This window comes from Gluconacetobacter entanii, assembly GCF_013155425.1.
Classification (GTDB): domain Bacteria; phylum Pseudomonadota; class Alphaproteobacteria; order Acetobacterales; family Acetobacteraceae; genus Novacetimonas; species Novacetimonas entanii.
In genome coordinates this window covers 230,685-288,355 of the sequence record NZ_JABJWD010000003.1, presented here as the reverse complement: position 1 = coordinate 288,355, position 57,671 = coordinate 230,685, and the positions used below count along the sequence as shown (strand labels likewise).

Here is a 57,671-nt window from a genome sequence, read left to right as displayed (position 1 = left end):
ATGTTTCCGCCACTTTCGCGAGGATGCGCAGGCGCATGGTTTTTCCTATTTCCTTGAGGTATTCAATCCCAACGAAGGACGGATTGCGCAACCGGACTGGGGTGTCTTCCTGAATGACATGATTGTCCGCGCCCTTGCCGGCCTGCGGCAGGCGGAACGTCCGCAATTCCTGAAGATCCCGTTTAACGGCGCGGCCGCGCTGACCGAACTGTGCGCATTCGATCCACGCATGGTTGTGGGGATCATGGGTGGCGGCAGCGGGACAACGCGTGACTGCCTTGAACTGCTGCACCAGGCCCAGGCCTGCGGTGCGCGGGCGGCCCTGTTCGGGCGCAAGATCGTCGATGCCGATGACCCGCTGCTGCTGGTGCAGGCCATGCGGCGTGTGACCGATGGGGACCTTCTGCCGGATGAAGCCACATGCTTTTACCACGATGCCCTGGCCCGCAGGGGATGGCGTACCGAACGGCCGCTAGGGGCCGATCGCTGCATTACCGAAGCTACGCTGCTGGAAGGTCCGGTCAGCATGGGCGTGATGGGCTGACAGCATCCGTCATTCTATACTTTGGTTTCGTAAATTATATTTCGTAATGGCAGGGCAGTATTTCATACATTTCCGCAGGTCAGGAGAATGTGAACATCCTCCTGCTGGGAATGGCGCAACCACAACGCCGGTTATGATATATATATCATGTAAAGCGTTATATCTGCGCATCCTGCCAGATATGGAGATCCGTGATGCATTCCAGACCGTTATGGATTGGCACCAGTTGGAAGATGAACAAGGGACCAGCCGCCGCCATCGAGGCCGCGCGGTCACTGGCCGCCTTTCATCCGCCTGTGGGGGTGCAGCCTTTTGTCATCCCGCCCTTTACGTCGCTCAGGGATGTCTGCGCCATACTGGAGGGCACATCCGTGCTGGTGGGGGCACAGAACACCCATTGGGAGGATGAAGGGGCATGGACGGGGGAAATCTCGCCCGTCATGCTGGCTGAATGTGGTGCGGCGCTGGTGGAAATCGGCCATTCCGAACGCCGGGCGCATTTTGGTGAAACGGACTGGACCGTCAACCTGAAGGTCCATGCGGTGTTGCGCCACGGCATGCGCCCGCTGGTATGTATCGGCGACACGGCGGAGGAACATGCGTTCGGTGTGACGCAAGATGTGCTGGCCCGCCAGTTGCGTATTGCGTTGCATGGTGTTCCCCCCGCCCTGATGGGGCAGGTACTGGTGGCGTATGAACCGGTCTGGGCCATCGGGGCGGGGGGGCGCGCGGCAGATGCCACGTTTGTTGCCCACACCCATGCACGGCTGCGCGCGGTGCTGGTGGAGATCGCCGGGGAGGACGCCGGGCACGAAATCCCCCTGCTGTATGGCGGCAGCGTTACACGTGACAATGCCTGCTGCTATGCACGGCTTGCGGATGTGGATGGCGTCTTTATTGGTCGTGCGGCATGGAATGTTGCTGATTTCAGGCAGATCATCGGGAGTGTGGCGCATGAACATGTTGCACCTGGCTGAAAACGGCACCGTCGCCACCCGCAGGCGCGCCATGGTCGATTATGTGATGAACCGTGGCAATGTGGAAATTGATGAACTGGTAACGCGTTTTGAAACCAGTCGCATGACCGTCCACCGTGACCTGCAGGCCCTGTCGGCGCAGGGACTGCTGCGCCGGGTGCATGGCGGGGTGACCACCCTGCCCAACGGCATTGTCGAAAGCAGCATGCTGTACCGCAGGCGTCGCGCCATGCGTGAGAAGAAGGCCATCGCGGCGCTGGCGGCAGGCATGGTCGTGCCTGGCGACGTCATCGCGCTGGATGATTCGACCACCGTATGCTGCATGGTGGATCACCTGGCGGCGATGGGGCCCCTGACGGTGGTGACCAACAGCCTTGGCGTTGCCACCACAGTCGGGGCGATGCCCTCCATCAGCCTTATTGCCCTGGGGGGGCGGTATCATCCCACCTTTGACGCATTTTTCGGGCTGATGTGCGAACAGGCGATCGGGGCGCTGCGGGTGGGGACCCTGTTCATGTCCGTATCCGCCATCCATGGCGTGAACGCCTATCATCAGGAACAGGATATCGTAAAAGCCAAGCATGCGCTGATGCGCAGCGCGGACCGGCGCGTATTGATGGTCGACAGCACGAAGTTTGGCAGCAATGCGCTGAACCGGTTGGCGGACCTCTCCGAATTCGACGTGGTGATAACCGATGACGGCCTTGATCCCGCAGTGGCGGACAGGCTGCTTGACCACGGCGTTACACTGCGGATGGCACGGCTGTCCGCCAGTGATGAAGTAAAACCTGAATAAAAATACACTCCATTACCAGAATGGGAGGAAACGATGCGTATAGCCATTGGTGGCGACAGCGCCGGTAACGGCATGGCGGGAATGCTTGCGCAGTACCTGAAGGACCTGGGCGAGCATGAAGTGGTGGACATGTCCGTCCCGCCCGGCGGTGGCAGCGAACTGTATGCCACCCTGAGCGAGAGGGTGGGACAGGCCATCATGTCGGGGAAGTTCGACCGGGGGATCCTGTGTTGCGGCACCGGCATCGGGGTCTGTATTTCGGCCAACAAGATACCTGGCATCCGCGCGGCCCTGACGCATGATACCTATTCCGCCGAACGGGCGGCCCTGTCCAATGATGCCCACATCATTACCATGGGCGCGCGTGTCATCGGGCCGGAAGTCGCCAAGAGCATCGTGAATGCGTGGCTGGCCTGCTCCTTCGACCCGAAGGGGCCGTCGGCCCGCAATGTGGCGGGCATTGATGCCCTGGGACAGAAATATGCCCATGGACAGCCCGCCGTCACCACCTGCTGAACGATTGCTGCAGACGCGGCCGGATGACCGGTAAAGCGAAAGAACAATAAAAATGAAAACAGCTTTTCTTCTTGCCACGGCCATCATGCTTGCGCCACTGGCGGCGCGGGCGGCGGATGATCATGCGCCATTGCGCTTCGTGCTGATCCCCAAGACGGTCCACCCATGGTTCGACAAGGTGAACACCGGCGCCCGTGCGGCGGCCGACCTGCTGGAAAAGACAACGGGGCGCAAGGTGGAAATCGAATATCGCGCACCCCAGACGGCCGATGTCTCGTCGCAGAACGATATCATCGAACGCGCGATCGCAACCCATCCCGACGGGCTGATCCTCGACCTGCTGGATGAGAAGGGCAACCACGCCACCATGCTTGAGGCCGTGGATGAAAAGGTGCCCATGACGGTGTTTGATTCCCTGCCGCCGGAGGGGATGGACATCACGGCGGTGGGGGCCGATTTCTGCGAACAGGGCACGATCGCGGCACAGCGCCTGGCGGGACTGATCGGGGAAAAGGGCGAGGTCGCGATCATGATCGGCGTGCCGACCGCCCCGAACCATACCCGGCGCGCGGAATGTGAACGCGCGGCGTTCGCGAAGTATCCGCAGATCCGGGTGGTTGCGACCGGCATTGATAACGACAGTATCGAAACCGCGCAGAAACAGGCATCCGCCATCATGCAGGCCCATCCCGATCTTGTCGGATGGGTGGCGTGTGACGCATCGGGACCGGTAGGGATCGGTCAGGCCATCCGCGAAAGCGGGCGCACGGGCAAGGTCAAGGAAGTGGGGCTGGACAACCTGAACGACATGATCCAGCTCATCCGTGACGGGGTGGCGGATTCATCGGCATCCAGCCGGCCGGAAATGCAGGGCTACTGGGCAGTCATCGCCGCATGGCAGCAGGCGCTGGGACAGAAGACGCCCAAATACATAGACACCGGCATAGATGTCCTGACCCGGAAGAACATCTGATTTCCCCACAGTGATGGAGTAACGATCATGACGGTTCTCCACGTTTCATCCCTGCGCAAGACCTATCCCGGCGTTGTGGCGCTGGACCATGTCGACCTGACGCTGGAGGCGGGAAAGGTCCATATCCTTGCGGGGGAAAATGGCGCGGGAAAATCCACGCTGATCAAGGTGCTGACCGGCCTTGTCACCCCGGATGCGGGGCGTGTGGAAATAGAGGGCCACGATGCGCTGGCCGATCACACCCTGTTTGCCCGCGTGGCGTACGTGCCGCAGGAACTCAGCCTGTTTCCCACCATGACGGTTGCGGAAAACATGTTCATGCCCTTCGCCAAATCCGGTTTCGGGCGCATGACCGTGTCACGCGCGGCAATGGAGGCGGCGGCGCAGAAACTCATGACCCGCTTTGGCATGCATGCCAGTCCGGGGCAGAAGGTGGGACATATCAGCGTGCCCGACCAGCAGTTGCTGCAGATCGCGCGTGCGGCGGGGGCCGGGAATTTCCGGGTGCTGATCCTTGATGAGCCCACCTCTTCGCTGACATCGAGCGAGACGGAACACCTGTTTTCCATCCTGCGCACGCTGCGTGACGAAGGGTGCGCGATCGTGTTCGTCTCGCACCGGATGGAGGAGATTTTCGCCCTGGGCGACACGGTCACCGTGCTGCGCAACGGGCGCAGTGTGGGCACCCATCCCATGTCGGAACTGGACGAAGGCAGGCTGATCCGCCTCATGTCCGGCAACAGCGTGCAGCTTGACGAACGCTTCCAGCCCGCGGCCACGTCGGGGGCGGGGGATGTCATTGTCGATGTGGCGCACCTGTCCGGTCCCGGGTTCACGGACGCATCCTTCACCCTGCGCCGGGGCGAGATACTGGGCTTTGCCGGACTGGTGGGGGCGGGGCGGTCCGAACTCATGCAGACCATGTTCGGCTACCACCACGCCACGGCGGGCCGGTGCGTGCTGGACGGGCATGAAATCCCGCGCGGCAGGCCGGACAGGGCCGTGGCGATGGGGATGCTCTACCTGCCTGAGGAAAGGCGGCATCACGGGATCTTCCCCCTGCTGAGCGTGCGTGAAAACATTGCCGTCTCCGTCATGAACCAGATCATGGGCGGTGGGGTCATTTCATCCGGCCGGGAACGGCGTGTGGTGGCGGACGCCATCGAGCGTTTCGATGTCCGCACCTCATCGGCGGAAAAGAAGATCATGTACCTGTCGGGCGGGAACCAGCAGAAGGCGATCATCGGGCGTGCCATGGCGCGCAGGCCGCGCGTGCTGATCTTTGATGAACCGACCAAGGGCATCGATATCGGCACGAAGTTCCAGATCTACCGCATCATGCAGCAACTGGCGGAGGAAGGGGTGGGCATTATCCTCGTTTCCTCGGAAATGGCGGAACTGCAGCGCTGCGCCACCCGTATCATCACCATGCATTCCGGGCAGATCACCGGTTCGTTCGATCAGGCCACGACCGACATCAATACACTTGTGGGCGCGATTATCGGCGCGCCGGAGGTTCGTCATGTCGCTTGAAACCACATTCCCCACGACACCGCCCACACCGCCGCGCCTGCCGCCCCTGCGCAGGCTGGCCGCACGGTGCATGCGCAACCCGCTGGGTGGCGTCATCGCGGCCCTTGTCCTGATCTTTGGCGTGTCATGCCTGCTGTCACCGCATTTCCTGACCGGCTTCAACATGATGATCATGGCCCGCGCGCTGGCCTTTATCGGTCTGGTCACGATCGGACAGTCGATCCTGATGATCCTTGGCGAACTTGACCTGTCGGTGGGCGCGATTGGCGGGCTTTCCGGTATTACGGGCGGCATGCTGATGGTGCAGGCCGGCCTGAACCCGTGGCTGTCGCTGGTGTTGTGCCTGCTGCTGGGGACGGCGTGCGGCATGCTCAACGGCGTGCTGATCACCCAGTTGCGGCTGCATTCGCTGGTGCTGACCATCGGCATGGCGGGTGTGTATGGCGGCGCGATCCTGGTGGCGACCAAGGGGGTGGCGATTACCGGCGTGCCCGTTGACATCTCCTTTCTGGGGCGTGGGCTGGTTTATGGCGTGCCGGTGCCCTTCCTGATCCTGCTGGCCTGCCTGGGGGTGGTGGCTTTTGTCATGGTACGCACGCCGGTCGGGCGTTACGTCTATGCCATCGGCAGCAATCCCGAAGCCGCCCGCATGCTGGGCCTGCGGGTGGATGCCATCCGTATCGCCGCCTTCGCCACTGCAGGCTTCCTGTCGGCGCTTGCCGGGATCCTGATGGTGGCGCGACTGGGCACGGCGCAGCCCTCCATTGGTGATACGTGGGTGCTGGCCCCCATTGCCGCGGCCGTCATCGGCGGCGTTGCGACCACGGGCGGACTGGGCAGCCCGGTGGGGGCGGTGCTGGGCGCCGTCATCATCGGCATGATCGAGAACATCATCGTGCTGTTCGGCATCTCGCCTTACTGGCAGTCGGTGGTCAGCGGCGGGATCGTCGTGCTGGCCATCTCCTTTGATTCCCTGGCGCGTCGCTATCTGCACCGTGAGGCGTAAAGCCCGGTCGCGACGTTTCCGCGTTAGCTGAGGATATATGCAAATGACCAGAATTTGCGGCAATGCTTCCGAATTCGCCCAATCCGCCCTGCATGGCTACAGCCTTGTCCACCGTGACCTCGTGCGCATGGTGCGCGGCGGTGTGGTGCGCGCCAGGCCGGGACGGGCGGGCAAGGTGGCGGTGGTCGTCGGGGGCGGTTCGGGCCATTATCCCGCCTTTAACGGGTATGTTGGCCCGGGCTTTGCCGATGCGGCGGTGGCCGGTGACATCTTTGCCTCGCCCTCCACGCAGGCCATCTATTCCGTGGCGCGCAGGGCCGAACGGGGCGGGGGGGTGATCCTCGGCTTCGGGAACTATGCGGGCGACGTGCTGAACTTCGGCATCGCGGCGGAGCGCCTGCGCCATGAAGGGATCGACACCCGCCTGCTGGCCACGACCGATGACGTGGCCAGCGCCGACGTGGGCGACATGGCCCGCAGGCGCGGCATCGCGGGCGACATGACGGTGTTCCGGATTGTCGGCGCCGCGGCGGAGGCGGGGCTGGACCTTGATGCGGTCGAGGCCGTGGGCCGGCGCGCCAACAGCCAGACCCGTACCTTTGGCGTGGCGTTTGAAGGCTGCACCCTGCCGGGGCAGTCTGACCTGCTGTTCCATGTGCCCACGAACCGCATGGCGCTCGGCCTTGGCGTGCATGGTGAACCGGGGATAGATGAACGGGATATTCCTCCCCCTGCGGAACTGGCGCATGTGCTGTTTGACCGCATCCTGGCGGAACTGCCCGATGACGCGCCGCGTCGGGTTGCCATCGTGCTCAACGGACTGGGCAGCACCAAGCAGGAGGAACTGTTTGTCCTGTGGGAAGCGCTTTCGCCCCTGCTGGCGCAGGCGGGCCTGAGTGTCATTGCGCCGCTGGTGGGGGAATATGTGACCAGCCTTGACATGGCGGGCTGTTCGCTGACCATGACATGGCTGGATGAGGAACTGGAACGCTACTGGCGCGCGCCGGTTGAAACGGCGGCCCTGCGCCATGGGGACATTACGGGTGAACCCGATGCCGCCAGCAGTGTGATGGAGGATGACCCCCCGGTTGTCCATGCGCCCGCCGGCACCCGGGCCGGACAGCGTGGCGGCCTGTGCGTGGCGGAAACCATGGCGCGACTGGCGCAGGCGCTGGCCGGGGCGGAGGGCGAACTGGGCCGTATTGATGCCGTCGCCGGGGATGGCGACCACGGGCAGGGCATGGCCCGCGGGTCGGCAGCGGCGCATCAGGCCGCCCGTCAGGCGGCGCAGGCCCGCGCGGGGGCCGCGACCGTGCTGGCGGCAGCGGCAGATGCATGGGCTGATCGCGCAGGCGGCACATCAGGCGCCTTGTGGGGTGAAGGGCTGCGTGCCTTCAGCACGGCACTGGATGATGTATCGGTCCCCGATGCGCCACAACTGGTTCATGGCGCCCGGTATGCGATGGAACGTGTCATGCAACTGGGCCGGGCGCGGGTTGGCGACAAGACGCTCATGGATGCGCTGGTTCCCTTTGTCGAAACGCTGGAACGCCAGTGCGACAGGGGGTGTACCCTGCCCGATGCGTGGCAGGCGGCGGCAGATGCGGCGCAGAAAGCCGCGGACGCCACGCGCGACCTGCTGCCGCGTATGGGTCGTGCCCGCACCCATGGCACGCGCAGCCTGGGCCACCCGGATGCCGGGGCCCTGTCACTGGCGCTGTGCCTGCGCGTGGTGGGGGAAGGGATGCCTTCGGCCGAACCGGTGCCTGTATCAATACCCCCCACGGGGCATATGAGCGGGGAAAGCCCGGTGCTGGACGTGCTTCGTTCCTGACCCCGTCCTGCCCCGATGCATTCATGCATCGGGGCAAACAGACAGATTGCTGGCGCAGCGGGAAAGAGAGCCGCCACCTTGATCAAGGCAGTGCAATAACGGGTTTGTCTCCGGACGCTATGATCTGGGTGGCATGACGCTGTACGTCAGCAATGGCACCGGGCTGTGGCCGGGCTTTGCGCTCCGGCTGGGCAGGCCATCCGAGATCACCCGTTTCAGCCTGTATGCGGGATAAGATTGGGGCTTTTCATCCACCGGGCATCATCTGCTTTTGATTTGATAAGTGCATACATAAATTATGTATATGTTTTTAACCAATCTCCGCTTCGTCAGATGCGCTTTTGGGGTGTGGATCTGTCTATACGATCATGTCGCGGGTTTGGTGTGCCGTTTGGTCGCGTTTCATGCTGGCGATATGGATTGGATTTCAAAGCCGGGGGGCATGTCTGTGCCCGGTAATCCGTACGGTTCGGTAGGGTCGGGCGGTTTCCTGTCGGGCTGATTTCGCGCCTATGTATGTCTGTTAATTCATTGATTTAAAAATACAAACAATGTCCCCATACAATGGGTTGCGGACTGATTGAGGTGTTGATCGGGGCGGTTGTCGGCAAAGTCGCATTGATGAATGGCGATGCGCGGCCTCGCCTCGTCCTGCTGTTTTGACCTGCTCGGAATATGGCCTTTATCCGAATTTTCCTTTTATCGGTAACGCTGCTTTCGGATGGTTTTTTAAAGAAGACCGGTTCACTCCTTCTTGACATTAAACACTTACACACTTAACTTAATAATACATACATAAAGTATGTAATTGTCTGCCCGGATGTGGGCGGACGCATGGTGTGAAAGTGTGATGGACCATCCCGGTAACAGGACGCTCATGGGGTTTACGCGGCGCATCGGCCTTTGGCTTGGTGTGGCTGTTGTGCTTGGCGGGATGGCGGCGGTCATGCTGGTGCTGCAACTGGCTGTACTGGCGCGTATCGTGTCGGACCTTGCGTTCCATGGCCACGCCATTTCCGATGAGCTTGCCGCACTGGCAATGCTGCTGGCCCTGCTGGTCGGGCGTGCGCTGCTGCAATGGGCTGCCGACATGGTGGCAAATGAAGGCAGCCTGCGGCTGACCGCAGCCATACGTGGTGAACTGCTGCGCCACCTGTTCCGTGTCGGCCCGGTTGGCCTGACCGGGCAGGCGACGGGCCATATGGTGACGGTGCTGGGCGATGGCATTGCAGCATTGGAACCCTATTTTGCGCAGTACGTGCCGCGTGCCGCCATGATGGTGGTCCTGCCGCTGCTGGTGCTGGGTATGGTCGTGCATCTGGATGCATGGAGCTTTATCATCCTTGCATGCACGGGGCCGCTTGTTCCCGTTTTCATGGCACTGGTGGGATATCGCGCACAGGCGATCATGGACCGGCAGTGGACGCAGCTTCTGCTGCTGGGATCGGCCTTTCTCGATACATTGCAGGGACTGACGACGCTGCGGCTGTTTGGGCGGGCGCGTGATGCGGTGGCCGCCGTGGCGGGCATGGCCGATGAATACCGCACCACCACCATGTCGGTCATGAAAGTGGCATTCCTGACATCCGCCGTGCTGGAATTCTTCGCCAGCCTGTCCATTGCGCTGGTAGCCGTCGTGTTCGGCGCGCGCCTGCTGGACGGGAAGGCGGATTTCCAGTCGGCTTTTCTGGTCCTGCTGCTTGCGCCGGAATATTTCATGCCGCTGCGTGCATTCTCGGCCAGCTATCATGCCCGCCAGAATGCCACGGCGGCCATGGTGGGCATCAGTCAGCTTTTCGCCCTGCCGGAAACAGCCACCTGGGCCGGTGTGCGGGATAATGCCGCTGGCGCACCGCTGGTTTCCATAAGCTGTGAAGATGTGACGGCCGGATATCAGCCCGATGCACCGGTGCTGTCACACATAGGCTGCACGTTCACGCGGAATGTCCTGACGGTTGTAACGGGCGAAAGTGGCGTGGGCAAAACCACCCTGATCCGGCTGCTCCTGGGGCTGTTGCCCCCCATGCAGGGGCGTGTCACGGCCGTGGATGAATCTGGCGTGCGGCATGCCCGTTGGCAGGACAGGATTGGCTGGGTGCCCCAGCAGCCACGGCTGGTCCATGGTACCATCGCCGAAAACCTGCGCCTGGCGGATCCGACGGCGGATCCGGATACCCTGCGTGCCGTCGCGGCCCAGGCCGATGCCCTGTCCTTTATCGAGGCCCTGCCGCAGGGGTTCGATACCCCGGTGGGGGAGCGTGGTGCAGGCCTGTCGGGGGGACAGGTGCAGCGTCTGGCATTGGCCCGCGTGCTGCTGCGCAACCCGCAGGTGCTGATTCTGGATGAACCGACAGCCAACCTCGACCCGCGCAGTGAACAGCGTGTCGCCACGGCGATTGCGCGCGCGGCGGCGGGGCGGATCTGTATTGTGGTGGCCCACCGGCCCGCCATGATCGCCCGGGCGGCGCAGGTTGTACGCCTGCGGGACGGGCAGGTCCTTTCTGGCCCGCACCCGCATGGCGTGGAGTACGCGGCATGAGCGCGCTGGCACGCATCATCGGCCTCATGCGGCCTTTGCGGTGGCAGATGGCGCTGGGGCTTGCGCTGTCGGTTGCGGCGTCGCTGGCCAATTTCGGGCTGCTGTTCCTGTCGGGCTGGCTGCTGGCGGCGGCTGCCGTGGCGGGACTGGGCGGGATTGCCGCACGGAACGCCTTCAACCTGTTCCTGCCCGCGGTTGGTGTGCGGTTTTTTGCCACCATGCGGATTCTGGCCCGTTATCTGGAACGGCTGGTTACGCATGATGCGACGCTGCGCCTGATCGGGCGGGTGCGGGCATGGAGTTTCGAGCGCCTTGCCCCGCAGGCGCCCGCCATACTGGCGCGGCAGCGCAGTGGCGACATGCTGTTCCGCTTCGTGGCGGATACGGACCGGATGGGGCAGTTCTATCTGGAAGTGCTGCTGCCTATCTGCAGCGCCGCCATCTGCTGCGTGGTGTCCGTGGCAGTTGTGGGAGCGTTCTCCCGATCGGCCGCCCTGGTGCTGGCGGTGGGACTGGTGGCGTGCGGCGGCGTGTTGCCGGGCGTGGCCGGTGCGTTATCCGCACGCGCCATGCGGCGTATCAGCCAGCAGCACGACGCCATGCATGCGGACCTGACCGAAATGTTGCAGGGCATGGGGGAGTTCATGTTCCTCGGCGCTGGACAGGCCATGCAGGCACGGATTGCCGAGCGCGAGGCCGACATCCGTACCGAACGCCGGCGCGTGGCCCTGATTGAAGGGGGCGTGCGAAGTGCGATGACCGTCATCACCATGACGAGCGCGCTGGGCGTTCTGGCCGTGGCGGACATGGCCTATGGCATGGGTACGCTGTCTGCCGCCTGCCTGCCCATGCTGGCGCTTGGTGGTCTGGCGGCGTTTGACGTGCTCATCCCCCTGCCTGCGGCGTGGCAGTTGCTGGGTCAGGTGCATGTGGCGGCGGGCCGGGTGTTTGCCCAGTGCGATACGCCGCCCTGCGTGCCTGCGCCCGCAAGGCCACGTAGTCCCGAAGCGCCGTTTGACCTGTCGCTGTCGGATATCGGCCTGCGCTATCCGGGGGCGGACCACTGGGCGCTGCGCCATGCCGACCTGTCGGTGGGGCAGGGGGAGCATGTGGCGGTCGTCGGACCGTCCGGTGCGGGCAAGAGCACGCTGGTGAACCTGCTGTTCCGTTTCTATGACTATCAGGAAGGAACGGCCCGCTTTGGTGGCGTGGACCTGAAGGATGTCGATGCGGACATCATGGCGCGGCATATCAGCGTGGTGGCGCAGGACTTTCACCTGTTTCAGGGCAGTATCCGCCGCAACCTTGGCATTGCCTGTCCTTCCGCCACGGAGGAGGCGATGTGGCACGCCCTGCGGGTCGCGCAACTGCATGCGTTCGTGCAGGCGGAACCCGACGGTCTGGATACCCTGATCGGGGAAGGGGGCGTGCGCCTGTCCGGTGGGCAGGCACGGCGGCTGGCCATTGCCCAGGTCGTCCTGCGCGCTCCGCCATGGGTCATCCTTGATGAGCCGACCGAAGGGCTGGATGCCGGGACCGAGCGGGACCTGATGGCCGCACTGATGCAGGTCCTGCCATCACGGACAACCATCGTGTGCATTACCCATAACCCTGCCGTGGCGGCACGGATGGGCCGGGTGGTGCGTGTCGAGGGAGGCCGGTTTCATGAGGCCGGGAGGGCGCCATGACCCGACGATGACCTGACACCCGGAAAATCCCCTCGCGCCCATACCGAAATCAGGAGACCTGACGGTGGAATTCATTAACCCCGATGTCGTCGATCTGTCGCGCTTCCAGTTCGCGCTGACGGCATTGTACCATTTCATGTTCGTGCCGCTGACACTCGGCCTGACATTCATGCTGGCGGCCATGGAGACGGTGTACGTCGTGACCGGCCGGCAGATCTACAAGGACATGGCCCAGTTCTGGGGCAAGCTGTTCGGCATCAACTTCGCCATTGGCGTCGCCACCGGCATCACCATGGAGTTCGAGTTCGGCACCAACTGGTCCATGTATTCCCACTTCTTCGGGGACATGTTCGGCACGCCACTGGCGATTGAAGGGCTGATGGCCTTTTTCATGGAATCCACGTTTGTGGGTCTCATGTTCTTTGGCTGGGACCGGCTGAGCAAGCAGGCGCATCTGGCCATTACCTATCTGGTGGCCCTTGGCTCCAACCTGTCGGCGCTGTGGATCCTGATCGCCAATGCCGGGATGAACATGCCCGAAGGCGCGCATTTCGATCCTGAAACCATGCGCATGCAGTTCGAAAGCTTTGTCGATCTGGTCTTCAATCCCGATGCGCAGGCGAAGTTCGTGCATACCTCGGTCGCGGGTTATGTGTCGGCTGCGATGTTCGTCATGGGCATCAGCGCCTTTTACCTGCTGCGTGGTCAGCACCGGCAGTTCGCCGCGCGTTCGTTCCGCATGGCCGCGCTGTTCGGCATCATCTCCACCGTGGCCGTCATCACGCTGGGCGACGTGCTGGGACGGCTGGATTATGAAAAGCAGCCGACCAAGATCGCCGCGATCGAAGGGCTGTGGCACACCAGCAACCCGCCGTTCGAACCATGGATCGTTGCCGCCCTGCCGGATGACGCCAGGCAGGAAAACCACTACGAGATCGGCGTGCCGCTGGTCCTGACGCCGCTGATCACCCACACGTTTGACCAGCCCATTACCGGCATGCATGAACTGGAAGAACAGGCAGGCCCTCGTATCCGTTCAGGGATCGACGCGGTTGCGGCACTCCGCCGTTATGGCGTCACACATAGCGGTACGGATCTGGCCCAGTTCACCGCGCATGAGCAGGACATGGGCTATGGCCTGCTGGCAGCCCGCCATGCGCCCGACCAGGATGTCACGGCCATTCCCGCGGACCAGATCGATGATGTGGTCAGGGCGACGCAGCCCGATATCCTGCCCAACGTGTTCGTCACGTTCTGGTCTTTCCGGCTGATGGTGTTCCTGTCGCTGTGGTTCTTCGCGCTGTTTGCCATTTCGGCCTATCTCAGCCTGAAACGTCGGCTTGAGCGCAGCCGCCTGCTGCTGAAGCTGTGCATGTGGTCGATCCCGCTGCCGATCCTGGCGACCGAGTTCGGCTGGATCACGGCCGAAGCAGGCCGCCAGCCCTGGACGGTGTTCGGCTGGCTGCCGACCTTCCTTTCGGCCTCCAGCCACGGCGTGTCCTACATGGTGTTTTCGCTGGTCGGGTTCGTGCTGCTCTACAGCGTGTTCATCGCGGCTGAACTCTATCTCATGTTCAAATTCGCCCGTCTTGGCCCCGACCATGACAGCATGGAACCGCACGCACCCGCAGCCCCCAAGGCATCCGCCTTTGACATGCGTCCCATGGCGTCCTGACAGGAAACGGAGAAATGGAACTTTACGCGATACTGAAAATCGTCTGGGCGGCGCTGCTGGGTGTGCTGTTCATCGGCCTTGGCACCATGGTCGGCATGGATATGGGGGTGGGCACCCTGCTGCGCTTTGTCGGCCGCAATGATGGGGAGCGGCGTACCGCGCTGAACATCATCGGCCCCCACTGGGATGGCAACCAGGTATGGTTCATCCTGGGGGGCGGCGCGATCTTTGCGGCTTTCCCCACGCTGTACGGCACGTCGTTCTCCGCCTTCTACGTGGTCATGATCATGCTGCTGTTCAGCATGATCCTGCGGCCGGTGGCGTTTGAATACCGCTCCAAGGCGGATAACCGGCTGTGGCGGGCAGGCTGGGACTGGGTCTTCCTGGTGTCGGGTTTCGTGCCGATGTTCATCTATGGTGCGGCGTTCGGCAACGTGCTGGAAGGGGTGGGATACCACTTCGGCTGGACGGGGCAGTATTATCAGGATGAATCCTTCCTGTCCTACCTGCTCAACCCGTTTGCCATCCTGTGTGGATTGATGTCCGTGGGGCTGAGTGTCTATCAGGGTGGGGCAATGCTCATGCTGCGGGCGGATGACCCCATCTGGTCGCGTGCCCGGCATTACGCCATGGGCGGCGGTCTGGTTGCGGCCACCCTGTTCGTAACCGGCGGTATATGGGTGCAGTTCCTGCCCGGTTTTGTCATGACCGCGCCCGTCAATCCCGCCATGCCCGCCAACCCGCTGCACGGGCAGTCGGTGGCGATGGTTGCGGGGGGCTGGATGCAGAATTTCCACGCCCATCCTGCCCTGTGGCTGCTGCCGCTTGTGGGGCTGGGCTGCATGCTGGCGGGTGTGGCCATGCTTGCGGCGGGGCGTGCGGTTGCCGGCTGGTGGCTGGGGCTGGGCGCATGGGCGGGCACCATCACCACGGTTGGCTGCGCCATGTTCCCGTTCCTGATGCCGTCTTCCACCGCACCGGACCAGAGCCTGACGGTATGGAACAGTACGGCCAGTGCATATGGCCTTGGCTGCATGCTGGTGGTGGCAGGGATCTTCGTGCCGATCATCCTGTCCTATACGTCATGGTGTTATTACGTCATGCGCGGGAAGGTCCATACCGCCGATATCGTGAATGACACCCATAGCTACTGATTGCGAGGTCGTGATGACAAAGCTTCTGCGTCTGGCCGGTCTGGCCGTTGTTCTGGTGGTATCCCTGCTGTTTGCCGTGTTCGTGGGGGACCAGGGACCGTGGTATTTCGCATGGGTGATCGGCACGGTCATGATCATCCTGATTTCCGGGGCCGGCGCGATCATGCTCGATGCCCAGTCCAGCCTTTCATCCGATGGGGAGGTCTGACCATGATGGGAGATCTTGAACGGATCATTTTCTTTATTCCGATGATTTACATGGGACTTTACCTGATTGCCTACCGCTGCGGGCGGCGCTGGTTCCCATGACAGGAATGGCGGTGGGTCTTTCTTCATCTCACGCCCGCCGCCATATCGCGGCATCACCCTGCCGATGATACGAAGCGCGCCACCCGGGCATCCACGGGTGGCGCGTTTTGTGTCTTAATCATTGGAAACGGGTCATCAGTTGAACCTGCGGATTATCCAACTGAAGAAAGCAGCGTGCCAGAGGGTCTGGGCGCCGAGTTGGCAGTGTTCGGCACCGCCGGAGAGGGTATCGAAGGTGACGGTTTCAACGGATCGCGCCGCAGTGCATGCTTTTTTGAAATCTTCGGCTTGGGATGCGGGAATGAAGTGATCGTGTTCCCCGACGAGGATCAGGACATCGGCAGTAATTTTTGCAGCGACATCCTTGAGTGTATAAGGCCGGATTGCCGCGACGGCTTCGGGCAGGGTGCTGACGCCAAGGGTCCAGCAGGCATTGTCAACGGCCCAGACAAGATCGGGATTTTTCGCGGCGGCAGGGTTCTGTGCCAGTGCGGCATAACGATCGGCGATGCTGCCCATGTCAAACAGGACATCATAGGCCACGACGCCGGTAATGCGGGAATCGAAGGCAGCGGCACGGGGCGCAAGATAGCCACCCATGCTCATGCCGATGAGGATGGTTTTTTCTGGCCGGAAGTGTGTCGTCTCGAAATAATCAAGGATGGCAGAAGTGGGTTTCTCCCATTCCGGGGTGAAGGTCAGGCCATATTCACGCAGAACGCCGCCCTGACCGGGACCTTCATAAGTAAGGACGCCATAACCCCGGTCATGTGCCGCTTTGACAAGGACGAAATACAGTTCTTCAAGTGTGGAATCATAGCCGCCGACAAGAACGATAAGCGGTTTTTCCTGCCAGCCATCCGGGCCGGGATAGAAAATGCCCCGGAGGCGGCCAGTACCATATGGAATGGTAAAACGTTCATGGGCGATACCGGCTAGTTTCAGTCCATTATCAAACGCACTTACTTCCCGTGTCCAGGTGGTTTTGCGGCGTGCATCATCGGGACGGAGGAGAAATTCGGCGGTGCGCCAGTAATTATGGGCACGGAGCCACGCATAACCTTTGCTGAGCGGGTCGGCGCAGGCGGCAATACGGTCTTCGGTGCGTATGGCCAGTCCGGAAAAGGCATCGAACCAGGCATCCGTATTACCATCGGGGATAGCACTGATCGCTGTCAGCACCTCGTTAAGGTCAGCACCGTTTGCCGCGATGTCATTCAGGGCGCGAAGGGTCTGGAAATGGAAGGTCTGGTTACGGAAAAACCGCGAAAGGCCATGATCTGCCGTTTCAGGGATGGCTGAATTCTTGGGTACATCTGTCATCGGTCACAGAACTTTCCATATGGATGGTAGCTGGTTTTTAAAAGGCGTTGCCTGCTGTGCCGACCAACCACGCAATAGGATGACGCCAAGGGCCAAGGCACGGGATTCGGTTATCCGGGCAGGGCGGCGGCAGACCGGGCATGGCATCATCGGCCTGTGCGGGTTTTCAGTGCACAGGCAAGCCATAAGCCCGCGGGACCGGCGCCACAGACCAATATGTCATATGAGGGTTTCACGGGTGGTCCCTTGAATCTAACATTGTTAGGTTAAAAATCTAACGGCATTAGATTTGAATGGCAAGGAGGAAACGGGAAAGCTGTGAGTGCAAAGATCGTAAAGGAACAGGTTGTCGGTTCAGCGCTGCAATTGCTCGACAGGCTGGGTATGGAAGGGCTGACAATGCGCAAGGTGGCGGATACCCTGAACGTGCAGGTGCCCTCGCTCTACTGGCATTTCGCCAACAAGGATGCACTGTTCGAAGCCGTGGCGGATACATTGCTGGAACAGGTCGCCACGGCGACAGTAGCCGGCGAAACATGGCAGGAGATGTTTTTCAGGATTTCCTGCGAGGTAAGGCAGGCCCTGCTGGCCCATCGCGATGGCGCCCGCTTTCTGGCGCGGACTTATCCTCTTTCCGATAATGTGGCCCGGATCAGTTCACAAATGATCGCCAGCCTCAAGGAAGCCGGCGCAGACGATCGCACCGCAGCCTGGGGCACGTTCTCCACGCTCTATTATGTCATCGGCTTTACGATCGAAGAGCAGGCATTCGCCGAAAAACGCCCCGATCGCAACCAGAGTCCGGATATCCAGTCCCTGATGTTACGTTATCCTATGGCTGCCCTGGCGTGGCAGCAGATACTGGAGAGTGACGCGGATGAAGGTTTCCGTTTTGGCCTGAATATGGCTCTCCAGGGGCTGACTCATACCCTTTGCGCTTCAGAAAAATAGTGTTGCGAGAGGTCGGCGTCATGACTGGCACCAAAAATACTTTCATGCCGGGAGATTGGAAAGGGCAGGATCAGAGCCCTTTTCAAACTCCGGTGGCGATGTCGCATTTATGGTTCCAGCTTCAAATCACATTGTTACTTTGTTCTGCATAAATGAACCGAAAGGTAGCCGAATAATAATGAAAAATATATCTTCCAGGGAAGGAGTGACCAGTTTGGATTTCCAGCAGGTTGACGTATTTTCATCTGTGCCCTTGCGCGGAAACCTGACTTTCAGGCAATGGCAGGAATTCGGGTCGGGGTCATTGCCCCGGCAGGGCAGGACGATGATGCCGATTTTGAGGTACGGGCCTTCTCCGCTGCAGGATTTGAGGATCCTGTCACCGGCAGCCTGAATGCCGGAATTGCGCAGTGGCTGACAGGCAGCGGCCTTGCACCTACATCTTATACGGCACGACAGGGTACGGTCCTGGGACGTGCCGGCAAGGTTTATGTCACACATTCCGATAATGAAGTATGGATCGGGGGTGATGTCGTGACATGCGTGAAAGGTGTGCTTTCGGTGTAGTTCCGGGCAAGGTCATTTCTACATTGTCGCGTCAGGGCCGGTCGCCGTCGTCGGGCAGGATGAAGTTGCCTTCAACCCAATCCTTGAACGTACGCGACCCAACTGGTCAATCGTTCGGAAAAAGTGCACTGGATCGGACCCTGGAATCCGCAATCTCCGGCAAATGCAGCGTCCCCGACACGAGGGAAACCCATGTCGCCGTCATGACTGCCGAAGGCGTGGGATAGAGTATGCTTTGACAACTGTTATTTACCGGAAAGTCTTTCTGCCATTCTATTGAATGCTGCCTGATAGATCTGCACCGGCATTCTTTCCTGCATGGCGGCAGCATGGTCCGCGTCCGCTTCAAACCGGCCTTTCCAGCGGATAAATGTGCGGTTGCCGTCCGTTACGGGGAACAGCCTGAGTGTCGAGCGATAGTTCCGGATCGGCAATGCTGACTCAATGATCGAAAATGTCACAGCATGATCCGTATCGGACAGGGCAAGGAGTTGCTCGCGGATCATGCCGACATCTTCCATTTCCAACCGTCGGATGGCCCCCACGCGATCCCCCGGGTCGTCGCCTTCGATCAGGCAGCTTTTCACGCCCGGAAGCCATGTCCCGATCGATCCGAAATCCCGGATCAGGGCCCAGGCAGAGGCAACCGGGGCATCAAGAATGCTGCTGGCCATAACTTCAATCATCATGCTTGCTCCTGATCTTGGGATGGAAAGATCAAAGTGACTGGCCGCCCGTCACTTCGATCCTCTGGCCGTTCACCCAATGCATGTTCTCGGACAGAAGGGCCGCAACCGCCGCACCGATATCATCTGGCTGGCCGACACGACCGAGGGACGTGATTTCCGCCAGACTTTTGTTGACCTCCGCATTGTCGCGTACCAGTCCGCCACCAAAGTCAGAAGCTATGGCGCCGGGTGCCACCGCATTGACGGTAATGCGTCGTTCCCCCAGTTCCTTGGCCATATAGAGCGAGATCACTTCGGTCGCCCCTTTCATGGCGGAATAGGGACCATGATCCGGCAGGTAAAAGCGTGTTGCAGCCGAAGTAATGTTGAGAATACGACCGCCATCATGGATCAATGGCAGCAGGCCCACGGTCAGGAGATACGGTCCCTTGAAGTGGATGTTGTACTGATTGTCGAGCTGTTCAGGCGTTGCGGCGTCAAAGCGGGTATGGATGATGTTTCCCGCATTCTGCACAATGTATTTGAACGCAGCGTGGCTGAATTCTTCATTGAGGAGATGTCTGACCTGCGCGATAAATGCCCCGAAAGTGGTGTGATCTGAAATATCAAGCCGCAGCATGCGCAACTTCGCCCGGTCTGTGCTGAGTGCACGTTCCGCCGTTTTCGCCTCGGTTTCGTTGGTGTGGTAGGTACCGATCACGTCAATATCCGCCGCGATCAGGTATTTTGCGATGCTATGCCCGATCCCGCGATTGGCACCCGTGACGAGGGCTACAGTTTTCTGTTTCATGACCGATTTCCTTTGTTCAGGGCAGGTAAGGCAGGGCACCGGGAGGGTCTGGTGTGAATTAAAGATCGTTCGATACATAAATATGGCGGCACTGCCCGTCAATGATTTATGGATCATTCGATACCGATAACCCGGTGGAGAGGGACCGCCACCGCGATTAAAATGATTTACTGGCTGTGCGCTGCACGTCCGGGGTGTAGCGCAAGGCTGTCCCAGACCTGCATGAGGGTCGTGACGGCCGCGTCCAGTTTTTTGGCCCTGTCCCCATCCCGGGCTTCGCAGCTCATACCATGAAGAAAGGTTGCAAACAGGGTTGGCAGGGTTTCTGTTGCCGTCGAGGCTGCCAGTTCCCCGTTTGCGACGGCGCGCCTGACGCAGGCTGCAAATCCACTGCGGCTGCGCTCCCGCTCGGTTTCGAGAAGGGTCTGGACGGGCCGGTTTTCAGGTGAGCAGTTACAGGCCCCCAGCACGATCATGCACCCGGCCGGGTGTGCCCGTCCGGTCTGCATGCGCGCCGAACCGCGCAATGTGCGCTCAACGGCCTCGCGGGGGGGAAGCGTCTCGTCCCACAGGGGGGCCATGACCTGCCCATGGGTTTGCAGATAACGCTGTACGACTTCGCGGAACAGGGCTTCCTTGGACCCGAATGCAGCATAGAAGCTTGCCGGGGAAATGTTCCCCATGCAGGCCTTGAGCTGGTTCAGCGAGGTCGGTTCATAACCCTGCGCCCAGAACAGCGTCAGCGCGGCATCCAGCGCCTTGTCCCGATCAAATTCACGGGGCCGTCCTGTGCGGGCCATGTCTCATCTCCGTCCGTATGAGGAAATTTCCATACTAATCGGTCCGGAATTGGATTGCCAGCCTTACGCGCTGAAACCACCGTCAATGGTCTGCATGGCCCCGGTAATGCCGCGCGCCGCCGGCCCCGCCAGAAACGAGACATAGGCCGCAACATCATCGGCAGTACCATGTTCCTTGATGGCCATGACACTGTGCATGAGATCGGCCTGCGGACCATTGGCCGGGTTCATATCCGTATCCGTCGGTCCCGGCTGGATGACATTGACCGTGATATGACGCTCCCCAAAGTCCCGCGCCAGACCCCGTACCATGCTCTGCAACGCGGATTTTGTCATGCTGTAGGCTGCCAGCCCCTTGAAGGGCACACGATTTGCATTTGTGGAACCGATCAGGATGATCCGGCCACCATCCGGCATGGAGCGCGCCGCTTCGACTGAAGCGTGGTAGGCTGCGCGAATGTTGATATCAATCATACGGTCAATGTCATCGGGATTGAGTGTAAGCGGGTCTCCGGCAATGCAGATCCCGGCGTTGAAGATGAAAATATCGATGGGGCCGGCATCGCGCGTGGCGGCAAGAAGGGCAGAACGGTTGGTTGCATCCGCCTGAATGGCTTCTGCTCCGCTCTCATGTGCAAGCTCTTCGGCCTTTGTGCGCGAACCCGCCCACGTGAAGCGCACCGATGCGCTCTCGCTGGCCAGACGCCTGACGATGGCAGCCCCGATCCCCCGGCTACCGCCGATGACGAGGGCCTTTTTGCCTGAAAAATCCGCCATGTCACAATCCTTCATATTCTGTATCGCTCACTACATTACAGGACGGCACCGGCATGCAAGTGAATTCTGTATCGATCGATATGGAAAACGGTTTTGGCTGATCGGGATTTTTGGAAACTGCACGGGGCCAGACCGGGCGCGTGTTGCCATTTCTTTCCTGTGATCAGCAATTTTCCATACTGATCGTTCCGGAAACTGGTTGCCCCCAGTTCGATATCCATATATCTGTATCGTTCGTTCCATTTGTTTGGGCTCCGGATGATACAGAACCCCTCCCTGTCGTCAGATAACCGCCTTCCGGTTGCCGGTCTTGGGGCACTCGCCATGACCGGGTTCCTGTGCATCATGACGGAGACGCTGCCTGCCGGTCTCCTGCCGGAAATCAGCGCAGGCCTGCATGTGTCGGCCGCCTATGCGGGGCAGATGGTCACGGCTTATGCCGTGGGTTCGCTGAGTGCCGCCATCCCGCTGACACTCGTCACACAAAGATGGCGGCGGCGGGCCGTGCTGCTGCTGGCGATCATCGGCTTTCTTATGTTCAATTCGGTCACGGCCCTGTCACCAAACTACTGGCTGACGCTCGTGGCCCGTTATTGCGCGGGGGCGGCCGCCGGTCTGGCCTGGGCATTGCTGGCGGGATATGCGCGGCGGATGGTGAGGCGTGACCAGCAGGGACGGGCGCTGGCCATTGCCATGGTGGGCACACCCGTCGCGCTCTCCCTTGGCGTGCCGGCAGGAACGTGGCTGGGCGCCGCGCTGGGGTGGCGGCTGGCCTTTGGCATGATGTCGGTTTTTACAGTTTTGCTGATTGGCTGGGTGCTGGCTACGGTTCCGGATTTTCCGGGGACGTCCCATACAGAACGCCAGCCTTTCCGGCATGTTCTGATGACGCCCGGGGTGCGGCCGGTATTGGGTGTCGTGATCGCCTGGATGCTCGCGCACAATATTCTCTATACCTATGTCGTGCCGTTCCTTGTCCCGTCGGGACTGGCGGGGGAGGCTGATCTTGTGCTGCTGGTTTTTGGTGTTGCCGCACTGGGCGGGATCGGACTGACCGGCCGACTGGTGGACCATGCGCTGCGTGCCGCTGTTCTGGTCAGCCTGACGGTCTTTGCCGCGGTCTGTATTGTTTTTGCCATCGGCGCGCACTCTCCCGCTGTTATCTGGACGGGCGTGAGCATCTGGGGACTGACTTTCGGCGGGGCGGCGACGTTGCTGCAGACCGCCCTGGCTGATGCGGCGGGAAAGGGGGCGGACGTGGCGCTGTCCATGAATGTTGTGGCCTGGAACAGCGCCATTGCCGGGGGCGGCCTTCTGGGTGGTGCCCTGCTCAATCTGTGGGGGGCAGCCTCTTTCCCATGGGCCATGTCTGTTCTGCTGGGCTGTGGCATCGGGATTGCGTGGCAGGCCCGCTCACATGGCTTTCCGGCCGGTCATCGCCTGTCGCACCAACATTCGGAAATATCGTAATCTTCCATAATTGACGCATGCCGGGACCGGTGAAGGCCAGATCCCAGCGAAGGGCTGTTTGGCATTGGCCGGGCAGCGACAGCAGGCGGGCCGGAGATCCCCCATGATGACCCTTGGGTAATTTACCATACGGTAAACCCGGCATCGACATTGACAATGGCCCCGGTCATCAGGCTGGCGGCGTCTGATGCCAGAAACTGTACGACCGAGGCGACCTCGTCGGGTTGGCCCACGCGATGCATGGGGGTACCGTCCAGCCATGCGGCATACAGGCGCGGATTTTCCATGCCAAAGCGGGTCAGGGTCGTCTCGATATAGGTCGGGGCCACCGCATTTACCCGCACCCCGCGCGTGGCCCACTCTGCCGCGAGCGAGCGTGTATATTGATGCACCCCTGCCTTTGATGCGTTATAAGCCGCCTGTTCCTGCGGGCGGTTGACGATCAGGCCCGACATGGACCCGATATTCACAATCGTGCCGCCCCCCTGTTCCAGCATGATGCGGCCGAATGCCCTACAGCAGCGGAAAATGCCGTTGAGGTTGATGTCAACCTGTTTCAGCCACTGCGCATCCGTCATGTCCTCCGCCGGGACTTCGGAAATGCAGATACCGGCACAGCAGACGAGGATATCGACACGCCCTTTTTCATCCCTGACATGTGTGGCGCAGGCATCCACCTGTGCCGTGTCGGTCACGTCAAGTTCCATGGCCGATACATTCAGCCCCCCCGCCGCCAGTTCGGTCGCGGCCTGTGCCGCCAGTGCGGTGTCACGATCGGCAATGATGACGCTGGCGCCAAATTCCGCCAGCGCCGTAACGCAGGCCAGGCCGATATTCTGCGCGCCGCCGGTGACAACCGCGACACGCCCGTCAAGGCGGAGTTTTTCCGTATACATCTGCCTATATCCTGAACAGGGAAGCCGTCTGTCATGCGTCTGAAAGCAGGGGATGCTCCGCCTTGCGGGCCAGCGCCATGCCGTTTGCGTCAAACAGGTGGCAGTGCCCTTCCTCAAACGTCATGCGTATGGGGGTGTCGGCGCGGTCGGTATTGTCCCCGCCTGTCTGCACGACAATCATCTGTCCATCAGGCAGGCGGACATGCAGCAGGGTGACCGCCCCCAGCCGTTCGCTGACCTCGACCATGCCCTGTACGGCCCCTTTCGGGTCAATAAGGATATGTTCAGGCCGTATGCCCAGCGTGGCGGCCGCACCTGCTTCCATCCCGTCCTGCCGGGTGGGGATGGATATGCTGATCGCGCCTGTCCGCACCTGCATGCTCCCGTCGGGGGCAGGCGGAGTGACCGTCGCAGGCAGCAGGTTCATGGGGGGCGATCCCATGAAGCGTGCGACAAACAGGTTGCGGGGCCGGTGATACAGTTCCAGCGGGGTGCCGATCTGTTCCACGACACCTTTGTTGAGGACCACGATCCGGTCGGCCATGGTCATGGCCTCCACCTGGTCATGGGTGACATAGATCGTCGTCGCCCCCAGCCGCCGGTGCAGGCTGGCCAGTTCCACGCGCATCTGCCCGCGAAGGGCGGCATCAAGGTTGGAGAGCGGTTCATCGAACAGGAAGACCTTGGGGTTGCGCACGATCGCCCGTCCGATCGCAACACGCTGCCGCTGGCCGCCCGAAAGCTGGCCGGGCTTGTGGTCGAGATAGGATTCAAGCTGCAGGATGCGCGCCACATCACCGATACGCTGCCGCCGCTCGGCTTCGGGCATGCCGGCAAGCCGGAGGGAGAACTCCATGTTGCGATAGACATTCATGTGCGGATACAGCGCATAGGACTGAAAGACCATCGCAACCCCGCGCTGCGCGGGTTCGGTGTCGTTCACCCGCCGCCCGTCGATCAGCAGGTCGCCCGCGCTGATGTCCTCCAGCCCCGCGACCATGCGCAGCAGGGTGGATTTGCCACAGCCCGAAGGACCGACAAAGACGATGAATTCCCGCTCGGCAACGGTCAGCGAGATACCCTTGATGATTTCTTCATGCAAATAGGTCTTGCGCAGGTTACGGAGTTCTACGGTCGCCATGGCATGTTCCTCCTGCTGTTGTTCCTATTTTACCGCCCCGAAGGTCAGGCCGCGCACAAGCTGTTTCTGGCTGGCCCAGCCAAAGATCATGATGGGTGCCACCGCCAGCGTGGAGGCGGCGGACAGTTTGGCGAAAAACAGTCCTTCGGGTGAGGAGAAAGAGGCAATGAATGTTGTCAGCGGCGCCGCGACGGAAGAGGTCAGGTTCAGGGACCAGAACGTTTCATTCCAGCACAGGATCAGGGACAGCAGCCCGGTCGAGGCAATGCCCGGCAGCGCCAGCGGCATCAGTACCTGCGTGACCTCCTGCCAGCGCGTCGCCCCGTCCATCCGCCCGGCTTCGAGTATGGGGACGGGCACTTCGCGGAAGAAGGTGTAGAGCATCCACACCGTAATGGGCAGGTTGGTCAGCATGTAGATCAGGATCAGTCCCGTCCTGCTGTCCAGCAGGCCGGTGGCGCGGGCCAGCAGGTAGATCGGCACCAGCACCCCGACCGAAGGCAGCATGCGCGTGGACAGCATCCACAGCAGGGTCATGCGCGTGCGCGGCCCCGGCAGGAACGCCATGGCATAGGCGGCGGGAACGGAGACAAGCAGGGCCACTGCGGTCGCCATAACCGAAATCACGACGCTGTTGGTGGCGAAATGCCAGTAATTCTCCCGCGCGAAGACATCCCGGTAGCTTGAAAATGTGGGACTGAAGAAAAGATGCGGCGGCGTGGAGATGGCATCCGGTTCGCTCTTGAACCCGGTCAGGAACATCCACAGGATCGGGAAGAACATCCATAATGCAATGGCCCAGGCCAGGATGCCGGTTGCGGTATGGCGCAGGTGCGTGCTGGTTCTTGCCATGTCAGGTCTCCAGGTTGCGGGCCACGGCGCGCAGCAGGAAGGCGGCCACGACATTGGCGATGACAATGGCCACGACCCCGCCTGCCGAGGCCCCGCCCACATCGAATTGCAGCAGGGCGCGTGAATAGATGAGAAACGCCAGGTTGGTGGAGGCGACGCCCGGGCCGCCCGCTGTGGTGACCGAGATTTCGGCGAATACCGTCAGCAGGAAGATGGTCTCGATCATGATCACGACCGTGATGGCGCGTGACAGGTGGGGCAGGGTGATGTTGATGAACTGCGCCACCATGCCCGCGCCATCCATGCGCGCGGCTTCCTTCTGTTCCGTATCAAGCGACTGGATGGCGGTCAGCAGGATCAGGGTTGCAAAGGGCAGCCATTCCCATGTCACGATCATCACCAGCGTGGCCAGGGGGTAGCGCGAGAGCCAGTCGATGGGGGTCAGGCCCACGGCCCGCATCATGGCGGAATACACGCCATAGATCGGGTGAAGCATCAGGTTCTTCCACAGCAGGGCGGCAACCGTGGGCATGATGAAGAACGGGGAGATGACCAGGATGCGGGCAATGCCGCGGCCTGCAAATTCCTCATTATACAGAACCGCCAGCAACGTGCCCAATCCCACCGATATCGCCAGCACGCCGCCCACCAGAATGGCCGTGTTCTCCAGCGATGTCATGAAATCCGGATCGGTCAGCAGGTACCAGTAATTGCCGAGGCCGGCGAAACCCTGCTGTGTCGGGTCCACCAGATTGTAATTGCGTACTGAATACCACAGCGTCATGAGCAGCGGTACCACCGACCACGCCAGCAGCAGCACGATCGCAGGCGACTGCAGCACGAAGCCCTGCGCGCGCCGATTGCGTGCGGCGCTGCGTGCGGGAGTGGGCGTCAGGGGCGGATGTATGGCCATTTTGTCCATGTTCGCCCCCTTTAGTGCAGGTAGCCGGACTGGCGCATGGTACGTGTCACGGAGGCCTGCGCCGCACCCAGCGCCTGTTCCACCGTCATCTGGCCCGACAGCGTTGCGGCGACGGTCTGGCCCACCTGTGTGCCGATGGCCTGGAAGGGGGCGATACCGACAAACTGTGCGCCGCCATATGGGCGGGGCTGCTTTGTCTGGCCGTCCGGGTCAGCCGTGTCGATGGCGGTATGGACGAACGCGGCGAACGGGGCGGCCTTCTGGTAATCCGGATTGTCATAGGTGGAGACACGGGTTCCCGCAGGGACCGCCACCCACCCTTCACGCTGCGCCACAAGCTGCACATACGCCTTGGAGGTCGCCCATTCGATGAAAAGCCGCGCGTCATCCGCATGGCGGGAGGAGGCGGGGATGGCAAGGTTCCAGCTCCACAGCCATGTCGGGCCCTTGCCATACGGTCCGGTGGGGGCGGCGGCAAAACCTACCCTGTCCGCCACATGCGACTGTTTGGGATCAAACAGCAGGCCGCCTGCCACGGTTGAATCGACCCATATGCCGCAATGCCCGCTGGCAAACAGGGCCAGGTTTTCATTGAAGCCGTTCGATGTCGCACCGGGCGGCCCGTCGGCCTTCATCGCCGAGACATACCACTGCAGGGCTGCCTTCCACTCCGGGGTGTCGAGCATCGGCTTCCACCCTTCGCCGAACCACTGCCCGCCGAACGTATTCACCAGCGAGGTGACATAAGCCATGTTTTCACCCCATCCCGGCTTGCCACGCAGGCATAGCCCATAGGTCTGGCTGTCCCTGTCCGTGATCCTGTCGGCATAGGTGCGGATCTGTTCATAGGTGGGATGCTGCGGCATGGTCAGCCCGGCCTTCTGGAACAGGTCGGTGCGGTAATAGGTCATGACGCTTTCCGCATAGAACGGCAGGGCATACAGCCTGGAATCCACGCTCAGCCCGGCGCGCACGGAAGGCAGGATGTCATTGACATCATAATCGGCGCCGGGCCTGAGTTCGGCCAGCCATCCCTGCTTTGCCCAGATCGGAACTTCGTAGTTGCCAATGGTCAGGATATCGAACTGTCCCGCATGGGTCGCGATATCCGTCGTCACGCGCTGGCGCAGGACATTCTCCTCCAGCGTGACCCAGTTCAGGTGAATATCGGGATGGGCCTTCTCGAACTCCCCCGACATCTGTTTCATGATGATCATGTCACCATTATTGACGGTGGCGATTGTCAGCGTACTGGCCGCCCATGCACCATTGTTCAGCAGCATGCCGGCAACGGTCATGCAGGCCAGCATCCTGAAAGTCGCCATTGCAATACCCTTTATTGATTTGTACCGGTTTTTTTACGGTATTTGACCTGGGCGTCCGATTTTCGTTTTCTGTAAAGCGCAACGCCAACCTTCCGGTTCCCCGAATGGCTGCGTTATTTGTTCATGATCTGCCTGTAGCGGACCTGATCGGCGTACATCTGGCTAAAGACCCTGAATTTCCTGTCATGAAAATCCGCACTGCTGGCACAGGGCCGTATTTCCGCCCGGATGCGCGTCATGGCGGCCATGGCCGCGCGGATCGACAGATAGGCCCCCGCAGCCACCGCCCCCAGTACTGCACTGCCCAGCAGCACGGAATCAGGTTCCTCGGGCAACAGGATGCGACAGCCTGTGGCATTGGCGTGTTCGCGTATGAAAACAGGGTTTTTCGTTCCCCCGCCGGTCGCGATGATCGTATCGATCGCATAGCCCTGCCTGTTCAGCACCGCCACGATATCGCGTGTGCCATAGGCCAGCGCCTGTAGTGTCGCCAGATACAGGAGCGCCAGATCGTGCGCCGTGGCATGCAGGCCAAGCCCGCAGATCATGCCACGCAGGGTCGGGTCGGCATGGGGGGAACGGTTCCCATGGAAGTCCGGCATGACGTGCAGGTCTTTCGTCAGTGCGCCGGCAATCCCGTCGCCCCCGGATGCGGCCAGCAGGTCGTTGAGGACCTGATAGATCGTCCTGCCTTCCTTTTCGGCCTGCTGGCGTAATGCCGGTGTGGCGGGATGGGTCGTGATGATGAAGTCAACCAGGCTGCCGGTGGCCGACTGGCCTGCCTCATTCAGCCACATGCCGGGCAGCATGGCATCGCGATAGGGACCCCATACCCCACTTACGAAGCGCGGCAGCGGAGAGACCGCCATATGGCAACTCGATGTGCCACCAATCAGCGCCAGACGCCGGTCGAATGCAGGCGGTTCGTCACCCGTCACGCCCCCCATCACGCCAATGCCGCCCGCATGCGCATCAATGGCGGAAACCGCGACGGGCGTGCCTGCCGGAAGGCCAAGTTCCCCGGCCGCCCGCGCATCCAGTCCACGCCCGACACGCTCTCCAAGAGGCTTGATGTCCGTGCCGATGCGGCGGTAGCCCTCATCGGCCAGCACGCCAAGGCCGATGGCCCGGAAATAGGTGTCATCCCAACGTTGCTCATGGGCAAGGTAGGTCCATTTGCACACGGTCGAGCAGCGTGAGCGTGAACTGGCCCCGGTTGCGCGCCAGGTCAGGTAATCCGGCAGGTCAAGGAACAGGGTGGCGCGCGCGAACACATCGGGCAGGTGACGTTTGAGCCACAGCAGCTTGGGTGTTTCCATCTCCGGCGAAATCATGCCGCCCACGTAGCGCAGGACATCGTGATGGCCTGCATTGATTTCGGCGGCTTCGTCCATGGCGCGGTGATCCATCCACAGGATCACGTCCTGCCCGGGCGCGCCATCCGCATCAATCGAAAGGGACTGGCCATCGGGGCCCACCACCACCAGCGAACAGGTGGCGTCGAACCCGATGCCACGCACATCCAGCGCCTCCCCGGCCATATCCCGTGCCATGGGCATTGCAATCGCAACGCTGTCGCAGACCGCACGCCATATGTCGGCGGACGACTGCTGCATGTAATCGGCCTGTGGCTGCCACGTGCGGGTTGGCGTCGTCCCCGCGCCCAGTTTGTGGCCATCAAGTGTAAAGACGCCCGCACGTGCGCTGCCGGTTCCCACGTCAATGCCAATGACGACATCCATTTATCTGGTCCATTCCTTCATGTCGGGGCGCCGGGTCCTGCCTTGTCAGGGACATGCGGGGCAGGGGCCTTATTCCACGATGATGACACCCTCCTCCCCGATTTTCCCCTGCCGGGCCTTCTGCGCGCGTAACTGTGCGGGCAGGAACGGGTAGATCAGGTATTCATAGGCGGTCGCCCCCAGCACGCCGCCGATCAGCGGACCGGCAATGGGTACCCACCAGTAATGACCCATCGCGGGCAGGGCAGATCCGTGCCAGCCGGCAATATAGGCGAACAGCCGTGGCCCCAGGTCACGGGCCGGATTGATGGCCCATGCCTCCAGATATCCCATGGAGGCGCCAATGGCCGCGACCAGGAACCCTATGATCAGCGCCCCGAAATTGGCGCCGGGCGCCATTTCGTTATACTGTTCGGTAATGGCAAAAATGCCGAATACCAGTATGGCGGTCAGGATGATTTCATCACTGAAGGCATGCCATACGGTGATGCCCGGTGCGGGCGAGGTAAAGAAGACCCCCATCCCGCCACCACCCACGCGCGTCATCTGGTGCAGGTCGTTGAAATGGTTGATGACGGGGTAATACAGCGCGTAAACCAGCGCCGCCCCCAGAAAACCCCCCACGATCTGCGCGACCCAGTAGGGGATCACCTTTTTCCACGGGAAGGCGCGGTAGGTGGCCAGCGCCAGCGTGACCGCCGGGTTGGCATGCGTGCCCGAAACCGATCCGGTGGCATAGATGGCCACAGTGACCCCCAGTCCCCATACGATACATACGCCCCAGTAGGCATGTAGGTACGGGCTTGGGTCATAGAGGAGATACATCGCCGCCACTGAATCACCGAAAGCGATGATGATGAATACGGCAAGAGCTTCGGAAATAAGCTCGCCCAGGAATTCCCGATTCATTGGCCTGTTTCCTTATGTGTTGAGCAGGGGCCGGATTATTATTCAGCCCAGTCAAAGGATTTCTGTACCGCCTTCTTCCACCATGCCAGGTAGCGCTCCCGCTGTTCCGGCGGCATTGTGGGTTCCCATGTGCGATCCACCTCCCAGTTGGCGCGGAGGTCATCGATATTTTCCCAGTACCCCACGGCCAGACCCGCGGCATAGGCGGCGCCCAGCGCGGTTGTTTCCACCACCTTCGGGCGTACGACAGGAACATTCAGGATATCGGCCTGAAACTGCATGAGCAGTTCGTTCGCCACCATGCCGCCATCCGTTTTCAGGCTGCTCAGTACGATGCCGCTGTCTTCCTCCATGGCTGCAACGACATCGCGCACCTGATAGGCCGTGGCCTCCAGTGTCGCACGTGCGAAGTGCGCCCGCGTGACATAGCGGGTCAGTCCCACAATGACCCCGCGGGCGTTCTCCTTCCAGTACGGCGCATACAGGCCGGAAAATGCGGGCACGATGTATATGCCGCCATTATCCGCCACGCTGCGGGCCAGCGGTTCGATCTGTGTCGCCAGGTCAAACAGCTTCAGGTTATCGCGCAGCCACTGTACCAGCGCGCCGGTAATGGCGATGGAACCTTCCAGTGCGTAACGGGGTTTTTCCGTCCCGAACTGGTAGGCTACCGTTGTCAGCAGCCCTGCCTTTGACTGGACCGGATCGGTGCCGGTGTTCATCAGCAGGAACGACCCGGTGCCATAGGTGTTCTTGGCTTCCCCCGGTGAAAAACAGGTCTGCCCGACGAGGGCGGCCTGCTGGTCCCCCAGGATACCGGCAAGTTTCGTGCCCTGCAGGCTTGGGATCGTGATCGTGCCATATACCTCTGATGAGGGCACGATGCGGGGCAGGCAGGCGGGAGGGATGGAAAATGCCTTGAGCATGTCCTCATCCCACGCGCAGGTTTTCAGGTTCATAAGCTGGGTGCGTGAGGCATTGGTCACATCGGTAATGTGAATGCCACCGTTGACGCCCCCTGTTAGGTTCCATGAAAGCCAGCTATCGACCGTGCCGAACAGTGCCTGCCCGCTTTCGGCTTTCTGGCGCGCGCCTTCCACGTTATCGAGCAGCCAGCGCAGTTTCAGGCCCGCAAAGTAGCTTGCCAGTGGCAGGCCCGTAATGGCGCGGAAGCGGTCCTGTCCCCCGTCGCGGCCATATTCGTGGACCAGTTGGTCCACGCGGGTATCCTGCCAGACGATGGCGTTATGAAGGGGCTGTCCCGTTGTCCTGTCCCACAGGACCGCGGTTTCACGCTGGTTGGTGATGCCCACCGATACCAGGCTGCCCGCGCCCAGGTTGGCGCGCGCCATGGCGGCACCGATCATTTCATTGGTGTTTTCAAGAATTTCTATCGGATCATGCTCAACCCAGCCAGGCTGGGGATAGATCTGGCGGTGTTCCTTCTGCGCGACGGAAACGATGGTGCCCTTCCGGTCGAATATCATGAACCGGGAACTGGTTGTCCCCTGATCTATCGCACCCACATATTCGGTCATGCTGCATTTCCTTCCTGTTTTTTATGTTTTTCCAATAATGTTTCACAAGTCCGGAAATATTATTGTCGCTGCAGGTATGTCTGGTTGATATTGCAGCCTGTCTGCTGCGGCGGAATGTTCACAGATTGGTGGTGAACTGGAATCCGACGACCGCCGCGTCATGGAAGGTTGTCGTGGCCCCGGGGCGCTGCAGGTACTGGAAATCGGGCTGGAACGCCGTGCCACGGGCAACATGGATGCTGTAGAAGGCTTCCCACACGTTTTCATGGCTCTGTATGCCGTAAACGGCGCCCCACTGGTTGGGCAGGTAGGGCAGGCCAAGCGCAAGCGAGGATTCCTGTTGCAGGGTCACGGTATGGCTCATTTCCATATACTGGAACATGACGCCGATCTGGTCCATCGGACGCCCCCAGGGGGTGCCGCTTTGCAGAAGGCCGATCCATTCATGATCCCGCATGGCGACCTCGCTTCCCTGTGTGTAATCCACCCCCCCGATCACGATCAGGCCGTTCGCCAGTCCATCGCCGCTGCGGTGGATCATCTGGTTGAACATGAGCCACGCCGCGTTCATGCCGGCTTCATACCGGCGTGGCAGGCCTGTCGCCTGGAACGAATTGCCGTTTATGTCGGCATACAGGTTGGGATAACGGGAATTATCATACCAGTACCCGATCTTGTAGTGCCCCAGCAGATGATGCCTGCCAAAGGAGGGACTCCAGCCGATTTCAACCTGGGAGGAAAGCTTCCCCAACCCGTCCTGTCCCAATGCCCAGCCCGATATGCCACCGTTATAGGCATGGGGACTGACGGCAAAGATGCCGCCCATGATGTAGGTCCGCAATGTGGGACGCACCCGCAGGACAGCCCCGATATTGCCCGAAGGCCAGTCCCGTCCGCCCGGCACGTATTTGGATGGTGCGGGATTGCCGCACACCGATACGTTCATGAACGAACAGGCCAGATAATCCTGGTTGAAAAAACTTCCTGTCGGAATGACACCGACCGAAAGGATGATGCGGTCGCGCAGGAATCCCTTGTCGGCGTACATGTCCACCAGATGGGCAACCACGTTGCCGCGTGCGCCATATATTTCTTCGGGATTGGTCACTGAATCCCCCATGGCGTTGGAAAGGCTGTTCCCATGGCCATTGATGACCAGCATATGGGTCCAGAAGGCCGGAATCCCCGCAAGGCGCTGCCAGTCGATGTCCAGTGCGGCCGCGACCTGACCGGCCAGCACGTTGGCACGCTGCTTGCCGCCGGTAATGTTGGCCATATATTCTTCATTGACGGTCACATTGAGGAAGATTCCCCGATTTGTCAGCCATGGCTGTATCCCGCCCCAGTTCCCGAACAGGTGGGGTGTGGCGGTCAGCATGGGAACAAGGGGACCAATCGCCACCTGTCCCATTTCAGTCATGGGAAAGGCGGAAGGTTCGTAATGGGTCGTAAAGGCGGTCTTGGCGGTTTCCGTCTGGGCCAATACTTCGGAATTGACCATGCAACTGGCGAACAGCATTCCCACCGTAATGGCCAGAAACCTGATAATGGCAGGAAATTCATGCCATGTGATTGCAGACCTGTTTTCGTTTTTGGCGTATGTCGTGATGACACACATTGTCTGCTCTCCCTTCCCGGGCAGTTGGGGCCAAGGGTTTGGCTGTCAGGAACAGGATGTGTATCGATTTACGGATAGGGAAAGATCTGTTTCTTAACCCACACAAGTTCGTGAATAATATACCTGTATTTTGGTGTGAATGATTTGTATTTTTGGAATATATGAAGAAAAAATATCAAAAATGAAATGATTTTACAGAAAGCGAGGCATGGCAATGTGCATTCCGTTGCAGGTGAGCCGGAAAAATCAAGGCTGCCTTAAAACGGGAATCCGGATAAAAAGAGGTCAGCTTTCCTTTTTTTCGCATTGCACCGGCGATATGTCGCCGGGGGGACGGACTGCCGCATGGTCGCGGCCCGTCACATAATCCTGCAGTTCCTGTGCTTCCTGTTCGGCATTTTCAGCACGTAGTTTGACAATATCCCCAATGCTGACCAGTCCGACAAGTTTTCCATCTTCCATAACGGGGACATGCCGATTGCGCGACCATGTCATGCGGCAGGCGATGTCATAAATACTGTCATCGGGTGCTGCGGTCGGTATGTCCCGGGTCATGATATCCTGTGCGGTCAGGGTGGATATGTCCCCGCCGTGCTGGGACAATGCACGAACGATCCCTTTTTCCGATACAAGCCCGGCCAGTTGCCCGTCCGGGGAAAGGACCGGTGCCCCGCCAATATTATGCTGTGCCAGTGTGGTGGCGACATCCAGGATGGGATCATCCGTTCCGACGGTAATGACCGTACTGCCTTTTTGTGCCAGAATGTGAAAGACATGAGAGAACATGGGAAAATCCTTTCCATGTTTTGCGATGATCGGGAGCAGTCCCGTCAATGTGCCATCCTGTCCTGCGTTTGGGGCGGCACAGTGGGGGCAGGAAGAAACGGATGGATGGCACGGGCGGGGAAAAGTCCTCCGATCATCACGATTACGCTCAGAACGATGACAAGCGCCGTCAGTTCCGGGCGGGCATGCCGGTTCAGGCCGGGAGACGGTAACGAAGGGACTGTCATCATGGTACGGATGATGTTCAGGTAATAATACAGCCCGATAATGCTGCCGAGGATGAGCACACATAACAGCAGTCCACGCCGGTGTTCAACGCCGGTTGCGGCGATTTCGAATTTCGCAAAAAATCCGATGCCCGGTGGAATACCCGCAAGCGAAAGCAGCATGAGCGACATGGCCGAAGCCAGGAACGGGCGATTGAAAAAGAGCCCTTTCCACTGTGCGATAACCGTGCCATCTGCCCCTTCGGGAGTGGCAAAGGCGGTTATGATTGCAAAGACACCCAATGTACTGGCGGTATAGGCCGCAAGATACACGGTAATGGCCCCCGATTGCAGACGGCCGGGACAAAGGAAGGCAATCAGGAGATACCCCACATGCGCAATCGATGAACATGCCAGAAGACGTATGAGGCTGGCCTGACGCAGGGCAAGCAGGTTACCACCCATAATGGTCAGGATAATGACAACATACAGGACGTCATTGATGAATTCTGGCTGCCCCCCCGTCCCGAAATAGCGGACAAGTGATGAAAATATTGCAATTTTCGAAACTACGGCCAAAAATGCCGCCACGGGAACGGGGGCGCCCTCCATCACGTCAGGCAGCCACATATGGAAAGGCACGGCAGAAAGTTTGAAGAACATGCCAGTAAGGATCATGAGTGTAGCGGCCATGGACAATGCGGCGGGCATATCCCCGATGGCGGTGGGGGGGATAAACCGCAGTGATCCCGTAATGCCATAGGCCAGGCCGATACCGAACAGGAGGATGGCCGAAGAAACCCCTGACAGGATCAGGTATTTCATTGCCGCTTCACATCCCTGCAAGAAGGAACCGCGCCGAAAGGTCACAAGCCCCATGAGGGAAACGCCCAGTATTTCCAGTCCCACAAAAAAGGGCATGTAATTCGCACTGAATACCATGGCCAGCGCGCCAAGCGTGCCGAGCATGAGCAGCAGGGGATATTCATCCACCAGCGTGCTTCTGTCATGCTTCAGATCCCGCCATGACATGAGCAGGATGCACATGCTGGAAAATATGATGAGCATGGCGGTATAGGTTGTCCATTGATCCTGAATGAACAGGCTGATGCCATGCTGGGGTCTGCCGCCCGTATGCCGGTCCACGACCGCGGACGCCGCCAGCAGTGTCACCATGGCACAGGCGATGCTGCGTCCCACCGAACGCCGCCACGCCACTGCTGCAAGTGTGACCATGATCCCCATGGAAAGTACCGGCAGTGGTGTCGGCAGGAAGACATCATGCCCGATCATGGCGCGCTATCCTGCCTGCCGGCCGCCGTTGTAACGGACAGGGGCGATGGCGCGGAAAATGTCATGAACGATTGTGGATACAGGCCCAGCAGCATCAGAAACGCCATGACGCAGGCGAAAACCGCCATATGCCGGACCGGAAAGTCCTGTAGTAACGGCAGGTCTGCCCGTGGGGCGGCCAGGAATATCCGGTTGACCATCCGTAGTGCATAGATGGCCGCAAGGACAAGGCCGGTGGCCGCCAGTGTCGCGGTGGCGGGACTGATATGCCACGTTGCCAGCAATACAAGGAATTCGCCCGTGAAATTCCCCAGTCCGGGCATCCCGAGCAAGGCCACGGCAAAGAACAGTCCCGTGCCGGACAGGCGTGGCATGGCCGCCCACAATCCGCCGATACGGTGCATGTCGCGTGTCCGCAACCTGTCCTGAATGGCCCCTGCAATCAGGAAAAGCGCTGCCGTGCCCAATCCATGGGCCAGCATCTGCATGATCGCCCCCTGCATTCCCAGCCGTGAACCGGCAAAGATGCCAAGCAGTACGAAACCCATATGGCTGATGCTGCTGTAGGCGATCAGGCGTTTGACATCCTCCTGCGCACAGGACATCCACGCCCCGTACAGGATGCCTGCAACCCCAAGCCCCATGGCGATGGGTGCGAAACGGCCGGCCGCATCGGGAAACAGCATGATATCGAAGCGGATCATGCCATACCCCCCGGTCTTGAGCAGGATACCCGCCAGCAGCACGCTGGCCGCCGTAGGCGCCTGTGTATGCGCATCGGGAAGCCAGACATGCACCGGCACGACAGGAAGCTTGACGGCAAAGGCGCTGAAGAACCCCAGCATGAGCAGCATGGACAGGGCGGGGGAGAGTGATGTGTGGCCCAGCGCAAAATAATCGAAGGTCAGCACACCTGTTTCCCGGGCATGCGCAATGACCAGGCCAAGTATGGACAGCAGCATGAGCAACCCGCTGCCCTGCGTGAACATGAAAAATTTCATCGCGGCGCGCTGCCTGCCCTCATGCCCCCATGCGGCAATCAGCACGAACATCGGCACCAGCATCAGTTCCCAGAAAAAGAAGAACAGGAACAGGTCGGTGGCCAGGAATGTCCCGATAATGCCCGTAAGGGTCGCAAGGAACAGGAAATGGAATGCCCCGGCATGGGCCGTGACCTGACGGGTGGCAAGGCAGGCGCACAAAAAGCACAGGACAAGAGAAAGCCAGATCAGCGAGAGTGAAAGGCCATCCATGTCCAGCCTGACCGCAATGCCCATGGCCGGGATCCATGGCGTGGAAAAATGCCCATACCATGGCCCCGTACGGTCGGGATGGCCGAATGTGACCATGATGAGCACCAGCGTTTCCACACAGAGGGTCGCAAGCATCGTCCACCATGATGCGCTGTGTGTGGACGGGCCGGCAGGGGGCGGCACGCGCCCGCTGCCCCATGCCAGCCCGCCACCGATAACGGGTACCAGCACAAGGGCGGGCAGGAGGTTCATGACAGTACCACCAGGGCCAGCCCCGCGCACAGTCCGCCTGCGATCCATGCCGCATACCACCGCACACGACCATTCTGGAACTGGCCCAGCAGGCGATCCGCCCACCTGATCATGCAGGTTGCCCATGAGGCCAGCATGTTCAGGAAACTGGTCCGTGCCATGAAAATCCGGGCGCTGCCCGCCCTCGTCAACCGCCCTGTTCCGCTGATGGCATGATCGAGGATATCCAGTCGCGTCAGCCATGCCAGCAGGCGAAAAGGCTGCACGAACAGGTAATCATACAGCGCATCTGTTCCCTGGCCGGTGCGTACGGGACGGATAATGGCCGCCTGTCCGGGGATTTCGCGCATGACGGGCGATGGGCGTCCCCACAGCACCCATGCAACCCCAAGCCCGGCAAGGGGCGCGGCGGCACCCGCCAGCACAGGCCAGGCCGACCCGTTCGCATGCGACGGTATCGCTGTCGGATCAAGAAAGGCACTGAACAGGTGCAGGGACGGAAATGTATCGGGCATTTCAATCACTCCGCCACACAGGGAGAGCACGGACAGGCACCCAAGGGGAACAGTCATGAGGCGTGACGTCCGATCTGTTGTCGCAGTTCCTGCTTTCCCGCAAAAGACGATGAAGACGCAGCGGAAAATATAAAGCGCGGTCAGGAAGGCCCCCAGCAGGGCAATCCCCCATAATGCGTGTCCACTCAGGCCCCAGCCATGCGGCAGGCGAAAATGGACGGGCCATACACCCGAGAGGATCATTTCCTTGCTGTAGAACCCTGCCGTCACCAGCGGCAGGCCAGCCAGCGCGGAGGCCCCCGCGACAAAGGCGGCGGTCAGGCCCGGCATCGCATGGCGCAGGCCGCCCAGACGGAAAATATCCTGTTCATGACGGGCGCGCATGATGACGGCACCGGCAGTCAGGAAAAGCAGCGCCTTGAAGCAGGCATGGGTCATCAGGTGAAACAGCGCCGCCTGCCACGCCCCGCACCCAAGGGCGAGGAACATGTAGCCAAGCTGGCTGATCGTGGACCATGCAAGGATACGCTTGAGGTCGGACTGCACCAGCGCGGTGCATGCGCCCATCAGCAGCGTCAGCGCCCCCAGCACCGCCATCAGCGCCATGACGGGGACCGCCATGGCAAACAGGCCATGCAGGCGCGCTATCAGATAGATACCTGCCGTGACCATGGTGGCCGCGTGAATAAGGGCGGAGGTCGGCGTTGGTCCCGCCATGGCGTCCGGCAGCCATGTCTGGAACGGGATCTGCGCCGATTTCGCCAGTGCTCCCGTCAGGATGAAAAGGGCCGCCATACTGACGCCTGACGGGGCCACCTGCCCATCCGCGACTGCTGCCAGCACACTCTGGATGTGCAGGGATCCCGTCGCCGTGGCCAGCAGCAGCAGGCCGCACAGCAGGGCCACATCCCCCATGCGCGTCATGTAGAATGCCTTGCGGGCGGCGGCGGTATTGGCGGGGTCATCATACCAGAACCCGATGAGCAGGTAGGAACACAGTCCCACGCCCTCCCACCCGACAAACAGGCACAGCAGGTCGGACGCCAGCACCAGTACCAGCATGGCGGCCACGAAGAGCGTCATGCTGCCAAAGAAGCGCGCGATACCCGGATCATCACGCATATAAGCCGTCGCATAGATATGGATCAGCAATCCCACGATCGTGACGACAAGGGTCATGATCAGGGAAACCCGGTCGAGCGTGAAGGCAATGTCCGCTGAAAATCCTGCGACATGCAGCCATGGCCACAGCGTCACCTGCACCATCCCCGTCACGTGGCCGGACAGAAGCATGATCGACAGGACGATGCCAAGAATGGCGGAGATCCCGACCCCGGCGCAGGCAACCGTCCCGATCCCGCCCGCGCCCATGCGACCGGCGGATGCAAATATGACCAGGGATGCCGCAAGCGGGCAGGAGATGAGAAGGGGGAGAAGGATTTCGCCCATGCCCCTATCTCCCCAGCAGGTTGCCGGTATCGGCGTCCAGCGTGGGGCGCCCGTGGGCATGCAGGCACAGGATTATGGCAAGCCCCACCGCCGTTTCCACGGCGGCAAGGGCAAGGACCAGCACGAACATCACCTGTCCCGTCGCATCATGCCAGCGCGCCCCCGCACCCACGAATACGAGCGCTGCTGCATTGAGCATGATATCCAGCGACATCAGCATGAACATCATGTTGCGCCGGACCAGAACGCCCGCAAGCCCGACCGAAAACAGGGCCGTGGCCAGCAGCAGGGTATCGCTGAAGGAAAAGGCGGGCATGTCAGCGCCCCCCCGACCGGTTGCGCCCGATGCGAAAGGCCGCGACCAGACCGGCCAGCAGCAGGAACGACACCAGTTCGACCATCAGTACGTAACGGCCAAACAGGCTTGATCCGACATCATGGGCCGTAATGGGGGCAGGGGATATTGCGGGGCTGTGAAATGACCTGATGCAATAAAGCAGTTCCGCACACACGATGGTGGCCAGAATTCCCGGCCCGCACCATGCGCGCGGGCGCAGCCATTCCTTTTCACGCGCACTGTCAGGCTGGCCCAGATTGAGCATCATGATGACGAAGACGAACAGTACCATGATCGCACCGGCATAGATGATGATCTCCAGCATAGCGGCGAATGATGCACCCAGCATGACAAGTACGGCCGCCAGCGCCAGCAGCGTCACCACCAGGTACAGCACCGCATGCACGATCACCCGCCGGGTAATGACCATGATGGCCCCCACGATGGTCACACTGGCGACGAAAAGGGCCGGGGCAGGCATGATGGTTACGGCAGCAGGGAATGAAGATCGACCGGCGGGCGTTCACGTTCGGACGCGCCACGCGCCTTGCCGGGAATGGGAATGCCGGTGACATGGTAGAAACTGTAATCGGGATATTTCCCGGTCCCGCTTATCAGCAGGTCTTCCTTTTCATAAACGAGGTTGGGCCGCGCATATTCGCCCATTTCAAAATCGGGCGTAAGCTGTATGGCGTAGGTGGGGCAGGCTTCCTCGCAAAATCCGCAGAAAATGCAACGCGAGAAATTGATCCGGAAATATTCCGGGTACCACCGGCCGTCGGCCTCGGTTTTCTGCAGGCTTATGCAGTCCACCGGGCAGGCGACGGCGCACAGGTTGCACGCGACACACCGTTCCGCCCCGTCGGGATCGCGCGACAGGATGATCCGCCCGCGATAACGCGGTGGCAGGTAGGGGGGCTGTTCGGGATACTGCACGGTCGCGCGCCGGTGGAAGGCATGCAGCGCCGTCAGGAACAGGGTGCGCAGGGTACCAAGCATGGGAAATGCCTTTGCATCAGGCGTGTCATCAAGACGCGCGCAGCATGAGGATGGTTCCGGTCGCCATGACATTGAACAGCGAAAGCGGCAGCAGGATTTTCCAGCCCAGCGCCATCAACTGGTCATAACGCGGGCGGGGCAGGCCTGCGCGCAGCAGGATGAAAAATACAACCATGCTTCCCGTCTTGAGGACGAACCATACAGCCGGCGGCAGCAGCGGCCCGCGCCAGCCACCAAGGTAGAGCGTGGTGACAAGGCTTGAGACCAGAACGATCCCGGCATATTCGGCAATGAAGAACATGCCGAACTTCATGCCCGAATATTCGGTATGGAACCCGGCCCCCAGTTCGTTCTCCCCCTCCGGCAGGTCGAAGGGCAGGCGGTGTGTCTCCGCAATGCCAGCCAGCATGAACACGCCAAAGCCGAGGCATTGCGGGATGATGAACCATACCCCCGCCTGCGCCGCCACGATATCATGCAGGCTGAACGACCCGGCCATCATGACCACGCCCAGCAGGGAAAGCCCCATGAAGACTTCGTAGCTGATCATCTGCGCCGCTGCCCGCATGCCACCCAGCAGCGCGTATTTGCTGTTGGATGACCATCCGGCCAGCACCACCGCATAGACCCCAAGCCCCATCATGCCGAGGACGAACAGCAGCCCGACATTCATGTCCCCCGCAATGCCCATGCCCATCGTGACGGGGATGACGGCAAAGGACAGCAGCACCGTCATCATCCCGATGGCAGGCGCAAGGATGAATATGCCCCGGTCGGCAAATGGGGGGATCCAGTCCTGCTTGAACAGGATCTTGGTCCCGTCCGCCACGGCCTGGAACATGCCGCCCGGCCCAACCCGATTGGGGCCATGCCGGTCCTGCCATAATCCCAGCAGCCGCCGTTCGACCCATGTCAGCATGGTGGCAAGGCCAAGGATGACAAGGGGTGTCAGGATGATGGCAAGAAGTGCCGGATATGTCATGGCCGTTCCCCTTCATCCGGTATGCCCTCCAGCAGGGCCATGCGGGGAAAACGGAACGCGCGCGCGACCATGTGCGCCGGGCACAGGGCAATGCCCGCAGGCAGGCCGGGTACGGGTTCCACGGGCATAACATGCGGCCCGTCATCCAGATGCAGCCTCATGCGGGCCGATGTCACCCTGCCGGCGGGCAGCCCCAGCGCTGGTGCGGCTGCGCGCGCCATGACGGGGGGCGAGAGCATGCTCAGTTCCTCACTGCCGAACAGGCGTGTATCGGGCAGGACCAGAACGGCATCCGCCTGCGCGGCATAGGGGAGGGGAATGTCCGTGGCGTAAGCGTAGGGAGGCGGGCTTGTATCACCACCTCCGGCGCGGGGAAGCAGCCGGATCCCGGCCTCCCCCCCACGCAGCGCGCCACCAATTTCGTGCTGAAAACGGTTGAGCGCCTGAACCGAGTTCCATGGCGACACCTGATAGCCTGAAACCAGTGCGGCGGGCATGTCCGGCCCATAGGCCCCTTCCATGGAACTGCTGAACGGGGTGTCCGGGCTGCTGGGCGGTGGCTGGTCGCGCACGCTGATGAAGGAACGGATGACGGTCCGTCCGCTGGCGCGGTAGGTCTGGCTGCGCAGTTTCTGTCCCCCCATGCGGTAATCCGCCCCCGGGGCCGCCCGTGCCACGAGGGCAAGGTGGGGAAATGCCCGTGCAAGTGCGGCAAGGACATCATCCAGATCCCGCCAGTAGGCCAGGTCCGTCATGTGCGGCATGGACGGGTCAAGCCCGTGGGCCAGTGCCTGTATCCAGCGCCAGCCGGACTGTATGGGGGCGGGGGGAAAGACCACCTGGAAAAAACGTTGCGCCCGGCCTTCCTGACTGACCAGCGTGCCGCTGCATTCACTGAATGTACTGGCAGGCAGGACAAGGCTGGCCTGCCGGCATAGCGGCGTTGCCGTATGGTCGATCACGACAATATCGGGAACCGCCGCCACCAGTTCGGCCACGTCCGCCGGGGAGAGCTGGCGGGTCAGGTCATTTTCCGCGATGACCAGGGTGGAAATCCCGCCCGTGCGTGCCCGTTCCATCACCGCTTCCAGCGACAGCCCCCCCATCATGGCCAGCCCCATGCTGTTGCAGTCCGGCAGCACCAGCGACAGGCCCGCGTCGCGCGTGGCGCGTGCAAGGGCCGCGGCAATACTGGCGGCGGCCTGCATCAATGCGGGGGAGCCGTACTGCATGCCCGATACGACCAGCGGCTTTCCGGCTGTCACAAGCGCATGCGCGATACGTGCGGCAAGCAGCGCATCCTGTGGTGCCAGATCTGTTACGGGCGGGGCGGCAGGGTCAATTTCGTGGGCGATGGCAAAACCCAGCCGGGCGATGTCATCCGGGGCGGCACGCAGGGTCTCCGCCGCCACGCCGTCCAGATCGGTTGGCGCTGGCGTCAGCACATACAGGGCGGACGGGCATTGCGCGGCCAGCGTGCGCACCGCCGCATCCATCCAGCGGGGCACCCTGGCAGCGTCCGCCGTATGGAAGGAGGCCTGCCGCACCGACTGCCGCAGCGCAAGGCCAAGCCGGGGGGCGGTGGCGCACACGTCCTCGCCCAGAACCAGCACGGCATCGGCACTTTCCATTTCATGCAGCGTGGGAAGCACGCCGGGATGCCGGGTGAGCAGGGCATGGGCCAGTGTCGCGCAATCCTGTTCCTGTTGCGTCTGGCCGGTGGAAAAATGGCGTGGCCCCACCAGCGCATGCAGGCTGAAACAGGTCTCCAGCGCCGCGCGGGGGGAGGCGATGCCCACGATCCGGCCATCCGCCGCCATGCGGGCAAAGGCCGTCAGGGCGTCTGTCATGGAAACGGGCACCTGCTGCCCGTCAACGGTGCGCAGGGGCGTGCGGATGCGTGTCGGCGCGTTGACAAAACCATGCCCGAACCGCCCCCGGTCACACAGCATGTAGCGGTTGACGTCCGCATTATAGCGGTTGAGCACACGGCGGAGGGTTTCCTCGCGCGCGTTGACAATGGTGTTGCAGCCCACCGCGCAATGGACACAGATCGACGGCGCGCCACGCAGGTCCCATTTACGGGTGTAGGTGGCGGAAAAGGGTTTGTCGGTAAAGACCCCGGTCGGGCAGATTTCCACCAGGTTGCCGCTGAAGGCATTTTGCAGCGTGCCATCTTCGGCACGGCCAAAATATACATTGTCATGCGCGGCAAAGGCCGCCAGATCGTCCCCGCCCGCATAGTCACGATAGAAGCGCACGCAGCGGTAGCAGGCGATGCAGCGGTTCATTTCATGTTTTACAAACGGCCCGAGATCCTGATTGCGATGGGTCCGTTTGGTAAAGCGGTAGCGGCGGGTATTGTGCCCGGTCATGACCGTCATGTCCTGCAGGTGGCATTCGCCGCCTTCCTCGCACACGGGGCAGTCATGGGGATGGTTGACCATCATCCATTCGATGATGCTGGCGCGGAAGTCACGCGCTTCCGGGTCATCGATGGAGAGGATGGTCTTGTCGCTGACGGGTGTCATGCAGGCCATCACGATACGGCCCTTTGTGTCCTCCGGCCCGCTGAACTGCCTGATGGCGCACTGGCGGCACGCCCCCACGGAGCCGAGTTCGGGATGCCAGCAGAAATAGGGCAGGTTGGCCCCGGCCTCCAGACAGGCCTGCAGCAGGTTGATGCCGGTACGGGTCGGGCAGTCCCGGCCATCAATGCGGATGGTGGTCATGGTCATGCCCCCGATTGCTGCGGGCAGCGGTGCTGGCGGATGTGGGCGGCAAAATCGGCGGCGAACAGTTTCAGCCCACTGGAAAGCGGCGCCATCGCCCCCGGCGCATGGGCGCAGAAGGTCCGGCCCGGGGCACCCAGCATGAGGGCGTGGCGGTCCAGTTGGTCCATGTCCTCCTCCTGCCCCGTCCCGTCCTCGATTGCGTCCAGCAGGCGTTCCACCCATGGCAGCCCATCGCGGCATGGCGTGCACCACCCGCAGGATTCCTGTGCAAAGAAATGTTCGAGGTTGCGGATCATGCCGATGGGGCAGGTCCGGTCATCCAGAATGATGGCCATGCCGGTGCCAAGCCTGCTGCCCGCCTTTTCCACCGATCCGTAATCCATGGCGACATCAAGCGCCGCAGCATCAAGAAAGGCGGTGGACGCCCCGCCGGGCAGCAGGGCGCGCAGGCGGTAGCCGGGACGCATGCCGCCCGCGTGCTCCTCGATGATCTGGCGCAGCGGCGTACCGATGGGCAGTTCCCATGCGCCCGGCTTTGCCACCCGGCCGCTGACGCCATAGATCTTGGTGCCCCCATCCTCCCCCAGTCCGAGGCCCGCGAACCATTCTGGCCCGTTGGCGATGATGTGCGGCAGGTTGCACAATGTCTCGACATTGTTCACGACACTTGGCGCGCCCCACAGGCCGCCGGTCTGGGGAAAGGGCGGCTTGCTGCGCGGGGTGGCGCGGCGGCCTTCCAGCGCGGTCAGGAGTGCGGTTTCCTCCCCACAGATGTAGCGTCCGGCGCTGGAATGAACATGGATGTCAAAACCGAAGCCGGAACCAAGGATATTCCCGCCCAGCCATCCCTGTTGCCGGGCCTCCCCGATCGCGCGGTGCAGGCGCTCGCAGGCGAGGCTGTATTCCCCGCGCAGGAAGATGATTCCATGCCCTGCCTGCACGGCATAACCCGCAAGGATCATGCCCTCGATCAGTTGCAGGGGATTGCCCTCCAGCAGCCAGCGGTCCTTGAAGGTGCCCGGTTCCATCTCATCGGCATTGGCGATCAGGTATTTGCGGCGCTCTGTCGCGGGTTCCTTTGGCACGAAGCCCCATTTCTGCCCGGTCCCGAAGCCTGCGCCCCCGCGTCCACGCAGTTTGGAGCGTGTCACCATGTCGATGACCTCGGCCGGGGTCAGGCGGCCCAGTGCCCTGCGCGTGGCCTGCCAGCCACCATTACGTTCATATGCCGCACAGTCCGGTGGACCTGCGGCCGGGTCGATCATTGCGGTCAGGGGCCGTTCGGGAGCGGACGTCATGGCGCGTGCCTCAGCGTGTCGATCAGTTGGTCGAGCGTTGCGCTCGTCACATCCCCGTGCAGGGCGTTGTCCACCAGCATGGCCGGGGCATGGTCACAGTGCCCGATACAGACCGTGGGCAGCAGCGTGATGGCATTGTCCGCCGTGGTCTCACCGGGTCGGATGCCCAGTGTCCGGCACAGATGGGCGCACAGGGGTTCGCGCCCCATGATCCAGCATGAAACGCTGTCACACAGCATGATGACATGCCGCCCGACCGGCCGGCGGAACAGCAGGTTGAAATAGGTGGCGATCCCATCCAGGTCATCGGCCGACATGCCCAGCAGGCCGGCCACCTCACACAGGTGCGCGGTGCTGATCCAGCCAAAGCGGGCCTGCACCAGACGCAGCGCCGCGACACTTGCGCCACGCGGGTGCAGTTCCTGCGCCGCGAGGGCAAGGATTTCTGCCCGCAGGGGCGCGGGCAGGGGCGTTTCAGCGGTCGACATCGGCCATGACGAAATCAATGCTGCCCAGAATCGCGATCAGGTCCGCGATCATGATCCCGCGACTGAGCAGCGGGATCATCTGCAGGTGGGCAAAGGACGGCGTGCGGATGCGGGTGCGGTAGGACGTGGTCCCGCCATCGCTGATGAGCGTATAGGTGTTCACGCCTTTCGTGGCTTCGATGCTGGCGCGTGCTTCCCCCGGTGGAATGACCGGCCCCCAGCTTACGCTAAGGAAGTGGTGGATCAGGGTTTCGATGTCATGCATCGTCCGCGCCTTCGGCGGCGGGGTGGTCAGCGGGTGATCGGCCTTGACCGGGCCTGCGGGCATGTTGTCCACACACTGGCGGATGATGCGCAGGCTCTGGCGTATTTCCTCCACATGCACTGCAATCCGGTCATGGCAGTCGCCATGGGTGCCGGTGGGAATGTCGAATTCAAGCTGGTCGTAACAGGCATAGGGCGCATGCCTGCGGTAATCCCACGCCAGGCCAGTGGCGCGCAGTCCCGGCCCGGTGATACCCCATTCAACGGCCTCCGCCGTGGTATAGGCACCGACCCCCTTCGTCCGTGCGCGAAAGATGGGGTTGCGCATGACCATCGCATCATATTCATCCAGCCGTTTGGGCAGGTCGTGCAGAAAGGCGCGGACCAGTCCATCCCACCCGTCGGGCAGGTCCATGGCCACGCCGCCGATGCGGAACCATGCCGGGTGCATGCGAAAGCCGCATATCGCCTCGATGATGCCGAACACGCGTTCGCGGTCGGTAAACATGTAAAACACCGGTGAAAGCTGCCCCACATCCTGCGCCATGGTGCCATAGAAGACGAGGTGGCTGGCGATGCGGAAAAGTTCCGCCAGCATGACGCGGATCATCTGCGCACGTGGCGGCACGGTAATCCCGGCCAGTGTCTCGACCGCCATCACGTAGGGAAAATTGTTCATCACCCCGCCGAGGTAGTCCACACGGTCGGTATAGGGGATGTAGCTGTGCCAGGACTGGCGTTCACCCATCTTTTCCGCGCCACGGTGGTGAAAGCCGATATCGGGCATGGCATCGACAATCCGCTCCCCTTCGAGTTGCAGCACGATGCGGAACACCCCATGCACGCTGGGATGGTTGGGGCCGAGGTTGAGGAACATGAAGTCGCTGTGGTCGCTGTGCCGCCGCATGCCCCATGCGGACGGGTCAAAGTGCAGGGCGTCCTGTTCCCGTGCTTCGTCTTCCTCCGTCAGGCTGTAGGGCGGCATTTCGGTGGCGCGGGCATGATGGTCCCTGCGCAGCGGGTGTCCGGTCCAGGTGGGCGGGGTCAGGATGCGGCGCAGGTCGGGATGATTGTGGAAATGAATGCCAAACAGGTCCCACACCTCGCGTTCATACCAGTTGGCGTTGGGCCACAGGTCACAGATGCTGGGAAGGGCGGGGGCGGTTGCGCCAAGGGGAACCTTGATGCGTACCTCATCCGCGCGGGTGGTCAGCGAGATCAGGTGATAGACGAGTGTGAACGCGGACGGGGGCTGTCCGTCGCGGCGGGTGCGATCGCGTTCATCTATGGCGGTCAGGTCCAGCAGCATGAGGGATGCGGCAGACGGGCTCTTCAGCGCGGTCAGGACGGGGCGCAGGTCGGCGGCCGTGATCCACAGGGTGCAGACCCCATCGCATGCAGGCTGTGTGGCCAGTAACCCGTTGGGCAGACAGCCCTGAATTTGTGCCACAAGCCCCTGTTCGCGCGCGGGAGAAAGGAGTGTGGTCATGGCGTCAGATCCCGTCGGGCGCGCGCAGGTCGCGCATGCCCTGCCGCCCGGTGCGCTTTTCATCACGCAGGCTGGGCGGTGTGACGGCCTGCGCACCCTGCGGTCCCACCAGCCAGCTTAGCGGCCTGCGGCGTGCGCCGATGGATTTCTGCAACAGCAGAAGCCCCTCCAGCAGTGCCTCGGGACGGGGCGGGCAGCCGGGCACGTACACATCCACCGGCAGGAAGCTGTCCACGCCCTGCACGACGCTGTAGATGTCATACATGCCACCGGAATTGGCGCACGACCCCATGGAGATTACCCAGCGGGGTTCCAGCATCTGGTTGTACAGATGCTGGATGACCGGGGCCATCTTGACGAACACGGTGCCGGAAATGACGATCAGGTCGGCCTCACGCGGCGTAGCGCGCAGGACTTCGGAGCCAAAGCGGGCAATGTCGAACCTGCTGGTGAACGCTGTCGCCATTTCCACGTAACAGCATGACAGGCCGAAATTCAGCGGCCAGATGGAGTTTTTCTGCCCCCATGCCACGAAATCCTGCAACCGGCCCATGACAAGGTTGCGGCGGACAGTTTCACTGAAGCTGGGCGCAGGCCGTGCACGGTCGGCAGCATTACGGGGGGAGGAAAGGGACCAGCGCATCATGCATGATCCTCCTGCGTGACCGTTGCCTGACGCAGGCGGTCCCGTGGTCCCCAGTCCAGTGCCCCGGCACGCCACAGATAGGCAAGGGAGACCCCCAGAAACAAAGTAAAGACGATGGCCGCGGCATAACCGATCCATCCCGTTTCGGTTACAACGGTTGCCCATGTCAGCAGAATAGCCGTTTCGACATCAAAGATGACAAAGAACATGGCCACCAGGTAATACTGTATCGGTAGCCGCAGATGCGCCGATCCCGTGGGTATGATCCCGGATTCAAAGGGCAGGGACATGGAACGGCCCATGCTTGTGCCGCGTCGCCGGGTGCCGGTGATGAAGGACAGTCCCAGCATGCTGGCCAGCAACATTCCTATGACCACAGCATATAAGGATATTGACCATAGGTTGGAAATTTTTTCCATGGCTGGCGATTCCGTTTCTTTTCGTTTTATTTTGAACGGAGGTAATCTGTGTAATGCCGTGCGTATTGACAGGCGATAACCGGCCAGATGCGTCATGAGGGGGCGTGTGGTCTTCCCCTGCATATTCCGGCCGGATGCATGGGAGGCCGGAATACGCTACCAGTCGCTTATACGCGCCTGTAAAGGGGAAGTTGCGACCTGATCATGCAAGTTTTTTAGTTGGGAGGGGATCTGTTACGAGATGCCGTCCTGTCCGGAAGGGCCGTGTTTTTGTGCCGGATGAATGAGAACTGAAAATATCCGACAGAAACGGGATGATTGTAAATCCTGCCTCTTATGGTTTCGCTGCTGTCCTGCGGATGCATCGGGGCGTGGGTAATTTAACAATATCAAGGATGATGGTTTAGATCTGTGCTGTCGTGGCAGGGTTTTTGTCTGATATGTTCTGTATCCCTGTTTGATACAGATCGGTACAGACATGCTGCATGGATGAAAGAACCCAGTTCAATTCCGCCATTCGGTCGTCCCGTGGTGGTGTGCCATGGACAGGCAATTACCGTGATCTTTCGGCCTTGGTCCGCAGGTTGTGCACCCTTGCCGAATGCGGGCGCATTACCCTGGCCGGCCACTGGGCGGCGCTCCGGCGCGATGGCGATCTTGCATTGCTGGCTTGGCTGCGGCCTGACCCTGAGGACGTGGATGAGTTTGATCGTGCACAACTGGCGACCGTACTGCAGGCATGCCGCGCGGCCGCATCGCTTTCTGCGGCAGGATGACGGCTGTTTGCCATATCACGCCAGACAAAGGCCAGCTAGAACGACGCGGGCCGTCTGCGCAAATACCTTGCCTGCTTTGTCCTCAATAGGATCAGACTGCTTTACGATATGGATATGATTCTGAAGGATTGGAGGATAATTGATACCAGTCCCGGACAGATGAAGGTTCTGCGGCTAAAGCTGTCATGGTATTGTTTCCGCCAGTTGCCTCTTTGACTATTTTTTGCGAAAGCAATTCCCCAATCTGTCCTGAACTTCCTTGTATGGAAAGGTTATTTTTCCGTTTTCTTCTCCTGTATCTATAAAGCCATTCCTGTTTGGCATCTTGACGGAAGATATTGTTTTTTCATTGAGGGGAAAATCCTGTGGAATGATATTGTTTATGTAAAGAAGGTATGAAACGACAGAATACAAATCATCTGCATTCAGGGATTGTGGAGCATTTAGAGGCATGGCACGTCTGACGTAATCAAGAACACTCTCAGGGGAGGGCCAGAAACTTCCAACTGTCCGTAGAGGTGTCTTCGTGGCAAGACTTCCTATCCCACCACGTAGAGCAGGATATATGTCCATAAATCCATCTCCGGACGCCCCGTGACAGGCCGCGCATTTTTCAAGATAAATATTTTTTCCTATCAACGGGGTTCCATTTCCTTGGGGAAGGGGACCGTTTCGTGAAATATCTATATTCCATGGTGAAATGCTATCTTCCGATATTGGTTCTCCCGGGCATGGAGACGCCAGGCAGGGTCTGGTGAGGAATAAAATAAAAAGTAAAAATGTAATAATATTATATAAAAACATTTGTGATATCACCCGTTTCGGAAACAAGCCACGACTGGATGCCATTATTGTGGTAGTAAAGATTGTCGCCGTAACGTGCATGAAGAATCTGCCGGGTTTCCTGAAAATTTCCTGCCTCATCATAAGCTTTGCTCTGCAGAATGGCTTTCTGCCCGTTCCAGACCCAGGGAAGCGTAAAACGTGTCAGGCATTTATCCAGTATCAATCCGTCAAGACGGGCCGCGATCCACGTTTTGCCTCCATCCGTCGATACATACACTTTGGTGATCTTTCCGTGTCCACTCCACGCGAGGCCATTAATTTCCTGCAATCCGGGAGAGGTCAGTTTCATTCCCCCGGAGGGACGAACAATGACGGATTTGACACCCATCGTGAAACTGAATTGACGTGCTTTCCCATCGGGCATCAGGTCGGTATATTTGGACGTTTCTTCGCGTGTATAGAACGGATACTGGCCCAGTTTCAGACGCCTGAGCCATTTTATATTCATGTTCCCTTCATAGCCGGGACAGATCAGCCGCAATGGATATCCCTGCTCTGGCCGAAGAGCTTCGCCATTTTGCGCGTATGCGACAATGACATCATCTAGCGCTTTCTTGAGCGGAATGCTTCGCGACATTGCTGCTCCGTCTGCGCCTTCTGCCAGAACCCAGCGTGCGTCGGCCTCCATGCCCGTTTCACCAAGAATGTAAGACAAAGGAACACCAGTCCATTCAGAGCACGATAACAATCCATGCGTGCTTTGCACGTCTGCCCTTGTTGCCTTTGTCCATTCGGTTCCTGTATTCCCGGAACATTCAATGAAACAGATACGTGAAACCGATGGGAGTCGATGCAGATCATCCAGTGAAAATCGCATTGGCTGGCTTACAAGGCCATGAACAACAAGAGAATGTTGTGCAGGGTCAATGTCAGGAACACCGGCATGATGACGCTCAAAATGAAGGCCGCCGGGTGTTATGATACCACGTAGAGATGCCAGGGGCGTCAGGGTTGAGCCCTGACCGCCACGCATTTTTGTCCATGTTCGTCTGACAACATCTTTTTCAAAAGATGATGGAGCACCATATGCTTTTTTCAGGATGGGTGCGCCGGGTTCCCTTGTCCATGATGGGATGTCCAGTTCAGCTGCTTCGGATTTTTTGCTTTTTTGTGACAGTGTCGCCAACAGGGCTGTTCCTGTCAGCATTTTCCTGCGATTGAGCGTCATTTTTGTGCCTTGTTTCCGCAGTTCATTGCAAAAATCTGGATAATACGAGAAGTTAGAAACCCATATGTACCGTAGCCCCGAAGTAACGCGGCCCCTGTTGTGTCAGGTCCACTGATTCCGGCGCACTGGAACTTCCTGGGCTGTATCCTGTCCATGGACGCGCATCGAGCAGGTTTTTCGCCCATAATGTTACACTGAAATGCTGGTCTGCCGTACGTAGACCGATACCTGCGTTCAGGATGGAATAAGAGCGTTGAAAAAACTGCCGGGCCGCAAGCGGATCTGTCAAACGACTTCTGCTCCACCATGCCTCATTCACATAGCCGAAGGCCGTAAATGACCGCTGCAACCAGGCCGCACGGTTCTGCTGGGATTTGATCAGGCCGCTGAAGATGGGACCGACAGGATGTTCGTAATTTGCTCCGACATTGAAGGTAAAACTCGGGATGCCGGGAAGGCTTCGGCCCGATTCATCAACAGTCGATGGCCCGCCTGAATAGGCATCGCTGGTCGGCGGCGGGGCAGCATTATATTTGACATACTTGACCTGTTGCCAGGCACCACTGGCATGAATGTTGAGGCCAGGAATGAAGTCTGGACTGAAGCTTTCGGAAAGTTCGACACCATAAAGCCGGGCATGCGGGGCGTTCCCCATGTAACTTACGTTGGCAAGATCTCCGTTGGACAGGTGATAATTATAAACCTGGTTTGTCTGATAATTATACAGATCGTTCCAGTAGAAATTTGCGTTCGAGACAAGTTGCCCGTTGAAGGACATGGTCTTCACGCCGCCCTCGTAATCCCATGATGTGGTCGGTTTGGAGAAGAAAGGAGACCATGCGTAAAATGAATATTGTTTCGTTGTGGAGTTGTAGACGTTAATGGGATTTGCATTGCCATTGGCGGAAACGGTCTTGTCACCGTGACCGACAAGCAGATAGACCATGGTATTTTCGTTGATCTGGTACTTTGGGTTTATGATTGCTGTAACACCATCATGGTCGTTACGTTGCACCCCGGTACGGGCATCGCCCCCGCCGCCTGCCGCCAGAAGGGCCTGAAGCTGCTGTTCGTAGGAATAGGAAGTGCCGCGTACGTAGCCGACTTCAAACTTGTTATTGAATTTCTGAATGTCATAACTGTCACGTACACCAAGGGTCAGTGAAAATTGCTTGTTAAAATGGATAACGGTCTGGGCAAAGGCGGCAGCCTGAATATTTGTGTTGTAGTTCTTTTCCCATTGTGTCAGCCCGGTGACGGCAGCAGGTTGCGAATACCATGCCGCGGCATCGCGTCCGAATGAAATATGATGCATACGGTTCCACGCTGAATTGTCTACTCCATACAGTCCGACAGTCCATGCGATCCTATCGTTCTGGGGCGAAGAAAATTTGAGTTCCTCTGATCCCTGGACACCATAATCGTCCATTTCCCCGCCGGTGCCGATCCAGACGTTCTGGTTATCTGTCGTGCCACTGTTCACACCGGAAAAAAGGCCGACAGCACTGATTGATGTGAGTGTATTTCGTCCGATATGATAATTGAGTTCGTTTGACGCTGTATATACGTTGCTCTGTTCCTTGCCCGGATCCGCAAGGGCGGGACGATACGGGTTATATGTCAGCACGGATGTATGAAGGCGGGATAATAAGGTTGCAGCATAACTGCCCGCATATTGTCCGTTTCCGTAAACCAGTACGGAGTCCCCAATCGGGGCAGTTGCGCCGCCGGTTCCGGCGGATTCACCATACTGGGTATATTCACTTGACCCATTGTAGGAAAATATAAATCGATCAGTGTAATTTTCACCAACCCCAAGCAACTGCGCACGCACGCCGCCACGATTGATGTTTTGATAACGCTTTCCATTTAGTATGTCATGAACCCAGCCATCGGCATTATCGTAATATCCCGTAATACGATACGCCAGATGCCCGCCTGCAATAGATCCGGTACTGTCAAGCTTCTCATTGGTATGGCCATAATTGCCAACGGTCTGTTCATATTGGGTGCTACGCTTGAAAGAGGGCAATGCCGTCATGATGGAAATTATGCCGACGTCGGAGTTATGGCCGCCTGCGGTGCCCCCGGGGCCATAGCCAATTTCAAAGGAACTGATGTTGCTCCAGTCGCCAGCCTGATAATCAGGCTGCAACCAGGCAACATTATCGACGACGAAGGCCGTTTCCGACTGATACCCGATGCCTGCCGATCCAGACATGGGCTGTCCAAGGCCACGAATTGACATGCGTGAATAATGTGGTGTTGTCGTGTTGGGGCGAAATCCAGGAACTTTGTAAGAATAATCATTCAAAGTCGTAAATTGCTCTGTTTGCGCCTCTTTGCCGGTTACAACGTCACCAAAGCGTGATGTCTTCATCATGACGTCGTGCATTTTCCGGTCTCCCGCACTCATGGATGCGGTGACGACAATATCCTCCGGTGCGCTGCTTGAATTTTCCTGTTTCGAATCTTTCTTGTTATCCCCGTGAGCATGATGACCTGCCGCAGTCTTTTTTCCTGCCATATGGGAATGGTCGTGGTGGCTTTCTGGCGTCGTTTCATGCGTGTCAGGGGACATCTGCATTTCCTTGCCATAGGCTTTGCCTGAATAACCAAAGCTGAACCCTAATGGCAGGGTTATCAATGCCATGGGTAATGACTGCCTGAGTGCAGGCAGGTGCAAATTCCAGTCAAGTCTGATCAACATGCCCAAACTGCTCCTGCATGTGGCGCACGACCTGCCTCCGACGCATATTCACTGGCGAACGAAGGCGAAATCAGCAACAATTAATGACGAACGAAAAAGTGCAATAAACTTAAAAACGAATTATATGTTGAATATAGAAAACAACAAGAAGAAAGTTAAACAATAATATAACTATATTTAATAGTTATATGGAGCGTTGGAAAACCGGCACTGAAAGACGACTGGCGATCGGATCGAAAAATATGGTGCGCATGACCGCAAGGGCGGACAGTCCGCGGCTGCACTGCATGACTTCAGTTTTCTGAATGCCTTGAGCATTCAGAACCTGCTGGCGTCCGAACTCTACGGGTGACATTACCGCGTCCCTGACGTGCCTGCAGTTCAGGGGGCAACCTGTCCGGTTTTGGACTGACAGGTGGCGAAATGTCCGATTATTCCGGCATCGCTCCCCCGATGTAACTGCCGGTCGTCACTCCCGCTATTTACGATGCGTGGGGGGGGCGCGATAAGGGCGCTCCGGCTTTTCCTCTCTCCTTCGTTATCTGGGGCCCCATGATCCGTCTCGACAGTATCAGCAAGCATAACGGCCATCGCGTGATCTTTATCGACGCTTCGGCGGCACTGCGGCAGGGGGAGAAAATCGGGCTGGTCGGCCCCAATGGGGCCGGCAAGACAACACTGTTCCGCTTGATCACGGGGCAGGAGGAACCCGACGAGGGACAGGTCCTGATCGAGCGCGGCATCACCGTGGGTTTCTTCAACCAGGATGTGGGGGAGATGGCGGGCCGCAGTGCGGTTGCCGAGGTGATGGACGGTGCCGGACCCGTGGCCGTGATCGGGGCCGAACTGTCCGAACTGGAAGCGGCTATGGCGGACCCGGAGCGCTTTGACGAACAGGACACCATTCTCGAACGGTTCGGCGAAGTGCAAAGCCGTTTCGAGGAATTGGGCGGCTATGCGCTGGAAGGGCGCGCACGTGAAGTCCTGCATGGGCTGGGTTTCAGCCAGGAGATGATGGATGGCGATGTCGGCCGCCTGTCTGGTGGATGGAAAATGCGCGTGGCGCTGGCGCGCATCCTGCTGATGAAACCGGACGTGATGCTGCTGGATGAACCGAGCAACCATCTCGACCTCGAAAGCCTTATCTGGCTGGAGCAGTTCCTGGCTGGCTATGACGGCGCCCTGCTGATGACCTCGCACGACCGGGCTTTCATGAACCGGATCATCAACAAGGTGATCGAAATTGACGGCGGCGTATTGTCAAGCTTTTCCGGTGATTACGAATTCTATGAACAGCAGCGCGCCCTGAACGAAAAGCAGCAGCAGGCACAGTTTGACCGTCAGCAGGCCATGCTGGCCAAGGAAGTCGCCTTCATCGAGCGTTTCAAGGCTCGGGCTTCCCATGCCGCACAGGTGCAGAGCAGGGTCAAGAAACTGGACAAGATCGATCGTATCGAGCCCCCGAAACGTCACCAGACCCTTTCCTTCACCTTCCCGCCAGCCCCCCGCTCGGGCGATGCGGTCGTCAACCTGCGCGGTGTGGACAAGGCCTATGGCAGCAGGGTCATCTATCATGACCTCGACCTGCTGATTCGCCGTCAGGAGCGCTGCTGCGTGCTCGGCATCAACGGGGCCGGCAAATCAACCCTGCTGAAACTTGTCACCGGCACGACCGAACCGGACGCTGGAACGGTTACACTCGGCGGTAGCGTCAGGATGGGGTATTTCGCGCAGCATGCCATGGACCTGCTGGACGGCGATCTTACAATTTTCGAAACCCTGAACACTGCTTTCCCACTGGCTCCCCAGGGGGCGCTCCGGTCATTGGCAGGCAGCTTTGGCTTCTCCGGCGATGACATCGACAAACTGTGCCGTGTCCTGTCCGGCGGTGAAAAGGCCCGCCTGGTCCTGGCCCTGATGCTGTTCGATCCGCCGAACTTCCTGGTGCTTGATGAGCCTACCAACCATCTCGATATCGCCACCAAGGAAATGCTGATCACGGCTCTGGCCGATTATGACGGCACGATGCTTTTTGTCTCCCATGACCGTCATTTTCTGGCCGCGCTTTCCAACCGCGTTCTGGAACTCACGCCAGAAGGACTCCATCGCTACGACGGTGGCTACACGGAATATGTCGCCCGCACCGGCCGCGAAGCACCGGGCCTGCATGCATGAGGCTGCAGGCTGTGTCAGGACGGCGTGGGGGCGATACGTCCGTGGATGTTGCGGCAGCGATGGCGCTGGCACCATGCCATGTTCGGACAGGACCGGTGAAGTCGGATTTTTATGATACGCATGGCCATGGCGCGATGTGGTCTGGATAACCCGCGCCCGACCCATTAGAAACAGTGGGGATCAGGATCTACGGAGTAAGGCCATTGCTACAGAAACTTCAGGAAATCAATCATGACCGTACGCCTCTGGCGAATGCGGGGGTGTGCTTCTGCGTGATCGCCATGCTCGGCCTGGGCAACCTTTTTTGCCGGTTCGTACTGCATACCGACATGTCTTACCTGATGCCCTGGCTTCTGGCTGGCGTGGTGTCCTATTTCTTTTTGCCGTCCCTTATCCTGTGGATTGCAAGGGGGAAATCGTCCTGAAAATCGTTCGCCGGTCATTGCCCGGCGGATCTACATGGCGATTTTTTCCCCCTGTTCCTGATCTGTCGGGGAGGGGACTGGACGGGGACTGCTGACCTGTGCCGATATGGCGTCGTGGGGGACAGAGATGGAACCAATGCCGCCTACCTCCTTGCTCAACGATTCAGGTACCCGTGTCAGTTTGACCGAGCCTGCCCCGTCTATGGAAATGACGGCATGGCCGGTCGGGCCTGAGCGGACCGACCCGGCGCCAGTGACGGAGACATTCAGGTCCTTCATCTCCATGGCCGCAAGGTCAACGGAACC

The 57,671-nt window shown here is 60.1% G+C and carries 51 protein-coding genes and 1 pseudogene (2 of these 52 cut by a window edge); 20 read left to right on the top strand and 32 right to left on the bottom strand.

Annotation, left to right across the window (positions count from 1 at the left end; all coding sequences use genetic code 11):
• From HNH97_RS01290 to HNH97_RS01225, 14 genes and pseudogenes are all read left to right on the top strand, one after another.
• Positions 1-544, top strand: the 3' portion of a protein-coding gene (locus HNH97_RS01290) for a beta/alpha barrel domain-containing protein (protein WP_171789575.1). The gene continues 455 nt to the left of window position 1, outside the view; only the last 544 of its 999 coding nucleotides appear in the window; its start codon lies off the left edge, out of view; the stop codon is at positions 542-544.
• A gap of 194 nt (positions 545-738) precedes the next feature.
• Positions 739-1,521 carry a triose-phosphate isomerase gene (locus HNH97_RS01285; protein ID WP_171789636.1) on the top strand — a complete coding sequence of 261 codons (783 nt, stop codon included), beginning with the start codon at positions 739-741 and terminating at the stop codon, positions 1,519-1,521.
• Positions 1,499-2,317, top strand: a complete 819-nt coding sequence (locus HNH97_RS01280) for a DeoR/GlpR family DNA-binding transcription regulator (RefSeq protein WP_171789574.1) — start codon at positions 1,499-1,501, stop codon at positions 2,315-2,317. Before HNH97_RS01285 ends, HNH97_RS01280 begins: the two co-directional genes overlap by 23 nt.
• 33 nt (positions 2,318-2,350) lie before the next feature.
• Positions 2,351-2,833, top strand: a complete 483-nt coding sequence (gene derI, locus HNH97_RS01275; protein ID WP_110095825.1) for a D-erythrulose-4-phosphate isomerase — start codon at positions 2,351-2,353, stop codon at positions 2,831-2,833.
• 52 nt (positions 2,834-2,885) lie between these two features.
• Positions 2,886-3,806: a substrate-binding domain-containing protein gene (locus tag HNH97_RS01270; RefSeq protein WP_110095826.1), complete on the top strand. Its 921-nt coding sequence runs from the start codon at positions 2,886-2,888 to the stop codon at positions 3,804-3,806.
• A 27-nt stretch (positions 3,807-3,833) separates the two neighbouring features.
• Positions 3,834-5,339: a sugar ABC transporter ATP-binding protein gene (locus HNH97_RS01265; RefSeq protein ID WP_110095827.1), complete on the top strand. Its 1,506-nt coding sequence runs from the start codon at positions 3,834-3,836 to the stop codon at positions 5,337-5,339.
• Complete coding sequence (locus tag HNH97_RS01260) at positions 5,329-6,345, top strand: ABC transporter permease (RefSeq protein ID WP_110095828.1); 1,017 nt, start codon at positions 5,329-5,331, stop codon at positions 6,343-6,345. The genes HNH97_RS01265 and HNH97_RS01260 overlap by 11 nt, the downstream gene beginning before the upstream one ends.
• A 43-nt stretch (positions 6,346-6,388) precedes the next feature.
• Positions 6,389-8,179, top strand: a complete 1,791-nt coding sequence (locus HNH97_RS01255; RefSeq protein WP_171789573.1) for a dihydroxyacetone kinase family protein — start codon at positions 6,389-6,391, stop codon at positions 8,177-8,179.
• 94 nt (positions 8,180-8,273) lie between these two features.
• Positions 8,274-8,414, top strand: a pseudogene (locus tag HNH97_RS01250) (metallophosphoesterase); the annotation flags it as partial.
• Positions 8,415-9,029: 615 nt separating this feature from the next.
• A complete protein-coding gene (cydD, locus tag HNH97_RS01245) occupies positions 9,030-10,718 on the top strand; it encodes a thiol reductant ABC exporter subunit CydD (protein ID WP_171789572.1) in 1,689 nt (562 codons plus the stop codon).
• Positions 10,715-12,406 (top strand): thiol reductant ABC exporter subunit CydC, encoded by a 1,692-nt coding sequence (gene cydC / locus HNH97_RS01240; RefSeq protein WP_171789571.1) that lies wholly within the window; start codon positions 10,715-10,717, stop codon positions 12,404-12,406. The genes cydD and cydC overlap by 4 nt, the downstream gene beginning before the upstream one ends.
• A 64-nt stretch (positions 12,407-12,470) precedes the next feature.
• Positions 12,471-14,081 (top strand): cytochrome ubiquinol oxidase subunit I, encoded by a 1,611-nt coding sequence (locus HNH97_RS01235; protein ID WP_171789570.1) that lies wholly within the window; start codon positions 12,471-12,473, stop codon positions 14,079-14,081.
• Positions 14,082-14,095: 14 nt separating this feature from the next.
• On the top strand, positions 14,096-15,235 hold the full coding sequence (gene cydB, locus HNH97_RS01230; protein WP_171789569.1) for a cytochrome d ubiquinol oxidase subunit II: 1,140 nt from the start codon (positions 14,096-14,098) through the stop codon (positions 15,233-15,235).
• Between the two features lie 13 nt (positions 15,236-15,248).
• Positions 15,249-15,443, top strand: coding sequence for a hypothetical protein (locus HNH97_RS01225; RefSeq protein WP_171789635.1), 195 nt, complete (start codon positions 15,249-15,251; stop codon positions 15,441-15,443).
• 236 nt (positions 15,444-15,679) lie between these two features.
• Here the strand turns inward: HNH97_RS01225 and HNH97_RS01220 are convergent, their stop codons facing one another.
• A complete protein-coding gene (locus HNH97_RS01220; protein ID WP_171789568.1) occupies positions 15,680-16,867 on the bottom strand; it encodes an alpha/beta hydrolase family protein in 1,188 nt (395 codons plus the stop codon).
• Positions 16,868-17,185: 318 nt separating this feature from the next.
• Between HNH97_RS01220 and HNH97_RS01215 the strand changes: the two genes are divergently transcribed.
• Both HNH97_RS01215 and HNH97_RS01210 read left to right on the top strand, forming a co-directional pair.
• Complete coding sequence (locus tag HNH97_RS01215) at positions 17,186-17,818, top strand: TetR/AcrR family transcriptional regulator C-terminal domain-containing protein (RefSeq protein WP_171789567.1); 633 nt, start codon at positions 17,186-17,188, stop codon at positions 17,816-17,818.
• Between the two features lie 279 nt (positions 17,819-18,097).
• Entirely contained in the window at positions 18,098-18,385 is a 288-nt protein-coding gene (locus HNH97_RS01210; protein WP_171789566.1) for a PhzF family phenazine biosynthesis protein, read from the top strand.
• A gap of 245 nt (positions 18,386-18,630) precedes the next feature.
• On the opposite strand, the gene HNH97_RS01205 is transcribed toward HNH97_RS01210, so the two are convergent.
• The 4 genes from HNH97_RS01205 to bdcA all read right to left on the bottom strand — a co-directional run bounded on the left by HNH97_RS01205 (position 18,631) and on the right by bdcA (position 21,441).
• The gene (locus HNH97_RS01205) at positions 18,631-19,071 is read right to left on the bottom strand and encodes an SRPBCC family protein (RefSeq protein ID WP_171789634.1); all 441 of its coding nucleotides are present in this window, start codon (positions 19,069-19,071) and stop codon (positions 18,631-18,633) included.
• A gap of 31 nt (positions 19,072-19,102) precedes the next feature.
• Positions 19,103-19,864 (bottom strand): SDR family NAD(P)-dependent oxidoreductase, encoded by a 762-nt coding sequence (locus HNH97_RS01200; protein WP_171789565.1) that lies wholly within the window; start codon positions 19,862-19,864, stop codon positions 19,103-19,105.
• Between the two features lie 167 nt (positions 19,865-20,031).
• The gene (locus HNH97_RS01195) at positions 20,032-20,664 is read right to left on the bottom strand and encodes a TetR/AcrR family transcriptional regulator (protein ID WP_171789564.1); all 633 of its coding nucleotides are present in this window, start codon (positions 20,662-20,664) and stop codon (positions 20,032-20,034) included.
• Positions 20,665-20,727: 63 nt separating this feature from the next.
• A complete protein-coding gene (bdcA, locus tag HNH97_RS01190; RefSeq protein ID WP_171789563.1) occupies positions 20,728-21,441 on the bottom strand; it encodes an SDR family oxidoreductase in 714 nt (237 codons plus the stop codon).
• Positions 21,442-21,699: 258 nt separating this feature from the next.
• Here bdcA and HNH97_RS01185 point away from each other — a divergent pair, with 258 nt between their 5' ends.
• Positions 21,700-22,911 carry an MFS transporter gene (locus tag HNH97_RS01185; RefSeq protein WP_171789562.1) on the top strand — a complete coding sequence of 404 codons (1,212 nt, stop codon included), beginning with the start codon at positions 21,700-21,702 and terminating at the stop codon, positions 22,909-22,911.
• 122 nt (positions 22,912-23,033) lie between these two features.
• Here the strand turns inward: HNH97_RS01185 and HNH97_RS01180 are convergent, their stop codons facing one another.
• From HNH97_RS01180 to HNH97_RS01070, 23 genes are all read right to left on the bottom strand, one after another.
• Positions 23,034-23,807 (bottom strand): SDR family NAD(P)-dependent oxidoreductase, encoded by a 774-nt coding sequence (locus tag HNH97_RS01180; protein ID WP_171789561.1) that lies wholly within the window; start codon positions 23,805-23,807, stop codon positions 23,034-23,036.
• Positions 23,808-23,838: 31 nt separating this feature from the next.
• Positions 23,839-24,948 carry an ABC transporter ATP-binding protein gene (locus HNH97_RS01175; RefSeq protein WP_171789560.1) on the bottom strand — a complete coding sequence of 370 codons (1,110 nt, stop codon included), beginning with the start codon at positions 24,946-24,948 and terminating at the stop codon, positions 23,839-23,841.
• A 24-nt stretch (positions 24,949-24,972) separates the two neighbouring features.
• A complete protein-coding gene (locus tag HNH97_RS01170; RefSeq protein WP_171789559.1) occupies positions 24,973-25,800 on the bottom strand; it encodes a carbohydrate ABC transporter permease in 828 nt (275 codons plus the stop codon).
• 1 nt (position 25,801) lies between these two features.
• On the bottom strand, positions 25,802-26,722 hold the full coding sequence (locus tag HNH97_RS01165) for a carbohydrate ABC transporter permease (RefSeq protein ID WP_171789558.1): 921 nt from the start codon (positions 26,720-26,722) through the stop codon (positions 25,802-25,804).
• An 11-nt stretch (positions 26,723-26,733) separates the two neighbouring features.
• Positions 26,734-28,020 (bottom strand): ABC transporter substrate-binding protein, encoded by a 1,287-nt coding sequence (locus HNH97_RS01160; protein ID WP_244949180.1) that lies wholly within the window; start codon positions 28,018-28,020, stop codon positions 26,734-26,736.
• 140 nt (positions 28,021-28,160) lie between these two features.
• Complete coding sequence (locus tag HNH97_RS01155; RefSeq protein WP_171789556.1) at positions 28,161-29,789, bottom strand: FGGY-family carbohydrate kinase; 1,629 nt, start codon at positions 29,787-29,789, stop codon at positions 28,161-28,163.
• Between the two features lie 69 nt (positions 29,790-29,858).
• On the bottom strand, positions 29,859-30,698 hold the full coding sequence (locus HNH97_RS01150; protein ID WP_171789555.1) for an MIP/aquaporin family protein: 840 nt from the start codon (positions 30,696-30,698) through the stop codon (positions 29,859-29,861).
• A gap of 38 nt (positions 30,699-30,736) precedes the next feature.
• A complete protein-coding gene (gene glpK / locus HNH97_RS01145) occupies positions 30,737-32,236 on the bottom strand; it encodes a glycerol kinase GlpK (protein WP_171789554.1) in 1,500 nt (499 codons plus the stop codon).
• Between the two features lie 118 nt (positions 32,237-32,354).
• On the bottom strand, positions 32,355-33,854 hold the full coding sequence (locus tag HNH97_RS01140; RefSeq protein WP_171789553.1) for a carbohydrate porin: 1,500 nt from the start codon (positions 33,852-33,854) through the stop codon (positions 32,355-32,357).
• A 285-nt stretch (positions 33,855-34,139) separates the two neighbouring features.
• On the bottom strand, positions 34,140-34,640 hold the full coding sequence (locus HNH97_RS01135) for a CBS domain-containing protein (protein WP_171789552.1): 501 nt from the start codon (positions 34,638-34,640) through the stop codon (positions 34,140-34,142).
• Between the two features lie 44 nt (positions 34,641-34,684).
• Positions 34,685-36,139: an NADH-quinone oxidoreductase subunit N gene (locus tag HNH97_RS01130; RefSeq protein ID WP_171789551.1), complete on the bottom strand. Its 1,455-nt coding sequence runs from the start codon at positions 36,137-36,139 to the stop codon at positions 34,685-34,687.
• Complete coding sequence (locus HNH97_RS01125; RefSeq protein WP_171789550.1) at positions 36,136-37,644, bottom strand: complex I subunit 4 family protein; 1,509 nt, start codon at positions 37,642-37,644, stop codon at positions 36,136-36,138. The genes HNH97_RS01130 and HNH97_RS01125 overlap by 4 nt, the downstream gene beginning before the upstream one ends.
• Positions 37,641-39,608: an NADH-quinone oxidoreductase subunit L gene (gene nuoL / locus HNH97_RS01120; RefSeq protein ID WP_171789549.1), complete on the bottom strand. Its 1,968-nt coding sequence runs from the start codon at positions 39,606-39,608 to the stop codon at positions 37,641-37,643. Before nuoL ends, HNH97_RS01125 begins: the two co-directional genes overlap by 4 nt.
• 4 nt (positions 39,609-39,612) lie before the next feature.
• The gene (nuoK, locus tag HNH97_RS01115) at positions 39,613-39,924 is read right to left on the bottom strand and encodes an NADH-quinone oxidoreductase subunit NuoK (RefSeq protein ID WP_171789548.1); all 312 of its coding nucleotides are present in this window, start codon (positions 39,922-39,924) and stop codon (positions 39,613-39,615) included.
• 1 nt (position 39,925) lies between these two features.
• Positions 39,926-40,426 (bottom strand): NADH-quinone oxidoreductase subunit J, encoded by a 501-nt coding sequence (gene nuoJ / locus HNH97_RS01110; RefSeq protein WP_171789547.1) that lies wholly within the window; start codon positions 40,424-40,426, stop codon positions 39,926-39,928.
• A gap of 5 nt (positions 40,427-40,431) precedes the next feature.
• Positions 40,432-40,944, bottom strand: coding sequence for an NADH-quinone oxidoreductase subunit NuoI (gene nuoI, locus HNH97_RS01105; RefSeq protein ID WP_171789546.1), 513 nt, complete (start codon positions 40,942-40,944; stop codon positions 40,432-40,434).
• 28 nt (positions 40,945-40,972) lie between these two features.
• A complete protein-coding gene (gene nuoH, locus HNH97_RS01100; RefSeq protein WP_171789545.1) occupies positions 40,973-41,926 on the bottom strand; it encodes an NADH-quinone oxidoreductase subunit NuoH in 954 nt (317 codons plus the stop codon).
• Positions 41,923-44,658 carry an NADH-quinone oxidoreductase subunit NuoG gene (gene nuoG / locus HNH97_RS01095; RefSeq protein ID WP_171789633.1) on the bottom strand — a complete coding sequence of 912 codons (2,736 nt, stop codon included), beginning with the start codon at positions 44,656-44,658 and terminating at the stop codon, positions 41,923-41,925. Before nuoG ends, nuoH begins: the two co-directional genes overlap by 4 nt.
• A 2-nt stretch (positions 44,659-44,660) precedes the next feature.
• A complete protein-coding gene (nuoF, locus tag HNH97_RS01090; protein WP_171789544.1) occupies positions 44,661-45,959 on the bottom strand; it encodes an NADH-quinone oxidoreductase subunit NuoF in 1,299 nt (432 codons plus the stop codon).
• Entirely contained in the window at positions 45,956-46,447 is a 492-nt protein-coding gene (gene nuoE, locus HNH97_RS01085) for an NADH-quinone oxidoreductase subunit NuoE (RefSeq protein WP_171789543.1), read from the bottom strand. Before nuoE ends, nuoF begins: the two co-directional genes overlap by 4 nt.
• Entirely contained in the window at positions 46,434-48,200 is a 1,767-nt protein-coding gene (nuoC, locus tag HNH97_RS01080; RefSeq protein ID WP_171789542.1) for an NADH-quinone oxidoreductase subunit C/D, read from the bottom strand. The genes nuoE and nuoC overlap by 14 nt, the downstream gene beginning before the upstream one ends.
• 4 nt (positions 48,201-48,204) lie before the next feature.
• Positions 48,205-48,843 (bottom strand): NADH-quinone oxidoreductase subunit B, encoded by a 639-nt coding sequence (locus HNH97_RS01075; RefSeq protein ID WP_171789632.1) that lies wholly within the window; start codon positions 48,841-48,843, stop codon positions 48,205-48,207.
• On the bottom strand, positions 48,843-49,265 hold the full coding sequence (locus HNH97_RS01070; protein WP_171789631.1) for an NADH-quinone oxidoreductase subunit A: 423 nt from the start codon (positions 49,263-49,265) through the stop codon (positions 48,843-48,845). Before HNH97_RS01070 ends, HNH97_RS01075 begins: the two co-directional genes overlap by 1 nt.
• 485 nt (positions 49,266-49,750) lie before the next feature.
• Here HNH97_RS01070 and HNH97_RS01065 point away from each other — a divergent pair, with 485 nt between their 5' ends.
• Positions 49,751-50,041: a hypothetical protein gene (locus HNH97_RS01065; protein ID WP_171789541.1), complete on the top strand. Its 291-nt coding sequence runs from the start codon at positions 49,751-49,753 to the stop codon at positions 50,039-50,041.
• A 216-nt stretch (positions 50,042-50,257) separates the two neighbouring features.
• Here the strand turns inward: HNH97_RS01065 and HNH97_RS01060 are convergent, their stop codons facing one another.
• The 3 genes from HNH97_RS01060 to HNH97_RS01050 are packed head-to-tail and all read right to left on the bottom strand — an operon-like array spanning position 50,258 to position 54,765.
• On the bottom strand, positions 50,258-50,845 hold the full coding sequence (locus tag HNH97_RS01060; RefSeq protein WP_171789540.1) for a c-type cytochrome: 588 nt from the start codon (positions 50,843-50,845) through the stop codon (positions 50,258-50,260).
• On the bottom strand, positions 50,832-52,055 hold the full coding sequence (gene soxC, locus HNH97_RS01055; RefSeq protein WP_171789539.1) for a sulfite dehydrogenase: 1,224 nt from the start codon (positions 52,053-52,055) through the stop codon (positions 50,832-50,834). The genes HNH97_RS01060 and soxC overlap by 14 nt, the downstream gene beginning before the upstream one ends.
• Positions 52,056-52,107: 52 nt before the next feature.
• Complete coding sequence (locus tag HNH97_RS01050) at positions 52,108-54,765, bottom strand: TonB-dependent receptor (RefSeq protein WP_244949176.1); 2,658 nt, start codon at positions 54,763-54,765, stop codon at positions 52,108-52,110.
• Between the two features lie 552 nt (positions 54,766-55,317).
• Here HNH97_RS01050 and HNH97_RS01045 point away from each other — a divergent pair.
• Positions 55,318-56,940 (top strand): ABC-F family ATP-binding cassette domain-containing protein, encoded by a 1,623-nt coding sequence (locus tag HNH97_RS01045; RefSeq protein ID WP_171789538.1) that lies wholly within the window; start codon positions 55,318-55,320, stop codon positions 56,938-56,940.
• Between the two features lie 203 nt (positions 56,941-57,143).
• Positions 57,144-57,365: a hypothetical protein gene (locus HNH97_RS17695; protein ID WP_216657469.1), complete on the top strand. Its 222-nt coding sequence runs from the start codon at positions 57,144-57,146 to the stop codon at positions 57,363-57,365.
• 30 nt (positions 57,366-57,395) lie between these two features.
• Here the strand turns inward: HNH97_RS17695 and HNH97_RS01040 are convergent, their stop codons facing one another.
• Positions 57,396-57,671: the final stretch of a GIN domain-containing protein gene (locus HNH97_RS01040; protein WP_171789537.1), read on the bottom strand. It continues 510 nt past the right edge of the window; only the last 276 of its 786 coding nucleotides appear in the window; its start codon lies beyond the right edge, outside the window; its stop codon occupies positions 57,396-57,398.

What these genes read in the sequence shown, in the direction of transcription:
- HNH97_RS01285 (WP_171789636.1), top strand. Translation starts at nt 739, where the DNA reads ATGCATTCCAGACCGTTATGGATTGGCACCAGTTGGAAGATGAACAAG.
- HNH97_RS01280 (WP_171789574.1), top strand. Translation starts at nt 1,499, where the DNA reads ATGAACATGTTGCACCTGGCTGAAAACGGCACCGTCGCCACCCGCAGG.
- derI (WP_110095825.1), top strand. Translation starts at nt 2,351, where the DNA reads ATGCGTATAGCCATTGGTGGCGACAGCGCCGGTAACGGCATGGCGGGA.
- HNH97_RS01270 (WP_110095826.1), top strand. Translation starts at nt 2,886, where the DNA reads ATGAAAACAGCTTTTCTTCTTGCCACGGCCATCATGCTTGCGCCACTG.
- HNH97_RS01265 (WP_110095827.1), top strand. Translation starts at nt 3,834, where the DNA reads ATGACGGTTCTCCACGTTTCATCCCTGCGCAAGACCTATCCCGGCGTT.
- HNH97_RS01260 (WP_110095828.1), top strand. Translation starts at nt 5,329, where the DNA reads ATGTCGCTTGAAACCACATTCCCCACGACACCGCCCACACCGCCGCGC.
- HNH97_RS01255 (WP_171789573.1), top strand. Translation starts at nt 6,389, where the DNA reads ATGACCAGAATTTGCGGCAATGCTTCCGAATTCGCCCAATCCGCCCTG.
- cydD (WP_171789572.1), top strand. Translation starts at nt 9,030, where the DNA reads ATGGACCATCCCGGTAACAGGACGCTCATGGGGTTTACGCGGCGCATC.
- cydC (WP_171789571.1), top strand. Translation starts at nt 10,715, where the DNA reads ATGAGCGCGCTGGCACGCATCATCGGCCTCATGCGGCCTTTGCGGTGG.
- cydB (WP_171789569.1), top strand. Translation starts at nt 14,096, where the DNA reads ATGGAACTTTACGCGATACTGAAAATCGTCTGGGCGGCGCTGCTGGGT.
- HNH97_RS01225 (WP_171789635.1), top strand. Translation starts at nt 15,249, where the DNA reads ATGACAAAGCTTCTGCGTCTGGCCGGTCTGGCCGTTGTTCTGGTGGTA.
- HNH97_RS01220 (WP_171789568.1), bottom strand. Translation starts at nt 16,867, where the DNA reads ATGACAGATGTACCCAAGAATTCAGCCATCCCTGAAACGGCAGATCAT.
- HNH97_RS01210 (WP_171789566.1), top strand. Translation starts at nt 18,098, where the DNA reads ATGGCAGGAATTCGGGTCGGGGTCATTGCCCCGGCAGGGCAGGACGAT.
- HNH97_RS01205 (WP_171789634.1), bottom strand. Translation starts at nt 19,071, where the DNA reads ATGATTGAAGTTATGGCCAGCAGCATTCTTGATGCCCCGGTTGCCTCT.
- HNH97_RS01200 (WP_171789565.1), bottom strand. Translation starts at nt 19,864, where the DNA reads ATGAAACAGAAAACTGTAGCCCTCGTCACGGGTGCCAATCGCGGGATC.
- HNH97_RS01195 (WP_171789564.1), bottom strand. Translation starts at nt 20,664, where the DNA reads ATGGCCCGCACAGGACGGCCCCGTGAATTTGATCGGGACAAGGCGCTG.
- bdcA (WP_171789563.1), bottom strand. Translation starts at nt 21,441, where the DNA reads ATGGCGGATTTTTCAGGCAAAAAGGCCCTCGTCATCGGCGGTAGCCGG.
- HNH97_RS01185 (WP_171789562.1), top strand. Translation starts at nt 21,700, where the DNA reads ATGATACAGAACCCCTCCCTGTCGTCAGATAACCGCCTTCCGGTTGCC.
- HNH97_RS01180 (WP_171789561.1), bottom strand. Translation starts at nt 23,807, where the DNA reads ATGTATACGGAAAAACTCCGCCTTGACGGGCGTGTCGCGGTTGTCACC.
- HNH97_RS01175 (WP_171789560.1), bottom strand. Translation starts at nt 24,948, where the DNA reads ATGGCGACCGTAGAACTCCGTAACCTGCGCAAGACCTATTTGCATGAA.
- HNH97_RS01170 (WP_171789559.1), bottom strand. Translation starts at nt 25,800, where the DNA reads ATGGCAAGAACCAGCACGCACCTGCGCCATACCGCAACCGGCATCCTG.
- HNH97_RS01165 (WP_171789558.1), bottom strand. Translation starts at nt 26,722, where the DNA reads ATGGACAAAATGGCCATACATCCGCCCCTGACGCCCACTCCCGCACGC.
- HNH97_RS01160 (WP_244949180.1), bottom strand. Translation starts at nt 28,020, where the DNA reads ATGACCGTTGCCGGCATGCTGCTGAACAATGGTGCATGGGCGGCCAGT.
- HNH97_RS01155 (WP_171789556.1), bottom strand. Translation starts at nt 29,789, where the DNA reads ATGGATGTCGTCATTGGCATTGACGTGGGAACCGGCAGCGCACGTGCG.
- HNH97_RS01150 (WP_171789555.1), bottom strand. Translation starts at nt 30,698, where the DNA reads ATGAATCGGGAATTCCTGGGCGAGCTTATTTCCGAAGCTCTTGCCGTA.
- glpK (WP_171789554.1), bottom strand. Translation starts at nt 32,236, where the DNA reads ATGACCGAATATGTGGGTGCGATAGATCAGGGGACAACCAGTTCCCGG.
- HNH97_RS01140 (WP_171789553.1), bottom strand. Translation starts at nt 33,854, where the DNA reads ATGTGTGTCATCACGACATACGCCAAAAACGAAAACAGGTCTGCAATC.
- HNH97_RS01135 (WP_171789552.1), bottom strand. Translation starts at nt 34,640, where the DNA reads ATGTTCTCTCATGTCTTTCACATTCTGGCACAAAAAGGCAGTACGGTC.
- HNH97_RS01130 (WP_171789551.1), bottom strand. Translation starts at nt 36,139, where the DNA reads ATGATCGGGCATGATGTCTTCCTGCCGACACCACTGCCGGTACTTTCC.
- HNH97_RS01125 (WP_171789550.1), bottom strand. Translation starts at nt 37,644, where the DNA reads ATGAACCTCCTGCCCGCCCTTGTGCTGGTACCCGTTATCGGTGGCGGG.
- nuoL (WP_171789549.1), bottom strand. Translation starts at nt 39,608, where the DNA reads ATGGGCGAAATCCTTCTCCCCCTTCTCATCTCCTGCCCGCTTGCGGCA.
- nuoK (WP_171789548.1), bottom strand. Translation starts at nt 39,924, where the DNA reads ATGCCCGCCTTTTCCTTCAGCGATACCCTGCTGCTGGCCACGGCCCTG.
- nuoJ (WP_171789547.1), bottom strand. Translation starts at nt 40,426, where the DNA reads ATGCCTGCCCCGGCCCTTTTCGTCGCCAGTGTGACCATCGTGGGGGCC.
- nuoI (WP_171789546.1), bottom strand. Translation starts at nt 40,944, where the DNA reads ATGCTTGGTACCCTGCGCACCCTGTTCCTGACGGCGCTGCATGCCTTC.
- nuoH (WP_171789545.1), bottom strand. Translation starts at nt 41,926, where the DNA reads ATGACATATCCGGCACTTCTTGCCATCATCCTGACACCCCTTGTCATC.
- nuoG (WP_171789633.1), bottom strand. Translation starts at nt 44,658, where the DNA reads ATGACCACCATCCGCATTGATGGCCGGGACTGCCCGACCCGTACCGGC.
- nuoF (WP_171789544.1), bottom strand. Translation starts at nt 45,959, where the DNA reads ATGACGTCCGCTCCCGAACGGCCCCTGACCGCAATGATCGACCCGGCC.
- nuoE (WP_171789543.1), bottom strand. Translation starts at nt 46,447, where the DNA reads ATGTCGACCGCTGAAACGCCCCTGCCCGCGCCCCTGCGGGCAGAAATC.
- nuoC (WP_171789542.1), bottom strand. Translation starts at nt 48,200, where the DNA reads ATGACCACACTCCTTTCTCCCGCGCGCGAACAGGGGCTTGTGGCACAA.
- HNH97_RS01075 (WP_171789632.1), bottom strand. Translation starts at nt 48,843, where the DNA reads ATGCGCTGGTCCCTTTCCTCCCCCCGTAATGCTGCCGACCGTGCACGG.
- HNH97_RS01070 (WP_171789631.1), bottom strand. Translation starts at nt 49,265, where the DNA reads ATGGAAAAAATTTCCAACCTATGGTCAATATCCTTATATGCTGTGGTC.
- HNH97_RS01065 (WP_171789541.1), top strand. Translation starts at nt 49,751, where the DNA reads ATGGATGAAAGAACCCAGTTCAATTCCGCCATTCGGTCGTCCCGTGGT.
- HNH97_RS01060 (WP_171789540.1), bottom strand. Translation starts at nt 50,845, where the DNA reads ATGTTTTTATATAATATTATTACATTTTTACTTTTTATTTTATTCCTC.
- soxC (WP_171789539.1), bottom strand. Translation starts at nt 52,055, where the DNA reads ATGACGCTCAATCGCAGGAAAATGCTGACAGGAACAGCCCTGTTGGCG.
- HNH97_RS01050 (WP_244949176.1), bottom strand. Translation starts at nt 54,765, where the DNA reads ATGTTGATCAGACTTGACTGGAATTTGCACCTGCCTGCACTCAGGCAG.
- HNH97_RS01045 (WP_171789538.1), top strand. Translation starts at nt 55,318, where the DNA reads ATGATCCGTCTCGACAGTATCAGCAAGCATAACGGCCATCGCGTGATC.